We start from the raw sequence: 57,671 nt of genomic DNA, 5'->3' as shown, positions 1-57,671 counted from the left end.
TTGGTTTAGCGTTCGGATGAAAGTGCCATTCACCCAAGTAATACAGTTTGACATCCCAGTAACGCTTTAATAATTCCTTTAAACCCTTTATCCCGCGATTAAACCAGGTAAAACCGCCTTTGGAATCAATAGTAGGCCCCGTTATTTGAGATATGGCAGCGGTGCCCAAATCATCGGAATAGGCCCCAATCAGTATTCCTCCCGTTTCATAAACAGCTGCCTTTTTTATGTGCTCGACAATACTGTCAATGCACTCCTGTGAGATGGTGACGACAAATTGTTTGTCCTGTGAAATGAAATTCATACGCCGTTCTTAATCTTCAATTATTTTAACGCTCATAATATATCCTTCTTCATCTTTCTCCTGCTCAATAACCACAAATTCGCGGACCGTACTTGCTTCCAGAAATTTTTCGATCCTTTTAACGGCAGTTGCCAGCAACAACCAAATATCATCAATTCTAGCTGGAAATATAGGATGCCAGCAACCAATGCCTTCTCGTGGGAATTGAGGATCGGGGTTTTCTATTTCGTCCTTTTTAAGCCATGGTGCAAGCGCCTGTGTAAATTCTTTTTCCAGTGAACATTGCTCCGTATCTGCCATAAAGCAAAAAAGCCGTTTCGCTGCGAATCCTGTGGAAACCGAAATGAATTTCGCCTTCGTTCCCGAGAGTAATCCGCCGATAAAATTGATTAATGTATCGTCACCGGTGGCGTCTATGAATATATCGGTATCCTGCACGAGGGTCATAAGCGCATTACTGTTAAAATGATGGTCTAGGTCCTTACTAATCGGTTTTACGTTTGCGCTGGGGAAGATCGAATTCAGTCTTTCAGCAAGACTGACAACCTTACAGGAATGAACTTTATCCATAGTTAAGGTGTGTCTTGAAAGATTGCCAATATTGAGCAGGTCTCTATCCAGTATAGTAAGATTATCACACCCCAATCTTAATAGCAATTCTGAAAGGTTTGACCCTATTGCACCTGCACCAATGATTACAAATCTTAGATTATTTATAGATGTATTCATTTTCCCCCTTGATGTAATTTCAGCTTTATTCCAGTTCTCCGTATTAGCCCATTTCACAACGGCTTCATCTTTAAACATAATCTTGAACTGGGCAGATTGCAACGCCTCTGATCCGCGCCTGAACCCTGAAAGCGACGGTGCACTCGGTAACGAAATCGACAACCAGAAAATCCGGCAATTGTCTTCGCCAACATTTCGTGGTATTGGGAATCCAACTAGTAAGAATTTGTAAGAGTTTTTACCTGCTTTAAACAGGTCCTTTTTCAGGATACCTTTCAAATCTATTCCTTGTTCCTTTACCACGCTGAATAGCTGTCCCCATGTAGACGGCACCTGCCATGGCGGCAAAACCGGCAACTTATCCAACATCACCCAAAGATTAGTAACTTCAGGTGCCCTTGATTGGTTTATCCGGTTGCCCCATTTATACTGAACCTCCTTAGCGTGGGACTTAAAGTTGAGAATAGGATATACCGGCCAATTAGCGAAAACCTCTTTGGCAGTAAACGTTCCGTAGCTGGCCTTATATTCACTCCAGCGGGTAAAAGTATCCTCATCTTCGTTAAAAACGAACATTTGACCGCTCTCCTTTTTAAATGATGGCATCTCGAATGGATCACCATTAACCACCAAAGAACCGTTGGCCGCCGCTGCTATCCAGTCTTTGCACCTTAAAATATGCCAGCAGAGCCGGCTTTCAGCATCATATGGCTCATTATTAAAGTACCTTTTGCCCCACAACCCAACGCTGGTACTGACACAGATGTTACCTGTCCGCCATTTTGCATTCGGGCGAAGATCATTATAACTCTGATGGGGGAAAGTATAAGCTAACCCATTTTCAGCGGCAGGATAAATATCAATTTTACCCAAAGGGTATGCGGGAGATGCGATAAGATACCAATCAGTGATTTCGGGAACAAAAACAGTCGTAGTGCCGCACATAATCCTAAACTTTAGTACCCACTTATCAGACACCGCATCCCACGAAAAATCCTCCAATAATTCATAACCTTCCAGGGTAGCTAATTTTCTCCGCGCTAACCTTAAATCTTCACTTAGTTCCATAATATCTTATTATGCAAATCTGCCACCGGAAGGTGTCGTCACTTCAGTTCTCTTTGAAAAACCGCCGCCGCTATTATTATCTGTACGGGCACTTTCATCTTCGTCTGGAGCGTTTGGGAATTTATCGCCAAATAGCTCTCGCCATTTGTCAACCTGCTTTTTAATTGATGGAGCATCTAAGGCTTCCCGTGCTACTTTAGCATATTTACACACGCTGTCGTAGAATGAGTTGAAGTCATCCTGGCTTATACGTTTCCAGACATTATGGGTAGGCACGCCTCGGTCATAAAGACTCGGGACCATTCCATTGTTCCGCTGGTATTTATAGTTGCTAACAATATTTTCCAGAGTATTGCAAATTCCTTCAGCCATACCGCTAAGTCCATCAGGACAGCAGTCACCGATCATATGCTCCACCGGATATCCTTTAGGATGTTTGATGTCCGTTAATCTTAGTGTTCGCCACCATTTTAACGCCTTGACTACATTAACGTAATGGCCATTGGTGTTTTTATTTTTATCGCGTGTCCATTTAATTTGTTCTAATGGATGTGTTTGTTCCCATAACCCGGCTTCTCTATTCGGTATATAGAGCGGCTCCAATTTCCATTCCGCTTCTTTACGTTGTGCTTCACTTAGATTTTGGGCTCCAAAACCTTTACTTAGGTTCGGCTCGTGCCAGCCCTTGATTAATCGCCAATCATTATAACCTGACGTCAGATCCTCCAGCATCATATTAGTGGTAACACTTCTTGATTTAAGTGCTTCGACGTCGATTTCAGATGGTGCAGAAGTGACAACGATATCAAGGTCAACGTATGATAGTTCGATGCCAATGGACCTGCCTTGTATTCGATACTTACCATCGTAATGCTTCTTCACAAATGGTATGAATTTATCTATAGCCTCCTGCGGTGTTACCTTGTTCCTGTCCAGGTTGGTAACAACAATTATATCGACGTCCGCACGTTTGCCTACTAATGGTCTGATTGCAGTAGAACGCCTGTAGCTTCCTTGCAGGAAGGTTGTTACAATGATACCATTTAGATCATAGTCTGCGTTTAGCCTTTCTCTCAATGTTTTATGGCCACGAATCAAATCCTCTCTCTGTGAAGATGTTAATCTGATTTCCGACAGGAAATCGCTGAAGTAAGAGTCTATTCCTTTCATTTTATATTTGTTTATTTTATTGGTAATTGAATTGCCTGGCTATAAGAACCTGTGCGGTATTGCTCAAAATCGTATTCGTAAAGAATTATCTTACCTAGCGATTTTATGTGCTGGCCCAAGGTAAATACAAAGGCATTAGGTGCAGCAACGAACAAGTGTACTGTGCCTTTTTTTTCTCCTGCATTCCGCGTTGCTTTTATTGTTTTCATTAACTCTAAAACTGCAAGTAGTATGTGGTTACCATCTCTGATAGATATGGGCGATGGCCCGGCAGCTATAGTAGCATTGATAAACCTGCCAGTATGCGGTACATTATTCTGTACGAAGTCCATCACGTCATTCGCTATGTCATGAGTAACGCTTACAGCTACGGCAAGATCACTTCCGGTTTCATTTATTATCTGTTCACTAACCGTCCAGTTGTTATCACTTTGACGTTGCTGATACTCCGTACTAGTATGATCAGCATAAAAAAGTAGCCGCCCAGCCCTTGTTTTTTGTATCACCTTAGTTGATACTCCGCTTTTACTATCAAGACAATATCCTAGCGCAAGCGCAATGGAGTGGTGGGTATCTAAATGAATATGTAGCGGCTTCCCGAAAGCTATAACCTTTTCAGAAAAGGTAACCAGGGAAGGCAATATATCTGTCTCCCATAGCTGTTCATTTATTGGAAACCGACCCATAAAGTGGTGTAACAGGCATAAGTAGTCATCTGTCTCAAAAGCGATGGTATCTGTGCCCCTCTTAAAGCTTCTGACGCCTATTTTATAAATGTCTTCCGGCTGCTTTTCCTCCTGTGAGAGTAACTTTTCCCTTTTCAGTATCTCCAGCAGTTCTTCTTTTGTGAATATATCCCTCTTTTCTGCGTGCAGTTGCTGGATAAGGTCGGTATAAACCGAAGTGCGCTGTGTTTCACTAATAGCCTGAAGGCCAACGGCCTGAAGACGAAAATTCAGATCTTCCGTAAAAGCATCTATCCCTTTTGAACTATGTTTAATCCGCAAGGGTGATAGCAATACCTGTAGCTCATCATCTGTGGAAATGCCCAGGTGTTGTTTCCATTGCGTCCTGATTTTGCCCATTTTTGAGCGGTAGCCACCACCGTCAAATAGTTTTTCAGGACGGATAGCGCCATTATTGTCTATAAGGTTCTTAATTTCATCGCTGTGATCAACCCCCCATGTATTCACTATGTGATACAAGGACCGGTCAAACTCTTCCGGGTTAGATTTGAGGTTTTTGTGTAATCTTTGAAGTAATGATTCCGTGGTATTTCCTATGAACGACGGATCCATGAAAGCGGCACAACTAAACCCGCGGTCATGGTCTACATGAAACTTCACCTGAAAGTACTCGCTGTGTATCTCTTTCCCAGTAGTTCTATCCAACTTCGCTGGTTGATAGAAGATAGACACGTCATCAAAACCCGGACTGTCATTTTTCTCCCATGCAATTTTAACAGCGGTACTATTCTGCTGGTATAATTTACATGCCTTATACCAAAAATACTTTGCCTGGTAGTCGTCCCCCTGTTGTCTCGCTATAACTGAATTTGACATATTCTATCTGTTTTGGTGTTTTTTATTTAATTGCTGCTAAATGTTAATTTTTTGTATATTTATTCTAGCGTGCAGCTATTTTTTGCCGTAACGGCAAAAAAAAATTTCTAAACAGAATAATGTAATAAGGATATGGAACGATCTGAATTATTGGAACGGTTTTCGATGTTTGACTGGGGCGACGTCGGTAAAAAGCTGACTGCGTTCGTAATACAGTATATGAATTATTGCACAGGTAGAAAATTTAAGGACTGGAACCTGCCGGGCGGGCATAAAGCAGAAGATATTGCCTATAAAGCAATAACAGATGTGTTAACAGGAAAAAGAAACTGGAATCCTGAGACAGATCCGGATTTTCTAAGATATATGCAGTTCTCGGTATGTAGAAGTATCATTTCAAATTTATACTCGAAAGCCGATGCCGTAAAAACCGAGAAACAAGATCAGGCGGATTATTTTAGCGCTGATGGCGAAGATAAATTTGAATATTATTCAGGCACCCATATCAATTTCGGATTACACTTTGAACAGGAGATCGACAATGCGATTTTTATAGATAGGTTAGACCGGGCATTGGCAGACGACGAAACAGGTCAGCTTGTCTTGTTATCCGTGCTTGATGGTAATGCAAATAGGCATATTGCAGCTGATCTCGGTATTTCTGAGTCAGAAGTTTCCAACGCAAAAAAAAGAATTAAGCGTGCAGCAGAAAAAATACTCTCTTCTTTAAATTAAAATATGATGAAAAAATCAAACAAACATAGTGAGATATTTTTTTCATCTTTTATTGATGATTTAAATAGTTCGCCGGAGATAGTGTCAGAAACACTTAAAGAATGCAATTTGGACGAGCAGGCTGTTGCTAATAAGGCAAAAGCAATAGCTGGGCGGATGTTAGCCCAGATGCGTATGAACGTCGCCAAGGAAACAAAAACGGGGCTATTGCAGAGAGCTGCTGAACTGCTGGAGCAGCTTAAAGACAAAATTCAATTCCCGAATCCTCAGGAGAAATTGTACAGTCTACTCAAAACAAATAGCAGCAGTGCGTCATTTACATTTAACAGTTTGAAGGACTTTTCAAACGACGATGTGTTACAAATGCTGTCGGAAATTGAATTATTAGCACTAATCGATGAACTAGAAAAAAAGAAATAGTATTTAAATTAATGCAATCACGTCCTGTTCTCACCGCACAACAAATAATATCCGATCTATATATCCAAAGTCCCACTGATTTAGATTTAGAAGGGATCATAAATCTCTATGATAGTTTTTATCAGGAGAAGCCAATGTCTGGAGCCGACGGGCGAATAATTTTCAAGGATAATAAAGTTATTATCACGATAAATTCTGAAATCAAATATCCCCCAAAGAAGCGGTTTGTGGTCGCCCACGAATTAGGGCATCTGTTACTACATAAAAATACCATACCGGTATTTAACTGTGATGAATCAGCATTTATGGAGTGGTATATATCCGCATCTTTTGAGACACAAGCCAATGAATTTGCTGCTGAAATATTAATGCCACAGCCGCTGTTCATTCAGGAAGCAAGAAGAACGAGGAGCTTTGATTTTTCACTTATAAAGAACCTTGCTGCATATTTTCAAACGAGCATAACCTCAACACTAATCAAATTTATATCATATGGAACGCATCCTATAGCAGCAGTCTATTCGGTGGCGGGAAAGGTTAAATGGCAGGCGTTTAGCAATGACTTTGTCTTTAAAAGATTCAAAACACAAAAGGGATCCCCAATTCCCGCCGAAACGGTGGCTCACGACATAATTGCGGGAAAGGCAACTTCTTTTAAAAAAGAGCCAATTCTCGCAACATACTGGTTTAACACTTTTGATAGTCAACGCGATATTTACTTATATGAGGAGTGCTTTCCGATACCCAGTCAAAATGGTCTGATAAGTCTTCTATGGGTTTGTGAGGACTATTGATTTTATATAATCGCGTGCTTTGTTTTGATATCAACTCAAAATCATACAAAGACATATTTTCGGCCGCCTTTATCTTGTTAAGATAAAAAATATTAGTTATGATTATATAATTGCCTCTCTCTCATCAAAGGGCTGATTAGTTTCTAAAAAGGTGATGGCTCCTAATGCATCAGTATGGTTGAAACTGGAACAAAAGGACGTTTATGATAGTATAGAAGGTTTTTGAGTCTTCTGAATTTTCATGTGATTGATCCAATAGTGAAGCCGATTTTAGTTGATAAAAAGGTTCAAATAATTATTTTTCCATTGCAATATTTCGGAGAAAATATTTATCTTTGAGTTGATAACGGTAATAAGTGTTGAGAAATAAATAAAAACGACTTATTAAAGGGATGATTTGAAAATCCCGACAAATAATTGACAACTTTCGTTTATAAGTAATTGAGTTTCAGGACAGGTTCGATTCCTGTTCTGGGCACGATGATTATCAATCATTTGTAAAGGTTCGCATTGGCGAACCTTTATTGTTTTATAGATACATTTGCAAGCAATCACACCAACATTGATGTTTGGAATGATAAAAAATGCAAACTTAAGTTAAATGGGGTTGGACATACTTGATAACTTTCTTCCCTACATTAAGAACTATATTAGTAACCAATCTCCGTAAATTACAGATGGCATATTTGGCAAAAATGTTGGAGTCTTTTTTGGAAATTATGTTTTATAGTTAATTGATCAGGTTAAACCTGATTATTTGACTATGAAATCACATTTTCACTTCTTTTATTTGCCTACAATAATTTAAGGCCGCAAAGCAGTTGATCTTGTACAGGAAACCGAATTGTTTATAACTCGCTATGTCGCTCTGGGCGTAAACCTCCCCTTAATGGTACACGCAGCAAGTCATAAGCTCATCTATCGCTATAATATAGCTCATTTTTTATTTCAATCTGAGCTTTAATTTCACATTGTATGATCCATATTTTTTTAGGATCAATTGAATATAAAATATAGCTCATTTTTTAAAACTTTTTGAGCTATTTTTACAAAATAATTGAGCTTAATAATCATGGAAAAAGAATTATTTGATTTTATAAAGAATAATTCGGCTTTATCCTCCGGCGAAATTTTCATCAGGCTTGAGCATTCCTATAGCTATTCCACGCTTAAACGCATGTTGACGAAACTCCTGGAGAGCAACCATGTGATAACTGAGGGGAAAGGTAAAGGAACGAAATACTTGGTAAGTCCTGCCTATGAATTATTGGAAGAAATAGACGTGGAACAGTATTTCAGTAAAGAGCAAGATGAAAGAATAATAAATAACAACTTTAACTTCTCCCTGATTCCTGAAGTCTTGCGCAATGCCCATTTATTTACAAAGAGGGAAGAACAGGAATTAGAAGCATTCCAGTTAAAGTTTAAAACTAATATCGCTAGTCTTTCTGCAACAGCATACGGGAAGGAAATGGAACGATTGGCAATTGACTTGAGTTGGAAATCTTCGCAGATAGAAGGCAATACGTATTCTTTGTTGGAAACAGAGCGACTGTTAAAAGAACAGGAAACAGCGCAAGGCAAACCCAAAGATGATGCCATTATGCTTTTGAACCACAAGGAAGCCATTAATTTCATTATTGCACATCCAGAATACGTTGTACCATTGACAGTACGGCCTATCGAGGATATTCATAGTATATTGACCAAAGAGCTGAATGTAGATGGCAATATCCGCCAAAGAAGAGTTGGCATAACAGGTACTAATTACAAGCCATTGGATAACGAGCATCAGATACGGGAAGCATTCGAAAATATGTGTATGCTGGTCAATGTGAAAGAAAATATCTTTGAAAAATCACTTCTTGTATTGGCGCTGCTTTCTTATATCCAAGCCTTCAATGATGGCAATAAAAGGACCGCACGGATTATCAGCAATGCGCTTTTAATTGCCCATCAGTACTGCCCGATTTCTTTCAGAACAGTAGATTCGGTTGAGTACAAAAAAGCCATGCTGATTTTCTATGAGTTGAATAATATCAGTGCCTTTAAGCGCATCTTTATAGAGCAGTTCAAATTTTCGGTCAACACATATTTTTGATAGAAGCTTTTAAACAAATTTACTTTTTGATGCAAATATCTCTTTTTTATATCGATAGGGAATAAGCGTTCGAAAGATGAACCTATACACTTTACGGTAAATAGGAAGGGAGGAGAAACATCAATTGCAATTACAGACACTGTAGTAAAATCGTTGCTGTTATTGCAGAACGCTTATCTTTGACATCGTTTTACGGCTTACTATTCCTTCGCTCAAAACCGAGAATAAACTCAGTGTCTGCTACGAAAAATTTTGAAAACGATGACAGACGAAATGTTAGAGCAACCTATATTTTTAGAAAAGTTTAAAGAAAACTTGTATGGAAAGTTATCTGTCATAATTGTTCAACTTATGAATTAATAAAGAGATACCACCGTCTATGAATATTCACACTTTAATGGGTAAATAATGGTAAACAGAAATCGTCCAAAGGACCTGTAACTTTATTACCCATGGAAACCTCAAAATAAAAAATATACGGGTCTTTTACAAAAGACATACACAAATAAATTTGTTATGACCAATTTATAACTAAGAGGATGGGAATATACGAATAGGTAGTTGAAATTACTAAGACAGAGATAGATCGTATAGGTTGAAATCTATAAGGGCCACTCGAATTTTTGGGAGTGGCCCTTATAATTAATGGGTGGTTAGAGAACTTCGATTTTTTTTGGTGCTTTCTTTTTAGCTTCTTCCTTTTTAGGGATAGTGAGATGCAAAACACCACTTTCATATTTAGCCTTTATTTCCTCTTCATTAACTACATTTTTCGGCAGTTCAAAACTACGTTGAAAAGACTGATAGCTAAATTCTTTGCGGGTGTAGTTATCTTTTTCTTCATTATTTTCTACTTTCTTTTCCGAAGAAATGGTAAGCAGATTTCCGTCCAGCGTAATATGGAAATCCTCTTTATTCATTCCCGGCGCCGCTACCTCCACTTTGTAGTCATTTGCTGTTTCTTTTACGTTTACTGATGGCAAGGTGGTTTCGGTGGACGAGAAATTTTTATCATTCCAGTTAAAAAGATCGCGGTTCCAGAAGTCCTCGAACCAGTTGGGGGATACAGGCAAGTTTCTGTTATTGCCGTTCCATTTAGTAAGTGACATAATAACCTCCTGTTTTAAATGGTTAATAAAATTGATTAAACATTTACTGTTTTAAAACAGTATTTAACAGCTTCTAAAACAACTTTTTTGCCACAATAAAAAGTAACTGCAAAATTTTCATCAATTGTGAAAATTTTGCAGTTGCACAACTGTTTTTCGCGGAAAGAGACTGAAAAAAATTCAGAATAATGTGTTCAAAATAGCTGTTGCCAAAATGACTTATTTAGCATTTTTGCTATTGCCCTCATTATCTATTTAACCGGCAAGATCTCGCAGGTCTTTTCTTATTTTATTCATTTCCTTCGCGCCAATGCTATAATATCATTCTTTCCTGTTTTTCTTGATGGGGGCCTTATACTTAGTCTCTCCGATCTTAGCGCAGGCGGATCATTGTGTATCGCTTGCAATGCAAGGGCTTTCGTGAGCTTTTGATCGAGGTAATTGGCCAATATGCCACTTAATTCTCCATTGCTTAGCCGGCTTCTCGTTGCTAATGGCACCGTTGTCTCCAGTTTGGTGGATTTATCTTGGTGATAAAAGGCTAGATAGCATTATCCTTTGACCCCACTAATAATAACTGCGAATATCGCGCCATCTCGCTTCACAATAAGCTGATTATCAAATAAAGTAAGATTTTGGTACGAGTATTTAAAAGTCCAGCAGATATCTTTGAATCGATAGAACTCTTTTATAATACAATAACTATCAATTGAAAGATAATTGCCGTTACGAAAATATTTTTCATAAATCTATTGCCATATCCACAATTTATCCTTACCTTTGCAGTCCTAATTTCTAAAAGTTATGTTCGCAGTTGTAAAAATAGCAGGCCAACAATTCAGAGTACAAGAAGGTGATACCTTATATGTACCACGTTTGTCTGCCAATAACGGAGACAAAGTTGAGTTCAACGAAGTATTGTTGGTAAGTACCGATGGTAAATTATCTTTGGGCGCTGATGTGAAATCAATTGTAAAAGCAGAAGTGCTTAGCAATTTAATCCAGGGCGACAAAGTAATCGCTTACAAACAAAAGAGAAGAAAAGGTTTCCGTAAGAAACACGGACACAGAACACATTATACAAAAATCAAAATTGACGCGATTGCGTAATTTTGGCTTATTAATTTTTAAAACTTTATAATTATCATACCATGGCTCACAAAAAAGGTGAAGGTAGTGTAAAAAATGGTCGCGATTCAAGAAGCAAACGTCTTGGCGTAAAAATATTTGGTGGCCAACCAGCTATCTCAGGTAACATTATCGTTCGTCAAAGGGGTACTAGTTTTCATCCAGGCAAAAATGTAGGTTTAGGTAAAGATTTCACTTTATTTGCACTTACTGACGGTGTCGTAGAATTTAGAAAAGCTAAAGGAGATATTACTAAAGTATCCGTTTTAGCTGCTCCGGTAGAAGCTACAGCTTAAACATACAATACATCTTAAAATAATGCTATCTGCTTAAAACACAGATAGCTTTTTTGTTTTCTACTAAGTCAATCACCACTATGGGCTGTTCTTTAGTAGGCTATTTCTGTTTTTTAATCACATAAATAACAGAACTGTATTTTTCGGCATTTTTTCGGGCCTTTCTATTCGATTGAAAACCTCGTAGGAACGATTGTAGAAGATTTTTGTTGCCATTTTTATACTGTTCACTCAATAGACTTACATAATAACTATCAAATTTCATGGGTAGGCATTTTTTTACCTCGAATCCATATTGGGCAACTAATAGCTTCATGCTTGCTGGGGAAAAATGATATAAATGTCTTGGAACATCGTAGGCGGCCCAAAATCCTTCATAATAGGTTGCATCGAATGAAGTATAATTGGGAACAGCGATAAAAAGCGTTCCTTTGTTTTTTAATATTTTCTGGAAGAGCACAATATAACTATGCAATTCGTGTACATGCTCCAAAACATGCCACATGGTAACCACATCAAAGCTATCGTGTTCTAATGAAAATAAGTCTTTACCTTCTTGTAACTCAATATCAAAATCTCTTTTCGCATTTCTTCTTGCGTCTTCATCCGGCTCCAGTGCCGTCACCTGCCAATTCTCCAATTGCATCACAGATGCAAAAGCGCCCGTTCCGGCACCAATATCCAACAAAGCACCACGCTCTAATCCACTATATTTTTTTACCAGCTCAGCCTTCTGTCTCAAGGTCCTTTTACGCACCAAATGATACAACCAATTTACAATACCCTTCTTAGTATTACTATGTGAAATATAAGCGTCAGATTTATAATAAGGTGCCATTGCCTGCTCATCAGGAACCTGTTGGGTAAAACGCAAGCTGCAATGTGCACAATGCCATACTTCAAATATTTCACCGGAAACCGTATAGTCTTTAGCACATAAAACTTCATTTATATCTTTGCTTCCACAAGCCGGACACTGGGTATATAGAATAGTATTTTTCATACAAAGGCAAAGAAACAAAGTTAATTTGATAATGCAAACAATAGCTTAGCGAATGATAAATACAGAACATAAAATTTATCTATTTGCAAAATAGCAGCATTCAGAATTAAACACTTAACTTCACGTACGTAAAATGCAATACAAAGTATCCATACGAAAAACACTAAAGCAACTGGGGTTTTTCGCCCCCATAACTGTATATTTCTGTCTTTTTCTTATTGGCTCCGTTATATGCCTGGCATGGCTAAAAGAACAACCAAAACTGCCGGGAACACCATTCCAAGATATTTTCTCTATACTCATTAGAATTACCTTGTACATAAGCTTTACATTTTTGGTAATTGGATTTACGAGCGTGTTATTATCTTGGCTCTTTTTTCTTTTTAAAAGACACAAAAAACGAATTTCATTTCAAATTACCACCAAAGAGTTTGATACACCTTATCAACCTATTGAGCTTGCACTTAAACCCATTCTAAGACCTATTTTAGGATACATTAAATTACGATTCATATACGACAACGGTTCTTTCTCGAAAAAAATACAACTAGTAGAGGACGAACATGCGAACTGGTTCAACAGGAATCTAGATGGTTTTTATGATTGGGAAATAACAGACGTGAAAGAATTCCGCATATCAAAGGTAGTTGTATATTTTGAAGATTTTCTGCAATTTTTTTCGTTCACGATTTCCTTGCCTACTTCAGAAAGATTCTATACGCCGCCGCAATCACAACCGTTGCAATATTTAGAAGCGAAGCAGAGAAATACGGAAATACGAAACAGTAGAATAGACGAAATACGAAAAGTAGAAGGAGACTTATTTAGTTATAAAAAATTTGAAGCTAATGACGACTTACGGAGGATCGTCTGGAAAATATATGCAAAGAACAAAGAATTAGTGATTCGTACACCAGAGATTTTGGAGCCTTATGCCTCCCATCTTTATTTGTATGTTTCTTTTTTCTCCCAATACTTAAACAATCATACCGATGTCATTAATAATGCCATGCTCAATTTTTATAAAAACAAAGTATGGAGTATTTATAAAAATATCGTACAACAAAATAATGATGTTCGTTGGGCTTCTGATCAACCCGAAAAATCTATTTCATTTTCGATACATCCAAGCAAAGAGGAGGAAATAAAGCATTTAATTGCGGTTAGTGAATGGCAAGAGAATATAGATGTACTTAACTTTGTACAACCACAGAAGGCAGCCATTGTTGTAATATCTTCCCTCACAAATGTCGACCAGATAAAGCAATTGATTGAATGGCATAAGAATGAAATTAATTTTTTATTTGTTCCTATTTCCAAACAGTTTAAAAGACAAGGAATAAGAAGTTGGTTAACCTGGTTTTTCCTGGAACAAGAAAAAAACAGGAAAGCAAAAAACAGAATGGCATGGACTTTTTTCCCATTACGACGAGAAATATTGCGCAACGAAAAAGAATTAAGAAAAATATTAAAAAGCGTATAACCTAATTTTAGATGCAAATAGAAAGGACTCATAGTTGGAAAAAAGTTGGCGTGCAATGCCTTTTGCTTGCACTGCCTACAGCTTTTTTTGCTATTGTAATACTACATAAACTAAATGAGGCCTATATTATATTGCAGAATCAATGGCTCTATCAGGGCGCATTTTTCCTTTTAGGCATTTTCGTTTCTTTGATATTTTATGGCTGGAGATTTAGGTTTACGAGCACTATTATCACGCTTGGCACCTGCTATTTTATTGGTTATTTAATAATTGAAAAGTATGCCATTGGTGAGTTTGACATGTTTTTCTTTATCGTTCAATATTTAATTTTCCTTTTAATATTTTCTATAGGATGGTTAGTGGGTTTTGGCTTCAGCCGATGGCGCTTTTTTACAGTTGTATGGATTTTGTTTTTATTAGCCATTGAAATAATTCTGATAAGCAAAATTAAGACCATTTCAGCTGAAGCTATCGTAGTAAGTTTTGCACCTGTATTGCTATATGCTTTTTATATTCTCTATACCTCTGAACTAGTCAGGAATCTAAATGAGCATCAATCTTCCTTTAGTTGGTTTTTGGCAAAAAGAGTCAGCGGTTTTTTCCTGTTCGCCATTACCATTTTTGCAGTTGTATTTTTAATTTTTCGAAAAGATTTAATCAATATTGAACAGGATTGGAACAAGGTGCAACCAGACTATCAGGCAAATAAGAGCAATAGCCAAAGCATGACTAAAAGCAATCGAGACGGCACCTTAAGTCCTAATGGGCAGATGCCACTGAGTGGTTCATTAAACAAAACAAAGCAACTTGTATTTGTAGCCAGGTTAAATAATTTTTTTGCAGATGGTAAAACGCAAAACCCATTATACTTTACGGCAGATTATTATACGAAATTTGATACTGTAACGCAGACATTTGAAACAGATTCACTAATGCCCTTCAATGATTTGTTTAGGCCAGATCCGTCAAAAGTTCCCTTGTTTTTTACAAAATCTGACAGTACGGTGATTAAAAATTCGCAGGCTGTTGTCGATAGATCAGTAGTAGATGCGGAAATATATAAAGTGGCATTGTCACCCACAGATTTTTTAGCGCCCAATACTGCTTTTTCCGTTCAACCAATTCCAGTACCCAGAGAATATGGAGGGCAATACAGTTCGGCATATCGTGCAAAAATGTGGGTGAGTTCGCTCAACAGTGCATATTTCGTATACAATCCTGCCGGCAATACCACCTTAGAAGATTTTCAAAAAATGCGTTTTGATCTATTAAGAAAAGACACTGGCTACTCAAATATTGATAACTCTTTCCTCCAATACTATACCTCGATGCCTCAAGGGAAATCATATCAAAAAATTATTTCCTTGGCAAAAAAAATAACAGCAAATGATTCTACTGTTATCGACAAAATGTTGGCTATCAGGAATTACTTTTTAAGCAAAGATGAATTTGGACAACCCTTATTCAAATATTCAGATAATCCAGGAATACCGGGGCTGCCAAGTGCTAATAAACTGGATTACTTTTTGTTTGAAAACCGAAAAGGTTATTGCGCTTATTTTGCCGGAGCAACTTTATTCTTACTGCGGTCATTGGGCATCCCTTCGAGAATTGCCACCGGTTTTTTAACGGTAGATAGAAGTAGCAAAAATCCCGGCTGGTATTGGTTTTACGAAGATCAAGCCCATGCATGGGTTCAAGTATTTTTTCCAGGTTACGGATGGATTGATTTTGACACAACCGTACCTGATATGAATACACAGCAAGCACCACAACCAGATGGCACACCACCATTAGGCACACAAAAAGTTTATTTTGTAGCCGACGGAATAATTCAAAAAGTAGATACATCAAAAAAGGAGTTAACACTTTCGGTCGAAAAAATATTATACAGAGACAAAAGTTATACCACCTCTCCAAAATCCCTGCGGCTCAATATTGCCTTTGCCAGAATTGCTACAGATACAGGTGTGGTGAGTATAAGTGCTTTGAAGAAAAATGTGCATGTATCTACAGCATCATACAACGATCAGCTAAACAATATAACCATCAAACGAAATATCGATACGGCAACCTATATTTTATCTCAACTAAAAGAACCTGTCGCAATCGATGAAGTAAAAATAATTGAACAGAACGGCTCGGTACGCCAGAATATCAACAGCAGACAATCCTTCCTACAGTCCTTTAACTGGGAACGAATTGCCGTTGGCTGTTTGGTCGCTGTTATATCTCTGCTTTTACTAATTTTACTTTCGCCCTGGTTGATTTGGAAGTATTATCAAATCAGAGCCAAGAAAAATACACATTGGTCATATCGTGCAACTTTATATTATTTAAATCAACTGGGCTACTCACGTAAGATGCAGTCTCCGGAAGGATTTGCATTAATGATTGACGAGAAATTTGGCACAGACTTTTCGCAACTAAATCACATTTATCAAAAAGAAAAATATAGCAGGGATAAAACTTCCCTTCAAGAACGTCAATGGGCTAAAGATTTCTTTGCGCGATTCATACAATCCTTGAGAAAACAAATACCCTGGAAGCAAAGAACTTCACGGTTCTTTAATTTGTATTACACGCTTAACTTTTTCATCAAATATTTTTAAACAAAAAATATGGAAAACACATCCACATCCGTAAACCTTAACACAAGCATTGAACATATTCAAAAACTTATAAACAATGTAGAAAAAGTAATTAGAGGTAAACGCTCACAAATCCAATTGATAGCCACTGCGCTTATCGCGGGCGGACATGTGTTGATGGAAGATAACCCAGGAACCGGAAAAACTGTAATGGCTAAGACTTTGGCACATAGCATAACAGCAAACATAGGCGATAAATTAGCTGTTTTTAAACGTATTCAATTCACCCCCGATTTATTGCCAATGGACTTGATTGGCACCCATATTTTTGATGAGGAAAAGAAAGACTTTATATTCAAAAAAGGACCCCTATTTTGCAATGTCTTACTCGCCGACGAAATAAATCGGGCATCACCGAAAGTTCAATCTGCACTGCTAGAATGTATGGCCGAAAATCAAATCACCGTTGGAGAATCTACCTATCCATTGGAGAAATTATTCTTTACTATCGCTACCCAAAACCCAATAGAAATGGAAGGGACGTATCCCTTGCCAGCTGCGCAACTGGATAGATTTTTCATGAAAATACACTTTGGATATGTAGATGGAGTAACCGAGCTTTCTATTTATGAAAACTACGTCTCCATCCAAAGAAATCAAGAATTAATAGATCGAGTGCTGAGTGTCGATGAAATTTTATTGCTTCAACAAACAGCTCAGGGGATTTTTATACATCCTGAATTGATGAAAGCCGTACGCAATATTGTAGTAGCCACACGGGAGAGTGACGAAATAGTATTAGGAGCTTCCACAAGAAGTGGCATAACCTTTTTGAAATGTTTAAAAGCCTTCGCGCTCGTTAATGGAAGGGATTTTGTAACAGAAGATGACTTGCAAAAACTAGCACATTCGGTGCTCGATCATCGTATTACTTATCGCAATAAAGAAGCGAAACAAAAATTATTATCGCTTATCGTAGAAGCAGAGATGAACAGATTGAGTAAATTAAACTTGGGCAACAAATAATGTTAGCAAGTAAGCCTTATCAGCCGTGGATCAAAAAAATACTTTTACTTTTTTTGATACTCCCTATTTTGCAGCATGCAATTGCTCAAAAAAATGAGGCGCTTCGTTATGAAATCGATGCAAAGCGACGAGGCATAGAGCTTACTGATGATGATGCATTACCGAGAGGTAGAGAGTTCGAGCGTGTTGACAGCACCTATTATGTCGGTTATTTATTAGAAGGCTATTACAAGTATAATCACAGCGCAGATTATTTAGGATATCAGAATGCCATACCGATTTTGCTGAAAGCAAAAAATTTAATGGAAAAAGATTTTAATCCTATGTTGAAGAACATGTTTTCAAATCTTGATTATTTAACAGAGAACTACAATCGCTTTCAGGATTATTATAGTATTTGCAATGCGCTAAAAGAATGTTACGATAATATTGAAATGCCTGATTCTGTAATGTCATTACTCAATCATATTGCTACTTATCATTTTAAAAAAGATTTCTTTGGACTTTACTATCATCGCGCCTGGACTTATCACCGTAACCGCATTTTCACTTCTGCCAAATATCCTTTCTTAAAAAATTCTGTAAGCGCAAACGAAAGAATGGCGTTCAAATATTGTTATGAGGGTTTAGCATTTATCAATCAGAATAAAAAAATAAATGACGAATGGTTTGGCGAAAATCAAGCATTGGCGGACGATTTGCAGATTTATCATTATCTCGCGCTACTACATTGCTACAACAAAAACTACGATAGCAGCTTCTATTACTATAATATTTTAGCCCAATATGGAATGATCTCCTGGAATAATTATGCAGGTTTTCAAACTGAAATTGGCAATTTTGCCAATGCGCAAACTTTTTTTAAACGCGACCTTGGCATTAGTTACGGAGGAGAGAATATTTTAAAAGAACCTTATTATTATTTGCCACAACTCTATATTTATGCGGGTCGCACGGAGGACGCCATAAACCTCAGCAATCGTATTATCCAACAAAATGGTTCGCGCCCGGGATTTGGCTGGTACAACATTGCGCTTAGTCGATCTTACATGTACAACGATCAATTGGATAGTGCAGAAAATGCTTTAAATAAAGCAGCCGATTTTAAAGAACTGCATATTGGTACAACCCTAACGCAGGAACAATATGAATTCACCATCAATCTTTTGCGTGTGAATTTATTGGACAGAAAAATTGATGAATTGAAATTTTTGCATAGCAACTGGTGGTATTCCCCTACCACATTATTTAAAATGGCAAAATTAAAATGGCAAAAATTAATGGCCGAATACAATACCTGTATAGAGTTAGCATATAACCCAGATCGAAGCAGAATGGTGTATGATTTATTTTGTTCGGAATCTACTACTACATTTGATGAAGCATGGTTTTTAATGAAAGATTTTAATCCCAAATTTTTCGCTCAAAAATACCACAATTATCAAACAACAGATAAACGAGCCAACATACAGCGCTATTTCAAATTATTTGAAGCAAAATTTAATTATGAAGATGGTCGCTATAAAACTGCACGGGAGGAATTAGAAAATATTTTATCTAATACAAAACTGGATACTCAGAATGAAAAATTATTCCTGGGCCGCTTGTATGAAGCTGCATCCAGAACATATAAAAAGTTTAAGAACCAATACAGCCGATCATTCTACAACAATTTGCTTTTAGAAACTTATCCGCAGTTAATCCCTTTTTCCAATATAGAAATTTCCATGCGGTTGCAAACAGGTGGCATTGAGGATGCAACAACGGAATACATTACTTCCCAATTAACAAAAACAAATATAAATTGGACGAATAATGGAGTTGTACCGGTAGTATCTATTTATTTCGAAAGAAGAGGCGATAAATATCAGGCAACGATTAATGTAAAAAGCAGTAATAATTTGCAAGTTGTCAATAACAGCAAACTGGTTTTCTCTACGCCGGAAAATGTCGGTAAAGAAATCGCTTTACGCATATTTGGAAAAGGAGGAAATGTTGTCTTTGATGATAGCGATGAGTATTGATTTTCTCAAATTGCCATAGGAGTGACTTTATTATTCCTTTTTTAAAACTTCATATCAACGTGAGCTGATGGATGGTTTCGCGGAATGAATTTCGATTTAAGACAATACAACAATCAAAACAGTTACCCTACTTAGATACCATACCACTTATTTCTGATAAAAATAATAGTAATACATATAGCTGCAACCGGCCAGAAATAACAATATTACCAACACATACACCCACCAATGACTTTTCGATTTTTCTTTGGATAATAATGCACGCATTTCTGTACTGCTTTTTTCTTCTTCTCCAACTCTAACTGCGTGTACGGCGTCGGCATGTACGACACGATCAACTTCTATGGGAAAATAATATTGAAAATAGTCATGAGATTGAAAGTTATAATATCCATTCTCTTTGGCTATAACGCCAATTCCATCAATATTTAAGCGATTAGTGGTTTTAAATTCATCATCAAGATCACGAAGAAAACTCTTCACTATGGCTTCTGACACCTCTAACTCGTGTATAGCATACTGAACAAAAGCAATCTCGGCCATAGCATCATTTTCTTCTTTAAAAAGCAGATTGTATGCTGGGGGGGCAATTTTTTTAGCAACAAAATCATCTGCCGCATTTTTAGTCACAATTGATATACTGCCCACATTAGGGATAGATACTATTTTATTTTGTACTAGGAAATAATGAAGCAGTGCTTTCATTGCAAAATGATTATTTTTTTAGATCTCCAAAATTAAAGATAATACCGCCCAAGACATTAGTTCCCAATACTGGATAGTTAACCCATCGTTGGTATTTATTGTTCAGCAAGTTATTTACTTGCAACCACAAATCCCAATTCTTAACTAAATGCCACTCCGCACCTAGATTCCAGTCAGCTGCCCCTTTCAATCGTTGCTTCTCACTACTTGCATCTATGTATTGAGCGCCATTACCTATTGAAATATCGCTTTTGAGTAATAAGTTTTTCAATATATTCCAATGCAAGGATCCTGTCAACTCAATAGGAACCAGCCCCCAAGGTTGCGCATTATCTTTTAGTCCAGTATAATTATTCATTGTAAGACCAACTAATAAAGAGAAATCTTCCTTCGCATTGTAGCCGAGTTCACCATGAAGGCGAAAATCATTCAATTTCGATTCATTCAAAACCTCAAATTCATGAGATCCAGCTATATTATTTAAAAACAAAGGCATGTTCTTTAGATTAAGGTAGGAAGCTCTCGCATTATAGGTAAAATGATCTCCTGCAGCTCCCTTAAATCCGCCATACGCCTCCACAACACGTGTGTTATAAAAATTACCTGGCACTTCAATCCAAGGATTATAGGAAGCCAAAGAACGATAGGTATTGGCATTATAATAACCTATCCAACCTGCTTGCACTATAAAACGTTCATCACGTAGTTTCGCATCTAATGAAATATTGGGTAGCAAATGAAAACTACTGTTATCGAAAGAAGGTATAACACCCACATTGAACTTAAAGTCTGGACGATTTATTTCTATCGATGGACTCAGATATACTAAGTGATTATTGACTGTCGATGTATCTGCTTTATAACTCGAAATATTTGCTGTAACACCCAATTTCGCATTAAATGTTTTACTAATTTTTTTCTCGAACGGCGCATCAATAACTAAAGTGGACTCATGCTCCCCTCTATTACCCGAAAAAGCATCAATTGAAAGTGTTGGATGATAGTCAAGAGCCGCAGTATTTTTTGTTTTATTGCTTAACCCAATTTTTACACCCACATCCTTATAGCGGCGACGCAAGCTGTCTTTATCATAATGAATACCCGGGATCAGATCCGCATATTCATATTGATTGTTTCGATCAAAATAGGCACGCGCCTCAAATTCATTTTTTTCACCTAAAGCAAATATCCCACTCGCATCGATACCCGTCTTAGAAAATTGCTGCAATGGTAAATTACCCTTCGAAGAAACATGTTTAGCATGCAAAGTAATGGCCGAGTTATATCCATCACCGAAAGAAAATCCACCTTCAAGATATGGCGTAGCGTAATTTCCATAACCAAGTTTCACAAAATCTGCATTTCTCCAAACAGAAGAAGTATCTATGTTTGCAGCCAATGGACGCAAGTAAGCCGGCTGATAAGTAAAAGATAAATTCTGCGCAGGCACATTATAATTTAAAGGAATCTTTTCGGGTGAGGGTAATGCCGTAGTCGAACTAAAATTAATTTTAGAAGCGTCCCGCAAACTCGGTGTAAATGCCGACGTCACCGTAAAGTTTCTATTGGTAATAGCAGCTGGAATTGCTGTCGTATCACTCTTTTGCGCGGAAGTTTTAGCCGCAACAGATGTATGCCTTTTAACAACACTATGCTTCTTAGCCGGATGTTTAATTTTATGCCTTGTACGGCGGTTGCTTTGTGCTTGCAAACTACTAATACCTAGCAATATGGTCAATATCAACGCCACTAATCTCAAGCCTCGCAGCTTACATAGATTCTTCAAAGACACTTGATTGAATTTATTTTTCATGCAAATTTTGCTTAAAATATTATACACTTTTGTTATTGTTTCCGTGGGCTCAATTATTTATTTTACTCTTCTTTTCTTTTAGAGATAATACCGTATCCAGCTTTTGCTGTGCTTCAACTTTTAAACTATCATTTGTCGCATTATCTACTACACTTTTCAACGTCGCTTCAGCATTAAATAAGTCTTTCTCCTTTAAATAAATATCACCCAGCAAGATGTAAGACTTAGTAATCCATAAGTCATAGGAACCTGCTTTATTTATCACGTCAAAAGCGGCACTTTCTGCCGATTTATATTGCGCATCATTATACAATATTTCAGCTACACGATATCTGGCTTCAGCGGCAAATTCAGATTTGCCAATAGCATAGACCTTTTTAAAATCTGCCATTGCTTCTTCATTGTTACCGCTCGCTTGCAGATTTTTTGCGATAATAATATTGGACATTTGCTGGTCATCAGCAGCAATACCTTTTTGTTGCAACAATTCCTTCGCATTCGCATCGGCATCCGCCCATTGCTGCAATTTATACTGGCAACGTAACAATCCACGCATACTTTCCAATTTATTGTCTGAAGAAGTCGCAATATTTTTTAATTGTTTATAATATTGTTCAGCGTTCGTAAAATCGTCTAACTGGAAATAATTGATTCGAGCAGCTTGCAACGTAGATTTCTCGGCAAATATATTAGGCGCTTTTGCTGCAACTGCTTCATAATACTTTAAAGCGTTTGGATAATCTTTTTGTTGATTATATAATTCCGCGAGATAAAAATTCGCATCAATACTATTTTTCCCTTGAGGAAATTCAGTCAAATAACTTTCAAAGCTTTTTTGAGCGCCTGCAAAATCTTCGCTGCCGTATTGACGAAACGCAGTTATATAGCTTAGAGAGTCTTGCTCCGAATAACTAACCGTTTTACCATTTTTTTGCATAAATGTCACATATTCGTCAGGTTTATTTTGATTTACAAAAATATTTCTGACATATGCCAACGCTTGATCGCTTTGCTCTGAATTGGGGTAGGTCGAAATGAGCTTTTGAAAACTGTTCAGCGATGCTTCGTCGTTATTCATATTAAAATATGCAACCCCCAAATTCAAATACGCGTCAGGTTTCAAGGCATTATCATTGGAGTTAATTACCTTTTGTAAAGGATCAATTGCATTTGAAAAGTTTTCACTAGCCATATATGCACCGGCCATCTGCAAGTTGGCTTCAACGGCCAGGGAAGAGTTTTTGTACTTTTGGTCAAAAGCTTGTAAATAAGCCACCTTATCAGCAACTCTTCCATATGCACCCGCGATAATAGCCTTTTGGTAGTAAGCATAATCGGCAGAAGGTAATTCTTTCTGAATAATATCATCATAAATTTGAGATGCCTGCTGATAATTCTTTTGCATAAAATAGCAATCCGCTTCACGCAAGTAAGCATCTTTTTGCACATCATTTGACGACGCATCAGCGCTTATTGCGATATGTCTAAACGCATCAAGTGCTTTTCCGTAGTTGTTTGTACGCATATATGCATACCCCAAAGTATAATATGCATCCATGGCATTCACGTCTCCATAAGTTTGAGGATCCTGTAAATAAAAATCCAGCGCACTTATAGCTTCTTGATAACTTTGTTGACGATAAGCAATTTCTCCTTTCCAAAAATAAGCCGGCTGTATCTCTTGTTGATTATAGGGCAAATTGAAAATATTATTTATCATTTCTGCGGCCTGTGACATACTTTGATCATTCACCAACTCTACAGCACGTCCGTATAGAATGCGCGGATAAGCACGTTGAACCAACTCACTGCGGGCACCAATTTCACTTATAATCTTTAAAGCATCTTTGTAATTATTAGTGTTTGATAAAACTGCAACCAATAACTCTTTCGCTTCAGAATTGTAAGCAGAAGAAGGATACTCAGCAATAAATTTTTTTAATCCGTTAAGCGCCACATCTTGATATCCTAATTCGTAGGAAAGTTTCGCGTAATTAAAAGAAGAAATTTCTTTCTGCGAAGAATTGCTACTATTAAGAGAACAAAACAAAAACGCATTTCTTGCATTCCCTTTTTGGTCAGTACGCAAATAAGCATCCGCTAAAAGATACATACTGTTCTGCGCCAGAGAATCTTCTCTTCCACCTAGTTCTTTAAAACCGTTAATGGCCTTATTCCATTGTTTCGCAGCGTAATAACAATAAGACAATTCGTATAAATCTTCACGCTTTACTTTGGCGCTTTTACTAATGTAATCTTCAAGATAAGGTAACGCTTTGTCATACTCTTTCTCCTCAAACAAAATATGACCTACTAATTGTTTCAAATTGGTTTCATAATATTGACCACCTGCATCCAACGCATGTTGTGCATAAGAAAGAGCTCCGTCTTTATTGCCTTTGAAGTACTCAATTTCCGCAATATAATAAGGAACGATTTTATTGTAATAACTATTAGGCTCGGCAATTTTCAACGCACTTAATGCTTCATCATAGTTTTTTTTATAAAATTCTATGAAGCCGTAATAATAATTGGCGTCTATATAATTAGGATTGGAAGGGATTTGACGAATCGAATTGAACAATGGCTCAGCCTTGTCAAAGCGTTGTAAAGTAAAATAGCTGTATCCCTGATGAAAATTGAGTTGTGCGGCTTCACTATTTTTAAGATTTGCTGTTCCTGCTTTCTCATAATAAGCCAACGCCTCCGTAAATTTTTCTTTTCTAAAATAATATTCACCCAATTGATAAGCCAGCATTTGGATTAACGGCGTACTGTGTTCATAACGAATAAACTCTATAGCTTCATTTTCAACAGAAGCCTGATTAAGCATTAGTCCACAAGATAAAGTATAAAATTCCGCCTCCACATTTTGTGTAGTCGGCACATTACTTTTAGCATAAGGATGGCTATAATTTAAAGTTTTAAAAATTGGATAAGCCAGGCTATATTGACCTTTCAAATACATTTCTTTAGCAAGCTTATATTCGTTATCGGGATCATTATTGGCTTTGGTAGCTTGTGCAAACAGTTGCGTTGCCAACATGGTAAAACATACTGAAACACCCCATACTTTTATTAATCGGTTCATGCACGAAAATTTACTTCGAAAGTTAAACAAATACTTTGCCTTTAGTGGAAATAAAAAACTAAAATTCGTATAAAGTTAGGGTATACTTTTCTTAAGCAGGCTGTGGTAGTGGAATTGTGCAGAAGATGGGAGAATGGCAGTAGTTTATCCACATCTGTTTTGATGAGAATTATAAAACAAACCTCGCTGTTTATAAAAATGGCATTATTAGTTGCGCTGCATCATATATTGATATATTCGATGCCTCTCTATAGGCTGCAACTATGACAAGGGTAACAGGCAACAACCCATTTTCTATTTTGGAAACAGTAGCACGGTTCACGTTCAGTTTGGCGGCAACAATTTCCTGTTTGATATTCTTTTCTATGCGCAAGGCCTGCAAAGCAGCGCCCGCTTTTTCTCTTAAGGTATAGCTCATAAGTGTTGCATTTTACAATAAAATTTATTGACCTATCGTTTGCACAAATTACATAACTATTATTGCATATTCAAATTTCTTTAAGAAAATTTCGCAACAAAACAATGTGCCTGTGAGGCACATAAAAGTTGCGTGAAAATTTGGAACACATAATATTTACATAAATATTTGCAGAGCACTATTGAAATATGCCAGCGGCCTGCAACCGCGAGCGTTTTATCTTAAGTACGTCTGCCTCATAGCTAAGGACAGAAAACAAAAGAAGTACAGTGTTGATGTAGCTACCAACAAGTACAGGAATAAACATTTTTTAAACAACAAAATTTTACAAAATGAAAACTTTAAATTTGGAACAAATGGAAATGGTGGAAGGCGGAAGCTGGCTTAGTGGATTAGTTTGCGCTCTAGGTGTGGTTGCCGTAGTAAGTGGTCAAGAAGAAATTGCCATACAATATGCCAGTCAATTTGCCGGGGCATGTATCTCAACGGTAAATGATGCCCTTGATTAACAAAAAATCTAATTGTAAAGAGTACATCTCTTTACAATTAGATTTCTAAATAGATTTTATCCACCTGTTCTTAAATAACAAGGAAGATTACTATATGATGAGGGTATACATAAAAGAATTAAGCAAAGCATACAGAGAAAATATCGTATTAAACAACCTTAATCTTACAATTGAAAATAATACAACTTATTGCCTACTCGGCAAGAATGGTGCGGGCAAAAGTACGCTGCTCAATATTATTGTTAATATTATAGAACCGTCTAAAGGTGCTGTAAATATTGATGGTTTGAATTATCAAGAGAATGAATTAGCCATTAAAAAACAAATGGGCATCCAAAGTGAGTTTGACCAAATTGTTGGCGAACTGGATGCGGTTGACTATCTATATTGGATAGGTTTGCTCTACGATATGGATAAGGTGGAACTGCTGCAAAGAATAGAAAAAATCTTGGAATATTTTTTTGAGGATGAAGACGATCTGCTGAAATTGACCAAAAACTTTTCGAGCGGTATGCGCAAAAAATTATCCATCTGCGCGGCAGTTTTGCACAGACCCAATCTGCTGATTCTGGATGAACCCTTCGCCAATCTCGACCCGGTGGCTTCCAAGAAATTATGCAGTTTTATCAATGCGTATAAAGCTCCGGAACGGGTGATTATCGTATCATCGCACGATTTGTTGTACGTAGATAAAATTGCTACACATATTGGCGTTCTGCACAATCAAGAATTGATTTTTAATGGCTCGCTCACCGATTTTAAAGAGAACGGGACAGCCTCCATTGATGGCGAATTGCTGAAATATTTACAGCCCGAAAACCAAGATCATTCTTTGTTAAACGCAATTGTATAGACTTATGAAAATTATTTTATTTCTGCTCAAAAGAAAGCTCCAATCTTACTTTCACGTAAACAACTGGAAGAGTATTTTGGGTAATGCTTTTTATACTTTATTGTTATTGGTCTATGCATTTTTCGCAGGTTTTATGTACAATGCTACTAAATCAGATAAGGCCGCATTGCTGCTAAACAGCGTTTTTTTTTCGTTGCTTTTAATACCCATTATTTATAAGTTCTTTCCTTCCTTTTCTTTAAAAAAAGTGATGGTTGCTCCGCAATATCCATTGAGTAAAATCCAAAAAACAACCATTGATTTAATTGCTTTTTCATTGAATAGGACTATCTATTTTATCCTGTTATTTTTTGTATTTATTTTTTATTTTTCAGCACAAAGTCTTCCCGCTATCGAACTTTTTAAATTACTGCTGTACTGGTTGGCAGGAATGTTATTTGCCGAAAATTTTATCAATGCGCTTTCCTGGCAAAAATATATACAGTTGTTCTTGCTGTTCATTTTGTTTGGATTGTGCTACGCCAACAATAATCTTTATTGGTTGCGCATCAACCCTATTGTTTTTTTTGCTGCGGTAAATATAAGTTTATTTTTCACCTATTATTTCTTTTATCAAGACAAAGAAATTGCTATACCCAAACGGAGAAAAGTACAGAAGAATATTAAAAGAAGTTATTGGAGAATAATATGGAAATTACTGATTAGAAATAGAGTTTTTATACTTTACCTTTTAATAGGGAGTATCATTCAGTTTTTATTTCCTGCTTTAGTTTTAGCATCTCCCAAAATTAGATTAAAAATTCATTCTCTCGAATATCTATTTAAGGCTCTGCCATTTTTTTCTGCATTTTTTCTTCCAACTATTCTGTTTACATATATATATAATAATCTTTGGGGTTATTATTCAGACTTACAAATTAATCAATTAATTATTAAATCTAAATTAATAGATTCAATTAAAGTATATATATCATTGCTTATTATTCCCTTGTTATTAAATTTTATAATAATTAATGTTTTTCTACTTTTCTTTCATCTATTGACTATAAAAATTGAGATCTTATTTCTTATATCCTGTTTTTTGTTTGCCCCGATAGGTGTTATAAGTGCATACACACAATATTTTATAGTTGAAAAAAATTATAGTTTTGGGAAACTTGGAAGAAGAACTTCTCTTGCTTACATATTGTTGTTATTTCTACTCTGTACAATACTCGGAGCTTTTTACTCAACCCAATATTACATCGCAACAATAATAGGTGCTTTACTTTGTAGTGGCGTGTTACTTATTGTTGTTCTGAAAAACGAAAAATACTTCGTCAATAAATTAAAAGAGAAAATGTTGAATAAACGGTCATTTTAATATCCCAATCTTTATGAATAAAGAATTATACAATTTCAAATTTTGGCATTTACTCCTATTGATCATATTGTTATACGCAGGCACTACTTATGTAACCAATACTTTTATGTTTACCAATAGTTTTTACTATACTACTTTATCCGATAAGCTAGCTATAGACCGTATAACAGAATTAATTTTCTTACAACACAAGTACCAACTTTGGGGCTATTTGTTTTCTCCCATACTGTTATTGCTCAAACTTTGGATTATTGCAGGAGTAGTTTTTATAGGCCTCTATCTTTTTAACCAAGAAGTTAGCTACAAAAACTGTTTAAAAATAGTGGTCATTGCCGAGCTGGTTTCAGTGGTGGCAATGTTGGTAAGAGTGGCATGGCTGCTTATATATAAGCCTGCTAACGTTGCAGACATGCAGTATTTCAGTCCATTGTCCATCACGCAATTATTCAATGCAAATACATTACCCAAATATCTTTTTTATCCTATACAATTGTTCAATGTGTTTGAGGTCGCTTATTGGTTGGTGTTGGCTTATGGTATTATGGCTTTTACCAATTTTAAATTTGGCAAAAGCCTGAAAACGGTGGCTTCCAGCTACGGAGTGGCTTTGCTAATATGGTCCGTAATTATCGTATTTATTCAATTGCAATTGAGTTAATTGTCTGAACGGGGTTTTATATTAGTAATGAGAGTTGAGAAGCATGCTTTATGCCGGGTTGCTTAAGGGGCGCGAGCGAAGTAATTTTTTTATTTTTCTTTTCTCTTGATAGAAAAGAAACAAAAGATCGAGGCTGCAGAAAAAAAAATAAAAATGATTGGCTCAACGGAAAATTTATAAACTCGGTGCTATGCACATCAAACAGTATAAATTTTCTTCGTATTGCCGCATCACTTTCTTAACGCCTTTTTTCTGATGTCGGATACCGACATTTGCGTTTTTTTCATCATGGGGAGAATAAGATCGAAGCGCATCTGAATGGAACAGCCGGGCGGACAATCCAAAAAAATTAATCAACCTCTTTGTATGAAAAAATTTTCGAAAATATGTATTGCAGTCATTGTATTGTTGCTTCTGAGTTATTTTGTTTACAAAATTGTACACAAAATTCAGTTCAAAGAACAAGTTGCAGAGAATACCGCAACCATTCCTCAGTTTAATTTTCAAACGGTGTCGCATAAAGGATTTAGTAAACAAAATATAGCCGATACACTGGGCAGGGTTATCCTTCAACTGTTCAGCCCCGACTGCGAACATTGCCAGTATATGGCACAAAGTATTGTAAAAAATAAAACGCGGTTGCAAGGCGCGGAAATACTCATGGTTACGCCTTTCGGCGACAGTAGTTCGGTAGCACAGTTTGCAAAAACTTACGGTTTGGATTCACTCAGCAATGTACATTTGTTGTTAGATACCAAAGACGAATTTTACAATATATTCGGTTCTTCTTTAGTGCCTTCGTTTTATGTGTATAAAAATAATCGGTTGGTCAAAAGCATCAAAGGTGAAACGAGGATAGATAATTTATTAGCGGATTGATGTGTCTTGGTGGAGATCGCCGGTTCACCGTAATGACGAAAAAATACTACGTCATTACAAGGAGAAACGACGGAAGTAATCTCAAAATATATAAGAATAAGATTGCCACGTCGTCGTACCTCCTCCTCCTCGCAATGACGACCGAAAGTCTCCGTATTCCCGTCTATTTGTTATCAAATTTGTAAAGATTGCCGCCTTCGCGGCAATGACAACAAAAAATTCTAGATCATTACAATGAACGAAAAACAATTGAGAAAAATAATGGTGCAGCAGCAAGGCGAAAGTGATTGCGGTGTTGCTTGTCTGCAAAGCATTATTCAATACTACGGTGGTTATGTGTCCTTAGAAAAGTTGCGCGAATGGAGTGGCACCAAAACCACAGGTACAACTTTATTGGGTATATACCAAGCGGCTATGGCTACCGGCTTTGATGCGCAAGGCTGCGAGGCAGATATGGCGGCACTATTGGCGCATCCGTCTCCGTTGATATTGCACGTATTAATAGAAGAAAAATTGGAGCATTACATTGTTTGTTTTGGTACAACGCTTCAAAATAATGAATTGAAATTTATCATCGGCGATCCTGCCAAAGGCATTGTATATTTGTCGCAACAGCAAGTGGAGAAAATATGGCAATCAAAAACCTGCCTTACTTTGGAAACCAATGCGCATTTTCTTCCCAACAGAACCATTAGTAAAAAGAAAAGAGAATGGTTTAAAAAGCTTATAAAAGAAGATAAACCCATACTCGCTATTGCGGTAGGCTTAGGCATAGCCATTGCCCTATTGGGTGTAACCATGGCTATTTTTTCACAAAGGCTGATAGATGATGTATTGCCTAAAAAAGCATTTACCAAACTGTATTTGGGTTGTGCTTTGGTTTTTATCATCTTATTAATCAAAGAAGGATTAAGTTATTTAAGACGCTATTTTCTACTGCGGCAAAACAAAGATTTCAACAACCGCATTATCGATAAATTTTACAGCCGCTTGTTGCAATTGCCCAAAGCGTTTTTTGATACCAGAAAAATAGGCGAGTTTACGGCAAGGCTCAATGATACGGCGCGTATTCAAAAAGTAATCAGCCAGTTAATTGGAGGTACGGTAATTAATGCACTTGTTACCATTATTACCATAATATTTTTATTTGCCTATTCCCGGCAGGTTGGTCTGTTTTGCGTAATTGTATTGCCTTTTTATTTTTTATTGATTTACAAATTCAACAAACCTATTGTAGTGGGACAACGTGCTATTATGAGTAGTTACGCTATGAGCGAATCCAATTACATCTCTACCTTACAAGGAATAAGCGCCATAAAAAATCACAACAAGCAGCCATTATTTGAACATACCAATAAAACCATCTATGGAAATTATCAGGGAAATATTTATCAATTGGGCGGCATACAAATACAGCTTTCTTTTATAGCCAATGCTTTTGGCGTACTTTTTTTGATTTGCATTGTTTTGTATTGCGGCTATCGTGTGATGATGGGCGGAATGAAAGCCGGAGAATTAATGGCGGTATTGGGCATGGCATCTACTCTTTTGCCAAGTGTAGCCAATCTTGCATTGGTAAGCATTCCACTCAATGAAGCAAAGATTGCATTCGACCGTATGTTTGAATTTACCGGTGTAGAACCGGAGAAAGATAAAGGAATGGAGATTGTAAATTTTAATCAACTCCGTCTCGAAAATATTTCTTTTCGTTTCCCAGGTCGTTCGCCGCTTTTAAAGAATATTTCTTTTGAAATACGCAAAGGCGAAATGATTGCGCTAATGGGCGAAAACGGGAGTGGCAAAAGCACAATCGGCGAAATTATTGCCAGAAATTATCTGCCAGAAAGTGGAAAAATATTGATAAACGAAAAAGAAGATTTAAATAATATTTCTATCGAATCTTGGCGAAAAATAATAAGTGTAGTGCCACAAAATATTCATATTTTCAATGCTTCTGTTTTGGAAAACATTGCCTTTGACGATGTACAAAATCACCCAGAAAAAGTGGTGGCTTTCTTACAAAATTATGGGTTTGCAGAATGGATAGAAACTTTACCACAATCCTACTCAACCATTGTGGGTGAAGAAGGCATTAATCTTTCGGGCGGGCAAAAACAATTGATAGGCATCGCGCGAGCATTGTACCACCAACCGCAATTACTCATCTTAGACGAGGCCAATGCTGCATTGGACAGAAATGCGGAAAAATTTTTATTGAAATTATTGGTACGGTTAAAAGCAGAAATGGCTATCATTTTTATCACTCACCGTTTACATGTTTTAAAAACAATTTGCGACAAAATTTTTGTAATTGACAAAGGGCTTATTACTGTTTCGGGTAATCACAAGGAATTGTTGCAATCAGAAAATCTGTATAGCCTTTACTGGAAAGATTTAGTAGGAAATGGTTAATCGGCTTTGATTACAATATTTTTGGCCGCGACCCATCCACTCGCCCATGCGTGTTGAAAATTAAAACCACCCGTAATACCATCCACATCTAGAATTTCTCCGGCGAAGAAGAGATTTTCGTGCAATTTACTTTGCATCGTTTGGGCATCTATTTCATTAAGTGCAATGCCACCGCAGGTTACAAACTCTTCTTTAAAAGTAGTTTTACCATGCACTTCATATTCATCGGCAATTAAAATTTGTATCAATTTATTTTGTTGTTTGGAAGGCAATTTCGACCAAAACATTTCAAGTGGGATTTCGGCTTTCTCTAAAAAATATTGCCATAACCTTTTGGGTAATTCAAAAGGGTTTTTATCATTCATTTTCTGTGCAGCATGTTTATTTCTTATGAAATTCCATTCTTCCCGCAAAGTATGTTCTTTAAAATCGGGTAACCAATTGACGTGTATTTTATAATGATAATTTTGTTCTGCTAAAGTTCTTGCACCCCAAGCCGATAAACGCAAAACCACCGGCCCACTCATTCCCCAATGCGTTATCATCAATGGACCTTCTTCGTTTAATTTTGTACCCAATACTTTTACCTGCGCGCGCTGTACACTGACGCCCATTAAAGATGTAACAGAATTACCCGGAATATTAAAAGTAAAAAGCGACGGAACCGGCGGGTCTATTTTGTGTTGCAAATTTTGGAGCCAGTCAAACTGTTGTAGCTTAGGAAAGCCACCACAAGCCACACAAATAAAGTCGGCTTGCAATTTCTCCATTCCTAAATCGACGATCCATTTATTTTCGTCTTTGAAAATCTTTTGAACAGAACTGTAGAGGCGAAGATGCACTTTATATTTTGTTGCTTCCTGTAACAAGCAATCAATAATACTTTGAGAAGAATTAGTAACAGGGAACATTCTTCCATCAGCTTCGGTCTTTAACGCGATACCCCGCCTTTCAAACCATTCGACAGTATCTTTCGGTGTAAATTGAAATAATTCTTTTTTGAGAAAATTCTTTCCGCGCGGATATTTTTTAATCAATTCGTTTACATCAAAACAATGATGGGTTACATTACAGCGCCCACCACCACTCACCTTCACCTTGGCCAAAACCTTAGATGATTTCTCAAGAATAATAACTTTCAATTTGGGTGCAAGTCGTGCAGCATTCACCGCACAGAAAAATCCAGCTGCCCCCCCACCGATTACAATTAAAGTTTTCTCCTCATTAAAATGTTGCAATGTTTATAAGTTGAAAATGTTACAACGTTTCGTACGAAGTATTCAAATTGGCATTTGTTTTTTCGGCAGCTTCAATAATGGAGAAATCCGAAAGAACCAGCGCCTTGTTTCTCTTCACACATACATTATGCTCAAAGTGTACAGACGGCTTTCCATCCCTGGTTTTTATTGTCCAACCATCTTTTTCCGTATAAACATTTCTTTTGCCTAAATTAATCATTGGTTCGATTGCAATAGTTAGATTCTCTTTCAATTGCATACCTGTACCGCGCCTGCCATAATTAGGCACATTTGGCTCTTCGTGCATCGTCTTTCCCAGACCATGACCGACTAATTCACGCACTACACCATAACCATGTTTTCCTTCTGTATGCTCTTGAATAGCAAATGCGATGTCGCCAACTCTGCAACCGACAATTGCTTTTTCAATTCCCTTATATAAAGATTCCTTAGTCACTTTTACCAATTGCAAATTTTCTTTAGTTGATTCTCCGAGTACAAAGGTATAAGCATGCTCTCCTACGTACCCATTTTTGGTAATCCCTAAATCAAGCGAAACAATGTCCCCATCTTTTAGTTCCGTTTTATTAGGAAAACCATGTACGACAACTTCGTTTACTGACGCACAAATATTATGCGGATAGCCATGATAATCATAAAAAGTAGGAATCCCCCCCTCATCTAAAATCATCTCTTTACACATTTGATCTATTTGTAACGTAGTCATACCGGGCTTTAATATCTTTGCCATCTCCGCCAAAATGCGACTGATAGTCGTCGCATTTTGACGCATAATTTCTATTTCGTCGTTGGTCTTTAAAAAAATCATATTTTGAAAAGTATAGTTTAAATTATGTAGAAGATTATTATTTTCGGCATCAAAGGTAATTCAAAGAATTAAAGCAAAGGTATAACACCCATAAAAAACCCCGTTGAATTTGATAATTTCAACAGGGTTTTAATTCGTTTTAGAAAGAATACTATATCCCAGACTTCACTTTACTACGTCCGTGAACACGAGCACCACCACTCATTAGCCCATCATATTGACGCATTAAAAGGTGGGTTTCAATTTGTTGCAAAGTGTCTAGAATTACCGCCACCATAATCAACAAAGAAGTTCCTCCAAAGAAATAACTAAAGCTTTGTTGTACACCAAGCATTTGCGCAAATCCGGGTAAAATACCCGCAATCGCCAAGGCAACGGCCCCAGGAAAAGTAATTCGATCCATTATTGAGCCAATATAATCTGCTGTAGGTTTACCGGGCTGAACACCTGGGATGAAGCCATTGTTTCTTTTTAAATCTTCACTCATTTCCTTAGGATTAAAGATCAGCGCAGTATATAAAAAGGTAAATGCAACAGTCATGCCGCCATATATAATCATATACCAAGCATTCGTCTGGTCACCAAAGATTCTCGTTATTGTGCCACCCTTATCGAGGCTGGTGAATGAAACCAAAGTAGGTAAGAACATAATTGCCTGAGCAAAGATGATAGGCATTACGCCGGCAGCATTTACTTTCAAAGGCAAAAATTGTCGAGCTCCACCAACCTGTTTATTCCCTACCAGCTGTTTAGCATAAATCACAGGAACCTTCCGCACACCTTCTACCAACATTACCAAGGCCATATTAATGAAGATATAGAAAGCTATTTCAATTAAGAAGATCAACAATCCACCACCCCCTTTAACCTGTTTAGATTGAAATTCTTGGATAAGGGATTCAGGTAGACGAGATAAGATTCCAATCATAATGATGATAGAAATACCGTTACCTAAACCTTTGTCCTGAATTTTTTCACCTAGCCACATCACAAACAAGGATCCAGATGTCAATACAAATAAGGTGGATACAAAGAAATAAGGTTGATAAGAAGGAATCAATGCAACAGCATAGGCGGGACTATTGAGCAAAGAAATATAAGCTACTGCCTGAAAAGCAGTAACCAACACAGTTAGATAGCGAGTCCACTGATTAATTTTAGTTTGACCACTTTTACCTTCTTTCTGGATTTTCTGTAATTGAGGGACCAAAACCGTCATCAATTGCATAAAGATAGATGCAGAGATATACGGCATTACCCCTAATGCCAAAATACCAGCCTGCGAGAAAGCACCACCGGCAAAGGCATCAAACATACCTAATAACCCGTTATTTTGTGTTTGTTGTGCCGCAGCTTGAATTTTATTGGGATCAATACCAGGCAAAACTACGTGTGCGCCAAATCGGAATATAAAGATTAATAAAAGAGTGAAAACTATTTTTTCACGTAACTCATCAATATTCCAAATATTTTTAATGGTCTGAATAAATTTTTTCATTCCCTTCGCGTAATTATATGTTTAGTTCTAAATACTTTTCCTTAATACATTATTGACAATAATTTTCAACAGGGCAAAAGGCAGTGCAATTTAAGGCAAAAGGACGCATCTTGTGGATGCGTCCGGAATATATTTTTAAAATTAATTTAAAACTTCCACCGTACCGCCAGCCGATTCAATGACTGCTTTGGCTTTGGCGCTAACTGCGTGTACTTTAAAATTTAATTTTGTTGCTAGCTCTCCGTTACCCAAGATCTTTACTTTATCAGTTCTGGAAACCAGGCCGTTGACGTATAGACTCTCTAAAGAAAATTCCTTCAATTCATATTTTTCAACTAACAACTCAATTTGAGCTAAGTTAAACACTTTAAAAGTAATGTGGTTTGGATTTTTGAAACCACGCTTAGGGACTCTACGTTGAATAGGCATTTGACCACCTTCGTGCGCCAATTTCAATTGGTAACCGGCACGGCTTTGTTGACCTTTATTACCTTTTGTAGAAGTGCCACCTTTACCTGATGCTTCACCACGTCCAATACGTTTCTGTTTGTGTACCGCGCCTTCTGCAGGCTTCAAATTATGTAATTTCATCTTTTTGATTTTTAGACTCAACGGGGAATCGCCCCTCGCTATATTTTAAATTAAGGTCAGCAAAAATAACCGTTTATTTTTACTATCAAAGAAATAGTTAAACAGTTTCCACTTTTACAAGATGGCTTACTTTTTTAACCATGCCTTCTATTTGTAGGGTAGCTTCTACTTCTTTTGACGCATTTAGCTTATTCAATCCCAAAGCCTTCAAAGTTAGTTTCTGACGTTCAGGCCTATCAATTGAACTCTTAATTTGTGTTACTTTAATTTTTGCCATTTTATTATGAGTTGAAAGTTGAAAGTTAAAAGTTGAAAATCTCTCCAAAAAGTTCCATCTTTTAGCTTTTAACTAGATTTTATCCATTAAATACCTTGCTAAGCTTTATGTTTCTTTGTTTAGCAACTCCAATTGGTTCGCGTAACATAGTCAATGCTTTCACGGTAGCTTTTACCACGTTTTGTGGATTTGCAGAACCTAAGTTTTTAGATAAAACATCAGTTATACCCGCACTCTCCAAAACAGCACGCATGCTGCCTCCGGCGATTACACCAGTACCTTGTGCAGCTGGTTTAATTAATACTTTTGCAGCGCCTTCTTTGGCAAACTGTTCGTGAGGTATTGTACCGTGACGAATTGGAACTTTTACTAAGTTCTTCTTCGCGTCTTCAATACCTTTAACGATAGCTTCCTGAACTTCTTTAGCTTTCCCTAGACCTTGACCCACCAATCCGCTACCATTGCCTACTACAACTAAAGCAGAGAAACTGAATGTACGTCCGCCTTTAGTAGTCTTCACTACACGATTGATAGAAACCACTTTTTCTTTCAGTTCAGCATCAGCTGTAGGTTTTACCCTTTGTATGTTTGAATTAGACATTTAAATCTATTTACTTTTTCTATAAAAATTAAATTAAAATTGCAAGCCAGCTTCTCTTGCACCTTCAGCCGCAGCTTTCACACGACCATGATACAAACTTCCACCGCGATCGAATACAACTTCTTTTACGCCTAAATCAAGCGCCTTACGGCCAATTGCCGATCCGGCTAATTTCGACTTTTCAGTTTTAGTACCTGCTTGCGCAACTATATCTTTATCTCTGGTAGAGGCAGATGTAATAGTCACACTATCATCATCATTAATCAATTGAAGATATAATTCGTTATTGCTGCGAAATACCGACAAACGTGGTTTTGCTGCAGTACCAGCCACCTTCTTACGAATGCGGTAACGTATTTTCTGTTTTTTTTGTAACGTATTGCTCATTGCTTTTTTATTTTATTTTCCGATGCTGCCGGAAAATGTTATAGCGAATTTATTTTGTAAGTAACCAATTAGTAATAAAAGTTTACTAGTAATGATATTATTTACCGGCTGCTTTACCTGCTTTACGGCGAACAACTTCACCAACATATCTAACCCCTTTCCCTTTGTACGGTTCTGGTTTACGTAGACTACGCAGTTTTGCTGCTACCTGCCCCAACAATTGTTTGTCGTGGCTTTCTAAAAGAATCAGCGGATTCTTACCTTTTACAGTTTCAGTAGAAACTTTCAATTCTTTGGGAACATCAAATATAATGTTGTGTGAATAACCTAAAGCCAAATCTAACACATTACCTTGGTTCGATGCTTTATAACCAACCCCAACTAGTTCCAAATCTTTTTTAAACCCTTCAGAAACACCTTTTACCAAATTAGAAATAATTGAACGGTATAAACCATGCAACGCCTTGTGACGAATTTGCTCAGTAGGACGACTTATGTTTATGACAGAGCCATTCACTTCCACTTTTATATCGCGATCTACTGCTTGCTTTAGTTCACCTTTAGCTCCTTTTACAGTTACGATATTATCTTTCCCAACACTAACAGTTACTCCTGCAGGTATATTTATGGGTTGATTGCCAATACGAGACATACAATAAAATTTAAATATGAAGTAAATGTTTTAAACCGGTCAGCCGTGTATGTGCGGCTTAATGTATTTAAAACCAATTTTTATTAATAAATGTGGCAAAGAACTTCTCCACCTACATTTTCCGCTCTTGCCTGTTTGTCCGTCATCACACCTTTTGACGTGCTGATGATCGCTACACCCAAACCATTGATTACTCTTTTGAAGTCAGCAGGTTTTGAGTATTGACGTAATCCTGGACGACTAATACGTTCCAGAGATTGAATAGCCGGAAGCTTAGTTGTCGGATCGTATTTCAACGCGATCTTAATAATGCCTTGTTTATTGTCGTCCTCAAATTTATATTTTAAGATATAACCTTGAGCGTACAATATTTCAGTCATACGTTTTTTCAAATTTGAAGCAGGAATTTCTACAATTCTATGACCTGCCATCTGAGCATTACGAACCCTGGTCAAAAAGTCTGCTATAGGATCTGTTACCATTTGTATCTAAATTAATACGGTTGTAAAATTGATTAATGTTGCTGTCGTCAATAATTATTAATAACGGCTAAACTATTATTACCAGCTTGCTTTTTTAACACCTGGTATCTTGCCATCAAGAGCCATATCTCTAAAGATTACTCTAGATAAACCAAAGTATCTGATATAGCCTCTCGGACGACCTGTAAGCTGACAACGGTTTTTCAGACGCACAGGTGAAGCATTTCTAGGAAGCTTATCCAATGCCGCATAATCCCCGGCTTCCTTCAAAGCTGCACGTTTTACCGCATATTTTTCCACCATTGCCTCGCGCTTTCTCTGTCTGGCTTTAATTGATTCTTTTGCCATAATTTTTAATTTGACTATTTGATAATCTGACAATTTGATATTGAAATTGAAGAATATATCTTCAAATTTCCAAATTGCTTAATTAATTGTTTTCTTTTTTAATATTTTTGAAAGGCAATCCAAGCTCTTTCAATAATTCATAAGCTTCATCATTCGAATTAGCTGAAGTCACGAAAGTGATGTCGAGACCAGTAATTTTATTTACTTTATCAATATCGATTTCAGGGAAAATGATTTGTTCGGTAACACCCAAAGTGTAATTTCCACGGCCATCGAAAGCTTTATCGCTAATGCCTTTGAAATCACGTACACGTGGTAAAGACACGGAAATCAGCCTATCTAAAAACTCATACATTTTTTCTCCACGCAAAGTTACACGCGCACCTATCGGCATGCCTTTACGCAATTTAAAATTGGAGATATCTTTCTTAGAAAAAGTCGTGACCGCTTTTTGCCCAGAAATCATAGTAAGTTCATCAACCGCAATTTCAACCAATTTCTTATCAGAAACTGCACCATTTACACCGCGGTTTAAACAAATCTTTTCCAATTTAGGCGCCTGCATAGGCGTTGTATATGCAAACTTCTTAATTAAAGTAGGGACTACTTCTTTCGTATATTTTTCTGCCAATCTTGGCGAATATTTTTGTGTGCTCATTATTTAATTGCCTCCCCGGATTTTTTTGAAATACGAATTAGTTTACCATTTTCACGAGTGCGCTTAATTTTCGCAGGCCCGCCGACTTTAGCATCCCATAATTGCACATTACTAATGTGTATAGGTGCTTCTACTTTTATAATACCACCTTTGGTATTCGTAGCCGATGGTTTCGTGTGTTTAGTTACAATGTTTGCACCTTCAACTACTACGCGACCTTTATCGGTAATTACTTGCAATATCGTACGAGGTTTCTTAAGATCTTTATCATCACCAGCAATGATGACAACTTTATCGCCTTTTTTGATATTGTATTTGGGTTTAAATCTATTAATCATATTTGTATGCTTAATGCTCAAAGCTTGTCGCTTAAAGCTTAAATAATATTTTTTCCTTTATAGCTTAAAGAACTTCGGGCGCCAAAGAAATAATTTTCATATGTCCTTTGTCTCTTAACTCACGAGCGACTGGCCCGAAAATACGTGTGCCCCTTGGCTCATCGGCATTGTTTAATAACACAACAGCATTATCATCAAAACGAATATAAGAACCATCTTTACGACGCAATTTATTAGTTGTCCGTACAATTACTGCTTTAGAAACGGTACCTTTTTTGATATTACCGGCAGGTATCGCATCCTTAACGGTAACAACTATTTTATCACCGATTTTTGCATAATCTTGTCCAGAGTTGCCAAGTACACGAATACAAAGTACTTCTTTTGCTCCACTGTTATCAGCTACACGTAGCCTACTTTCTTGCTGAATCATTTTATTTAGCTTTTAGCTTCGATTAATAATTAAATATTAATCTAATTCAATTTTATTTTTCAAATAGGAATTTCCTAAGTAAATAAGCTATCGCTTATTTAGCTTTTTCTACTATTTCCACTAAACGCCAGCGTTTAGTTTTACTCAATGGGCGAGTTTCCATAATCTTCACGATATCGCCAATAGCCGCCTCATTCTTTTCATCGTGTGCGTGAAACTTGGTAGTTTTCTTCACAAACTTACCGTACATAGGGTGTTTTACCTTTCTTTCAACAGCCACAGTGATAGTCTTAGTCATCTTGTTACTGCTTACAATCCCTACTCTTGATTTACGCAAATTTCTTTCGGTCATTTTACTTAATTTTTAATTGCTTTTGAAGCAATATTTATTTACGCTAATTCTCTTTTTTTTAATTCAGTTTTAATGCGCGCGATATCTTTTCTAAAAAGACGAATGCTCATAGGATTTTCCAAAGGAGAAATAGCATGGGCAAACTTCATTTTTTTCAAACGAAGCTCATCTTCTTGAACGCGTGCCTTCAAGTCTTCAACAGACATTGAATTGAGGCTTTTATTAAATGCTACTATTTTATTAGGCATTATGAATGAATTTTATTAATTGATAAATTCTACTGTTTGGAACAAAGTGTGCAAAGGTACAAATATTTCAAACATTTATTACTGAAGCTCACATATTATAAATCTCTGCGAGATACAAACTTTGTTGCAATAGGTAATTTAGCTGCGGCCAATTTCATCGCATTCTGAGCTACTTCTGCTGTTACACCATCACATTCAAAAATAATGCGCCCTGGCTCTACAACAGCAGCCCAATATTCAGGGTTACCTTTACCTTTACCCATACGTACTTCCGCAGGCTTTTTAGTAATTGGTTTATCTGGAAATATTCTAATCCAAACATTACCTTCACGTTTCATTGCACGAGTCATTGCTTGACGTGCAGCTTCAATTTGACGGTTATTCAACCAAATGGGTTCTACCGCTTTTAAGGCAAAAGATCCAAATGATATAGTTGTACCTCTTTTCGCTACATTTCTGATGCGTCCTTTCTGTGCCTTCCTGTGTTTTGCTCTTTTTGGCTGTAACATAATAAGCCTATTTTAACCTTTAATCGGTTCGTTATAAATTTTATTACTTTTTAAGATGCAAAGAAACTTAGTTTCTTCTATCTCTTCTATCGCCAGCGCCATGTGCTGGTCTGCCACCCCTTCTGTCACCACGATCTCTATCACCACCAGCGCGATGATCTCCACTTGGTCTTCTATCTTTTGAGTCACCACCAGTCAAAGCATTTGGATTCAAATCTCTCTTACCTAAAACTTCTCCTTTACAAACCCAAATTTTCAAGCCAATTTTACCATAAACAGTCTGTGCGAACACGCTCGCATAGTCGATATCCATACGGAAAGTATGCAAAGGAACGCGACCTTGTTTAAATTCTTCAGAACGAGCAATTTCAGCACCATTTAAACGGCCACTCGCTTTAATTTTAATACCTTCCGCACCCATACGAAGCGCTGAAGCTACTGCCATCTTAATAGCACGTTTGAAATTGATACGATTTTCGATTTGGCGCGCAATAGTGTCACCAATAATTGCTGCATCTATTTCCGGACGGCGAATTTCCAGGATGTTTATTTGAACATCTTCCTTCTTCGTCAATTTCTTCAATTCTTCTTTGATACGATCAACTTCTCCACCGCCTTTACCAATGATAATACCCGGTTTTGAAGTATGAATGGTAACAATCAACTTACCTAAAGTACGTTCGATTACAATTCTAGCGATACCGCCTTTATTGATACGTGCTGTAAGATAAGTACGAATCTTATTGTCTTCAATCAAACGATTGGCGTAATCTTTTTTACTGCCATACCAATTGCTGTCCCATCCACGGATGATTCCTAATCTGTTACCAATAGGATTTGCTTTTTGACCCATATTGTTGATTTGAAATTTGAAAGTTTGATACTATCTATCTTTCAGTTTTTATTTATTTAAATTGGTAATGATTGTTCATTACTCTATTCCTAATTAAGCCTTTTGATCTACAATGATTGTAACGTGATTACTACGCTTACGAATCTTATGTCCACGTCCTTGCGGAGCTGGACGCATCCTTTTGATTGAACGGCCTCCGTCAACAAAAATGGTCTTTACAACTAAGTTGGCATCTGCCGCACTTTGCCCATCATTCTTTTGTTCCCAGTTGGCAATGGCGCTTCTCAACAATTTAGCCAAAGGCTTTGCATTGTGCTGAGGATGAAATTCTAAGATAGAGATGGATTTCTCAACATCTAATCCACGAATCACATCAGCCAACAAACGCATCTTGCGCGGTCCTGTAGGATAATTTTTTAATTTAGCTACTGCTTCCATTTTCTTATATTTATGTGTTGATTTATTTTACTATCAACACAAATTTTACAATTATTTTTTGCTACCTGAGTGACCTCTAAAGTTTCTTGTCGGGGCAAATTCACCTAATTTGTGACCAACCATAAACTCAGTTACATATACAGGAATAAATTTGTTCCCGTTGTGAACTGCAAATGTTTGTCCTACAAAATCCGGTGTAATAGTAGAACGACGACTCCAAGTTTTTACAACTGCTTTTTTTGCTTTTCCTTCGGTGATGGCTAAAACCTTTTCTTCAAGTTTTGCATCTACATAAGGACCTTTTTTAATTGAACGACCCATAGTTTATATTAAGTTTGTTTATTTGTTTCGTTATCTACGAAACCATTTTAACAATAGATTACTTGTTAGACAATTTCTTACCGTTGCTTCTTTGGATGATTAATTTATCAGAGCCCTTTTTCTTACGGGTAATTTCGCCTTTCGCGTATTTACCAGTACGAGAACGTGGATGTCCACCAGAAGCACGACCTTCACCACCACCCATCGGGTGATCTACTGGATTCATTGCCACACCTCTCGTGCGTGGGCGAATACCTCTCCAACGATTAGCACCAGCTTTACCAACACTTTCCAAGTTGTGATCGCTATTGGAAACAACACCAACAGTCGCATAACCATCAATCAATACTTTTCTCAACTCGCCAGAAGGCATTTTTAAGATGGCGTATTTTTCTTCCTTATTGCTCAATTGAGCCGAAGTGCCAGCGCTGCGGGCCATCTTAGCACCTTGTTTAGGCTGCAATTCAATATTATGAATTGTAGTACCCAAAGGCATGTTACGCATTTTCAATGCATTACCCAACTCAGGTGCAACAGCGTCTCCAGACATTACAGCAGCGCCTACTTGCAAACCCTGGGGAGCAATGATATATCTCTTTTCGCCATCAGTATATTGCAACAAGGCAATAAATGCTGTACGATTTGGATCATATTCAATAGAAACAACTTTAGCCTCTATGTTTACTTTATCTCTTTTGAAATCGATAATACGGTAATGTTTCCTGTGTCCACCACCTTTGTAACGCATTACCTGACGGCCCTGAAAGTTACGTCCTGCTTTGCTATGTTTCTTTTCTAACAAACTCTTCTCGGGTTCGTTAGTCGTAATTTCCGCGTATGCATTTCCAATTTTCCAGCGAGTACCCGCGGTCATTGGTTTATATTTTTTTAATGCCATTTTATTTTTGTTTGTGCGAAATTCTCAGCTTCGCTTACTATAAATTAATAATTTACTAAATGCTGGCGTACAAATCGATTGAATCGCCTTCAGCAACAGTTACATAAGCTTTTTTATAAGCAGGTTTTTGACCTTTAATATAGCCGGCTTTTGTAAAGCGCGTTTTATTTTTTGCAGGAACAACAACGGTGTGTACTTCTTTTACGGTTACACCATAAAAAGCTTCTACTGCATCTTTTATTTCCAACTTGTTAGCCCTACGGCTTACGCGAAAAGTGAATTTATTCAATTTCTCACTTTGTGCATTTGCCTTTTCGGTAAGTATGGGTTTCACTAAAACTTCACTAAGTTTCATCTGTAATAATTTTTAAAAAATTCGCTAATTAAGCAGCTACTTCTTCTTTCTCGTTTAAAATTTTTGCCGCGTTTTCTGTAAAAACAACTAAGTCTGCATTAATTACATCATAAGTATTGATATCTGCTAGCAAAGTGCTTCCTATTCTTGGCAAGTTCCTCAAACTCAAATAAACATTATCATTATAATCAGGTAAAACAAATAAAACTTTTTTACCAGCTGCATTAATATTTTTCAGCACTTCAACAAATTGCTTTGTTTTTGGGGCTTCATAAGATAAATCTTCTAAAACAATGATAGCATTGTCTTTAGCTTTATGAGAAAGCGCACTTACTTTAGCCAAATCTTTCACCTTTCTATTCAGCTTAATATTATAAGCATGCGGCTTTGGTCCGAAAATAGTACCACCACCTTTATATAATGGGTTACGAATGTTCCCTTTACGAGAACCACCAGTCCCTTTTTGTTTGTGTAATTTACGGCTGGCACCTTGTACTTCAGCACGTGTTTTTACCTTATGTGTACCTTGACGTTGTGAAGCAAGATGCTGTTTCACTGCCAAATAAATTACGTGATCGTTTGGCTCAACACCAAATATTTCGTCAGGTAGTTCTATAGAACGTCCTGTTGTTTTTCCTGTTGTATTTAAAACTTCTAATTGCATTTTTGTTTCATTTTTGGTAAAGATTAATTGTTGCTAAATTATCTTTACTTTTATTTTTGGATGAAAACGGTTGAACCAATGTGACCGGGAACTGAACCGCTGATAAGGATATAATTTTTCTCTGCGAAAATTTTAACCACTTTCAGCCCTTTTAGTTTTACACGATCAGAACCCATGCGGCCTGCCATTCTCATTCCTTTAAATACTCTTGAAGGATAAGAAGAGCCCCCGATAGATCCTGGTGCGCGAGAACGGTCATGCTGCCCGTGAGATGCTTCACCAACACCGGAAAATCCATGACGTTTTACAACGCCTTGAAAACCTTTACCTTTTGTAATACCTACTACATCAACAGTTTCACCTTCGGTAAAAATGTCCACAGATATGGTGTCTCCAATATTTTTTTCGATTGAATAATCGCGAAATTCTTTTACAATTTTCTTAGCCGAAGTGTTGGCTTTTGCGAAGTGATTGATGGCTGCTTTTGTGGCGTTTTTCTCTTTCTTGTCGCCAATAGCAAGCTGAAGCGCGTTGTACCCGTCAGTTTCCTGACTCTTGATTTGTGTTACAACATTCGGTGTTGCTTCAATGATGGTCACAGCTACCTGTTTGCCTTCCGGGCCATAGACGCTGGTCATCCCAATTTTTTTTCCAATGATTCCTTTCATTTTTGCGGTTTTTCGCCCCGCTAGGTTGTTGAGACAATACCGAATGAAGCGGTATTTCAATCCCTGTTTTCCACCGACCTTTTCCTTTGTCGTTTAAACATTTAAACTTCAGAAGTACCGGTAGTCAACAAACCTCGAAGGGCCTGTTTTTTTATATTTACAGTTCAAACAAATTGTGTTTGAATATTTTCCAATCAGAGCTCTTTTCTTTTGCATTTGCAAAATTGAGAGATGATATTATTAGTTTAAAACTATTTGTCAGATTTGAAATCTGGACAACTTATGCCTTTATTTCCACTTCAACGCCAGAAGGTAAATCCAACTTGCTCAGTGCATCTACAGTTCTCGAAGAAGAAGTATAGATATCCAATAAGCGTTTGTGCGTTGCCAACTGAAATTGTTCACGGCTTTTCTTATTCACGTGCGGTGAACGTAAAACAGTGAAAATTCTTTTGTGTGTCGGCAAAGGAATCGGGCCGGTAACCACTGCTCCAGTTCCTCGTACTGTTTTAACTATCTTTTCAGCAGATTTATCTACCAAGTTGTGATCGTAAGATTGTAATTTTATTCTGATGCGTTGCGACATAATAATAACCCCAATTTTTTCATTGGGATTGCAAAGGTATGTGTAGTTTTCGAATGTGCAAAACTTTTTCTTAAAAAATTTTTGAACTCCTCTATTTCAAATTGAAAAAGGCAGTATTTTTGCGTTAACGCTCTTGTTTATTTGTCTTATTGCCCGATAGTATAACGGTAGTACTACAGATTCTGGTTCTGTGTGTTCAGGTTCGAATCCTGATCGGGTAACACCAATAGCCTTGTAAGTCAACGATTTACGAGGCTATTTATTCACCAGGAGCGCGCTTAAGTCCCCATAAATGATATTGACTGAAATCCGGTATTGATTCGTTATATAATAATTAAACTGTTTTAAACTTTATTATTACCTCATGGTCTTCCTTATCATTTACTAAAGTAATAAAATCTTCCTCTTGAATTATGCCATCTAAAGTATATTCCGGTTTATCCACCGCTTCCGATTGCATGATTATCATGTGGTAATAAGTGCCTAAATATTTATAATTTATTTTAAAAGAAGACCAGGTTTTAGGGACGCAAAGATTAAAATACAATTTATCGCCTTCACGCTTTAAGCCCAAAAGTGATTGCAACAAAAACTGATACATCCACCCTGCGGAGCCTGTATACCAAGTCCAGCCACCACGTCCTTTATGCGGCCTCGCACCATATACATCGGCCGCCATCACATAAGGTTCCACTTTATATTTTTCCACTAACTCTTTTGACTGCGTATGGCTTATTGGATTCATCATCGAAAATAGTTCCCATACTTTTCCCGCATCACCCATCTCGGCAAAAGCCATCATCGTCCACACTGCCGCGTGGGTATATTGACCTCCATTTTCCCGAACGCCTGGCAGATACCCTTTTATATAGCCCGGATTTAAATCAGATTTATCAAAGGGCGGATCTAATAATAGAATAATACCATCGTCTGTTTTCACTAAATATTTGTTGACAGCTTCCATCGCTTGTTTTGATCTTTCCTCTTCGCCGGCTTTAGATATAATAGACCAACTTTGGGATATAGAATCGATGCGACATTCAGCATTGGATGAAGAGCCCAAAGGAGTTCCGTCGTCAAAATAAGCTCGACGATACCATTGTCCGTCCCAGGCGTTTTTGTTGATGTTTTCTTTCAACTGGCCGGCATACCTGTCGCACTCAGATGCAAATTGTGTATCGCCTTGCATAGTGGCAATTGAAACAAATTGTTTTAATACTTTGTGCATAAAAAATCCCAACCATACACTTTCACCTTTCCCCCCTTCACCCACTTTATCCATTCCATCATTCCAATCTCCAGAACCCATTAAAGGCAAACCATGCGAGCCAAACTGTAATCCATGCTTGATCGCCTTAACACAGTGTTGATAAAGCGTGTCGGTCTCATGAAAAATTATAGGCAAATCATAATAAGATGCTTCATGCGGACTTAATGGTCTTCCATCCAAAAAAGGGACCTGATTTTGTAAAATGCTCTTGTCTCCGGTAATTTGTAAATACTGCTCCGTTACAAAGGGCAACCACAAGTAATCGTCGGAACAAGTAGTACGCACGCCTCGGCCTAGGGGTGGGTGCCACCAATGTTGTACATCGCCCTCTTTAAACTGTCTTGATGCTGCGAGCAAAATTTGATCTCTGGCAATTTCCGGTTTGGCATGTAGTAATGCTAAAACGTCTTGTAACTGGTCCCTAAAACCAAAAGCACCTCCTGATTGATAATAACCACTTCTTGCCCAAACCCGACAGGCAAGTGTCTGATAAACCAACCAGCCATTGGCCAAAATATTCAGGGCAGCATCCGGCGTCTCAACATACACGGCTCCGAGTGCTTCATTCCAGTAATCATGAATATTGTCCAAAGACTTGTTCGCAGTAGAACTCTCTTTAAACTGATTTATTATTTGCCGTGCATGTTGTTCATTATCCCCTACGCCCAATTTAAAAATTATTTCTTTTTCTTCCATTGGGAACACATCTATCGTTACCTGTACCGCTATGCACGGATCTAATGCAGCCCCTACTTTTCCGGACAAGCGTATACGTTGCATCGCTTCAGGATTCTGGAAGTTACCATTGCGACCAAGAAAATCAGACCGGTCTGCCGTAACACTTTTGTTGATATTATTAACGTCTAAAAAAACTACTTTCTTCGCAAAAGGTGTATTGTATTTATTATAAGCAAAAACTGCATTCGTCTCTTCATCGAGTTCCGAAATAATATGCATAGAAGTTTTTTGCGACAAATCACCTAGAATCAATTCAACATAGCTGGTAGCAGATAATTTACGATTTCGATTAGATAAATTTTTAATTTTTAAAACATTAAATTTAATATTTGCGACTAAATCAACATATACCCATAATTGGGTAAATATCTCTTCTTCAATATGCTCAAATACACTGTAACCAAAACCGTGTCTCGTAATATAGGGTTCTTGACTTAATTTGGGCAAAGGAGTGGGGGACCAAAACTTTCCACTTTCCTCATCGCGAATATAAATGGCTTCGCCACAAGCATCTGTAATAGGATCATTTTCCCATGGAGAAACCCTAAACTCATGTGCATTTTCTTGCCAAGTATAAGCGCTTCCGGACTCAGAAACAACAGTCCCAAAATTTTCATTGGCAATCACATTTACCCAGGGTGCCGGCGTAGGTTTGTCCTTACTGGAAAGGAGTATATATTCTCGTCCGTCTTTTGTAAAACCACCAAAACCATTGTAAAATAATAAATCCTTAGGCAGTTCGATCGGGCTGGCTCTTTTATTCCTCTCTTTATTAATCAAAATTGGCTCAAATACAGAAGGGAGCGGCTTTGCGATAATTTTTTTACTTATTTGTTCAGACAATGTTCCAGCATTATCTTCTATTATAATTCTCGCTACTGATTGAAATAATATTCGGTCTTCATTTGATATCTGATCTGTTGAACGTATAAAAATATTACCCGAATGACTACTGGTAGAAACACTATTGGCAGAGGTAACAAAACTCTGTATTTGATCTTGAAATTCTTGTCGGTAGGACCCAAAATCTTCATTCCAAATAACCAAATCCACCATAATCCCTTTCAACCTCCAGTAAACATGTGCCTTAACTAGTTGCTTGACCAGATCTAAATTCTCAATGCTTTGCACACGTAATAGCACAATAGGCAAATCACCTGAAATAGAATATGCCCACAGGTCTGACTGACCTCTGGAATTATTACGTATAATAACAGGCGCTGCACGCAATGCAACATTGGGGTAGATTATAGATCCGGCAATGCGATTAAATAATTGTGCTTCAGCTTCTGTAGCGTTTATTTGCCTTAATAATACTTGACTATGCGTCCAAGACAGCTCAAAAGCCCTATTCTTCAAATGTCTATCCTGATATTTTTGCAGTAGGGCTTTGCATTTTTCTTTCGTCTCAGCGACACCCAAAATCAGGTCAAAGGTTGCTGTTTGATTTGCTTTTAAAAAAATACGGTAACGAATAGCGACTATAGGATCTAATACAGAGCCGTCACTGCCCGACAATGCGGTATCTGTAAGCAACGCTTTGGGTGCTTTTACAGAATTGGTTCGTCCAATAAATTCCATCCTATCCGTTTCATAAGAAATGGTTTCAGCATCAGCGCCATTTAGTGACATCAAATGAAACATCCAAGGTGGTTGTTCTTCTTTAGAACGGGGTCGCCTTGAACACAAAATAGTCTTTTCGTCCTTCAAAATTTCTGTTTGCACAAAAAGGTTACTGAAGGCCGGATGTGCTTCATCTGCCGCCTGAGGTGCCAATACGACTTCGGCATAACTGGTAACTTCCAGTACCCTTTTTGAACTATTTCTATTGGTGATGCGTACCCGTCTAACTTCTACATCATCTTCTGGAGATACCACCACCTCTGTTCGACATTCGAATCCATTATCTATGCGACGATATTCGGCATGGCCTTGAGAAAAAATAGCTTCATAATTTTTTGCAGTTTGTAACACCGGCTGATAAGTATTTGACCAGAAAGCGCCTGTCTCAATATCCTTGATATAACAAAATACACCCCAATTATCTCTAGTGCCGTCCTCTCTCCATCGAGTTATAGCGATGTTTCTCCAACGACTGTAACCTCCTCCAGCATTGCTGGTAACCACATGATAGTTACTGTTTGACAATAATTGTATTTCAGGAATCGGGGTATTTGGTGTACCAATAATACGCATTTGCGGCTCCATTGCCGGAATATTTGTTTGAGAAATATTACCAGTGTGCGAGTAATAGGTAGACGTGCGAGGAATTTTTTCTTGCAACAATAATAAGGTTGCCTGAAATTGAGGATCACTCTCAAATCGTCTTTGCATTCTATGATTTAAGAGTAAAGAAGCCAAAGACAAAAACCCCATCCCCTGATGATGTACCATGAAAGAACGAATAAGGACCCCTTCTTGGCCACGAGGCAAGCGTGAGGAAGTATAATCAATAGCTTCGTAAAAACCATATTGCCCTTCGAAACCTTCTTGAGTTAGGCGTTGCAGATTCTCACATGCTTGCTTCGGCGCAATCATCAAAGCCAGTAATGCTGCATAAGGAGCAATCACCAGATCATCCCCCAAACCTCTTTTTAATCCAAGTCCAGGGACACCAAAAGCACGGTATTGATAATTCAAACTTGTATCTACAGCATTATAACCCGATTCGGAAATGCCCCAGGGAACCCCACGTTGCTTACCATATTCGATTTGGCGTCGAACCATTGCGCTATTGGTTTGGGTTATCAATGTATTCTCATAAGAAGGCATTACCAATTGTGGCATCAAATATTCAAACATTGAACCACTCCACGATAACAACACCGGCGCTTTCCCTGCATTCACTAATAGTCGTCCCAAAGTAAACCAACACTCTTGAGGCAATTTGCTTTGCGCGATAGCGACAAAAATCCCCAATCTCACTTCGGACGCCAGAAGATCGTAATAGCTATTATCGGGCAAATGTTCATCTACGTTAAAACCAATGCGCAACAAATGCTTCGAGCCGTCATATAAAAATCTGTATTCCAATTGAGAGAAAATAGAACATTCTTGTGAAAGATTTTCCAGCAATGTAATTTTTTCCAAAGCTTTTCTACTACCTATAGCTAATTGCTGCTTTAAATTATTTAACCATTCAAATTCCTCTTCGGAATTGGGCAAAGAAATTAGTTGTTCAATATCTACAGAATATTTTTCTTTCCAGTCTTTTAATTCCAAAAAACTAGGCCCCTTGATAAATAATGGGAGGCCTCTGAATTTTTCAGGGATAGAACCTTTTAACCACGGAAGAAAGTCCTCTGTCTCTCTTAAAATCGAAACGATTTGTTGTTGCAACTTAGTCATCCAATGATGGCTTTGCTCATTTGTATCTGAAAAATATTTTTCTACACCTTCATTCACCTGTCTAAGTATGCTTTTCATGGTAGCATACACATCCATTAAAGAAGATGGGGGTGCTGCACACAAATTATTCAAGAATGTCAAAAGCCCATCTAAGTTTTTAGCCTCTTTTCTCTCTAATTCCCTATAAGCTACTAGTAGCGTATCCCTCCATCCAGAAAAAATATTTTCATTTACTACCATTTGAGAAGGAAGAGATAAAAGTCCTTGTCGAAGGGTAATTAAATGCCCGGCCAGATTCCCGCTATCTACCGTAGAAATGTATTTAGGATTAAGCGGCTGAAGCGTAAGCGTATCGTACCAGTTGAAGAAATGGTTTTGATATCGCTCTAATACATTCATCGTTTTAAAAGTACCACTTGTCCTAAGAATCAAGTCGTTAATAGAAATATAACCAAAGTCGTATGCCGACAAATTAGCCAATAAAGTCAACCCGATATTAGTAGGAGACGTGCGATGAGCTATTATACTCTTAGGGTGCTCTTGGAAATTATCAGGTGGCAGCCAATTCTCATCTTCTGTTACAAAACTCTCAAAGAAGTACCAGGTTTTACGGGAGATATGATGTAAAAAATATTTTTCTTCCTCTTCCAGAAAAGCCGATTTTAGTTTACGGGGTGCACTTATTTTCCAAACAATCATAGGCGCAATAACCCACAAAACTAGAATAGGCATGGATGTTAAAAACCCACTATTACCCAAATAAAGCAATAATAACGCGGTCGCCACAGCTACAAACGGTGCAGACCACATAATTAGATAGGTTTTTAAAAGTGTTTTGTTTCCCGCCGCATTACTGCTACTCGAAGGAGTCCATTCCAATAATTTCTTATTAGAGATAATCATTCGCCAATTGGTACGAACGATTGCATCCAAATTGTAATATGCTTCGAAAGGAAGGCTCGCCAGGTATAAAAATGATTGCAAAAAATTTAACGAAGCCGCTTGCACAAACTCATTAAAATGGGAGGAAAAATCTAAGTCTTTTGGTTTATGCGCCAAATGCCACAGTGCAATAATAATAACAGGTAAGAAAAGAGTCAACACTACAATTGTTGTCCAAAACCATGGCATGGGCAAAAGTGTCCAGCCTATAATTAATAAAGCAATAAACGCAATTGGCATAAGGCTACGACGAATATTATCCCAAATTTTCCACCTTGACAAGGCTGACAAATGATTTTTACACAAGTGCCCATCTTTGTTTAAGGACAATGGCAGGGCCCAGCCGGCAATCTGCCAATCGCCGCGAATCCAGCGATGTCTGCGTGCCATATCGGCTAAATATGAACCAGGAAAACCTTCGTACAATTGAACGTCACTGATCAGGCCAGATCTTGTATAACATCCCTCAAGTAAATCGTGACTTAATATTCTATTTAACGGAAATCTATCCTTTAATACTTTTTCAAAAATATCCACGTCATAAATACCTTTTCCTATAAATGACCCTTCTGCAAACAAGTCCTGATAAACATCTGAGGTTACCTTTGTATAAGGGTCTAGGCCGGAATCATTGCTATGCATCAGGGTAAACAAAGAGCTACTGGATTTCGGTAACGTCACGGCCAGCCTGGGCTGCAATATGGTATAACCATCTACTACTCTTTTTAATGTGGCGTCGTAGACAGGCTTATTTAAGGGATGCGCCATGGTCGCAATCATTTTTGTAGCGGCTTCTCTGGGCAATTGGGTATCGGAATCTAAGGTTATTACATATTTTACATTTGTCAATACGCTGTATTCGCCAACGATGGTCATAAAATCAGATTCATCTCCCTGGCCCCTAAGTAAAGCATTTAAATCACTAAGCTTCCCCCGCTTTCTCTCAAAGCCCATCCAACTTTTTTCGCGTTTATTCCATTTCCTTGGTCGATGAAATAAGAAAAAGATATCTCCAGACGGACTCTTATATTTTTTATTTAAAGTTTCAATCCGCTCTATAGCCATTTGAAGTAATTTCCGATCAGAGGGCATCGTTTCTACCGGTGCATCTTTATAATCGCTTAATAAAGCAAAATGCAAATGCGCCTGTGGATTAGCCAAATATCTAACTTCCAAAGCTTCCACCAGTTCCTCCACTTCGCTTTCATTAGAAAGCATACAAGGAATAGCTATCAGTGTTCTATATTCCGAAGGTAAAAATTTTACAAAATCCATTTTAGGTAAAATTTTCGGCTTAATAATTAGGGTTGCCACCCAATTGATGATGGCACTAATTAAATAACTTGCGACTACAAAAGAAAGCACCCCCACTAATACGACAACCCAAACGTGCATCTGCTTATGGTACGTAAAAATGCAGAGCCAAAAACAAATAAATAAAGTGCCCATGACATTGGCGAGCGCATAAATAGAGAAACCACATTTCTTACAAAATGCGTTTACATGATCCCAAAATGAACATTTCATTTGGGCGAGTTTCTGCGTTTCAGCAAGACCTTTATCAATTAAAAAATAACCTACATGATTTTTACGTTGCTGATCATTTTCAGCTTTATTTTTTTTGCAAGCTCTATTGCAATGCGGGCAACAGCCACTTCGGAAGTCTTACTTTTTTGTGCAATATTTTCAATAACATGACGATAAACATCTCGCGTGGCAAAATCCATACTCCCATAGACACCATCTATATCTTCACGTAAAAGATGCTCAACACAACTTACACTTTCCACAAACTCTTGCCAATTGGTTGTCCGCAACAGTCGCATACTTTCTATGTTGTTACGCATAGAAACTTGATTAGCCGCTTGCTTTTGATTTTCTATATGCACCAATTCAGCACTGGTATAACCCGTTTCTGAAAGTTGTTGTTCGATCCAGGTAAGTGCCATTGACAAGCCAGCACCTTTGCCTTGCAGGCTTCTCGTAAATTCTGCCACAAATGAATCTGACAATACTGGCTCAGAATGAGCCATATCCGCAATATAAATAATTAAATCCTTCGGGTTTTTTTCGGCTCCATTCATCAATACCTCTGCCCAATAATTGGCAATATTTCTATCGATTCTATTGATGGCAATATTTGCAGCGATACGCCTAATATTTTCAATCAATGCCAACCTCAACATGATGGGTATAGCCCAAAGTTCACCCAAGGTAAGTTCATTTACCATTTGATAAGACTCAATAAAACTCGATAAATTCGCCAAATCTACGCGGCCGTCACTATGCGCAATTATTTCTAATGCGATATCATAGACCCGTGGAAGGTCTTCCGAGACGCCACTGCCAAGATGCGGTAAGTTTTGGCTATAGCCTTTAGGCAAGTGTTTTTTGCCAATAGCAATTTGTTCCTCAATTAAATAAAAGTTATCCAACAGCCATTCACTCGCCGGCGAAATCGACTTTTTTTCCTTGACAGCATCAGTCAGCAGGCTTCTTACTCTAAGCAAGACTTTTCCATTATTGTCAAGGCGCCTCAATAATTTATCCGGCGTCTTCCCTTCAGATAAAACATGCCCTTTTGCCACCTCTTGGCCATACACACGCATTTGTGCAACACTAAATAATTCAGCTATCAAAGGAGCTTCTCCTTTATACCGTCTTTGCTGCATACCCTCTCCCATAAAATAAGTGCGCATACGCAAAATAATATCATCTACCGTATTAACTATTCTATTCATTTATTTGTATTGTATCTTATCGAAATAGAATCTTGAAGTAATAATTGACGTTTTCTCAATTATTTTTTTTTACAAAAAGCAGGCCCATCTGTATTTTGCATCCCAAATGTTTATATTATCAGCACAAGTCTATTTAATAGCTCGTTGTATTCCGTTAAATATAATTTACAGTAAGATAAGGATAAATTTCCTGAAAAATTTTGTTTGAGTAACTCTTAAAAGAATTTGTGTTTTATTTTGGTAATCATTCAACAAGATTTCTGAGCAAAAAATTATTGGAAACAAGAAGAGGTACCAGTCGTTCTTTACGTTTTTTATAAACACAACACAAAAACACACGTCGAAAAATTCTGCTTCACAAAAAGTTTAACGTTAGAACCTCTTCTGATTAAAGGATAATCTTTACTTTTAAAATCGGAAAAATCAAATACTCAGAAAAATCAAATACAGTGTTTAACGCAGAAATATACCAACAACGTCGTTCGCAACTAAAATCAAAAGTAAAGTCAGGGATAATACTATTAATGGGTAATGAACAAGTGGGCATGAACTTCCTGCACAATGGCTATACATTCCGGCAAGATAGTTCTTTCCTTTATTATGTAGGTATTGACTTACCTCATCTTGGCGTAATTATAGATATAGATAACGACACAGAAACCTTGTTTGGGGATGATCTAACGATCGACGATATCATATGGACCGGCCCTCAAGCGTCTATGAAAGACTGGGCGGGAAAAACGGCTATCAGCGAAGTGAAAAAATATAAGGCAATAATAAGCATTCTGCAATCCGCCTATCATGGCGGGCGAACCATTCATTTTTTACCTCCTTATAGAGACGAACATACATTGAAACTACATGAATGGTTAGGCATGCCGCCTCAAGTTTGTGCTGACAAGGCTTCTGTAGAATTAATTAAAACCATTGTGTCTATGCGCTCTTATAAACAGCCCGAAGAAATTGAAGAAATGGAAAAAGCGGTGGATATTTCTGCAGAAATGCACGAACTATTCATGAAATCAGTTCGTCCGGGAAAAACGGAACTTGAAGTTGCGGGGCTCGTCGAAGGGCTCGCGTTAAGCTCCGGTGGTCAATTGGCTTATCCTGCCATCCTGACTGCGAGCGGCGAAACATTGCACATTCATGCAAGAAATGTGGTATTGGAATCCGGACAAATGGCCTTATGCGACATAGGTGCCGAAACAGCTATGCATTATGCTGGTGATTTAACACGCACAGCACCGGTGAATGGTAAGTTTACTGATTTACAAAAAGATATGTACAACATGATTTTAGCCATTCAGTTGGCGGCGATTGATGCATGCAAACCGGGCACTTTGTACAAAGACATTCATGCTTTGTCTGGAGAAATGTTGCTGGAGGGCCTGAAAAGTTTTGGTATCATCAAAGGAGACGTGAAAGAGGCTTTGGCAGCAGATGCACATACGCTGTTTTTTCAATGTGGCTTAGGGCACATGATTGGCTTAGATGTACACGACATGGAAAATTTGGGTGAACAATATGTGGGCTATACACAGCAGATGAAAAAGCAAACGAATTTTGGGTGGAAGTCTTTACGATTGGGTCGTGCATTGGAACCGGGTTTTACTATTACTGTAGAGCCAGGTATCTATTTTATTCCCACCCTAATTGATATATGGAAGTCAAAAAATAAGCTCGCTAATTTTATTAATTATTCCGAATTAGAAAAATTCAAAACTTTCGGTGGTATCCGTATTGAAGACGAAGTTCTCATCACGGAAAAAGGAAATCGAATACTAGGAAACAAAATGCCGCCAAAAACAGTCGCCGAAATGGAAGCCATTCAACAGCAATAATAAGATAAACTATACACTTAAAGAATGCAAGCAAAAATATTTATGTAGCCTTAGAATTAAGGATCATTTTTTAAAAAAAGTGAATAATAGCAGTAGCAAATTTTCATTGCCCTTTAATAATTACTTTTGTAAAAATAGAAAACTTTGAGCATCACCATTTCCACTAACGAATTAGTAAAGACCTATCGGAACAGAACAGTAGTAAATAAAGTGTCTGTGAATGTTACGCAAGGCGAAATAGTGGGGTTACTAGGCCCCAACGGCGCAGGCAAAACAACCTCTTTTTATATGGTAGTGGGGTTAATAAGGCCCGATAGCGGTTC

At 37.4% G+C, this 57,671-nt stretch carries 54 protein-coding genes and 1 tRNA gene (1 of these 55 running past the window's edge); 19 read left to right on the top strand and 36 right to left on the bottom strand.

Annotation, left to right across the window (positions count from 1 at the left end; all coding sequences use genetic code 11):
• The 4 genes in view from ACQR30_RS02990 to ACQR30_RS02975 are tightly spaced (at most 11 nt apart) and all read right to left on the bottom strand, a layout consistent with a single transcriptional unit that may run on beyond the window.
• On the bottom strand, window positions 1–304 hold the 5' portion of the coding sequence (locus tag ACQR30_RS02990; RefSeq protein WP_429731046.1) for a Mov34/MPN/PAD-1 family protein. Its footprint begins 188 nt before the window's first position; 304 of the gene's 492 nt are visible here — the first part of the coding sequence; it begins with the start codon at window positions 302–304; the stop codon falls past the left edge of the window.
• A 9-nt stretch (window positions 305–313) separates the two neighbouring features.
• Window positions 314–2,101: a HesA/MoeB/ThiF family protein gene (locus tag ACQR30_RS02985; RefSeq protein ID WP_429731043.1), complete on the bottom strand. Its 1,788-nt coding sequence runs from the start codon at window positions 2,099–2,101 to the stop codon at window positions 314–316.
• Window positions 2,102–2,110: 9 nt separating this feature from the next.
• Entirely contained in the window at window positions 2,111–3,271 is a 1,161-nt protein-coding gene (locus ACQR30_RS02980; protein ID WP_429731040.1) for an SMODS domain-containing nucleotidyltransferase, read from the bottom strand.
• An 11-nt stretch (window positions 3,272–3,282) separates the two neighbouring features.
• Entirely contained in the window at window positions 3,283–4,833 is a 1,551-nt protein-coding gene (locus ACQR30_RS02975; RefSeq protein WP_429731037.1) for an SAVED domain-containing protein, read from the bottom strand.
• Window positions 4,834–4,965: 132 nt separating this feature from the next.
• Here ACQR30_RS02975 and ACQR30_RS02970 point away from each other — a divergent pair, with 132 nt between their 5' ends.
• The 4 genes from ACQR30_RS02970 (at window position 4,966) to ACQR30_RS02955 (ending at window position 8,883) form a co-directional block, all read left to right on the top strand.
• Window positions 4,966–5,568 (top strand): hypothetical protein, encoded by a 603-nt coding sequence (locus tag ACQR30_RS02970; RefSeq protein WP_429731034.1) that lies wholly within the window; start codon window positions 4,966–4,968, stop codon window positions 5,566–5,568.
• Window positions 5,569–5,571: 3 nt separating this feature from the next.
• The gene (locus ACQR30_RS02965) at window positions 5,572–5,988 is read left to right on the top strand and encodes a hypothetical protein (protein ID WP_429731032.1); all 417 of its coding nucleotides are present in this window, start codon (window positions 5,572–5,574) and stop codon (window positions 5,986–5,988) included.
• An 11-nt stretch (window positions 5,989–5,999) separates the two neighbouring features.
• On the top strand, window positions 6,000–6,782 hold the full coding sequence (locus tag ACQR30_RS02960) for an ImmA/IrrE family metallo-endopeptidase (RefSeq protein ID WP_429731029.1): 783 nt from the start codon (window positions 6,000–6,002) through the stop codon (window positions 6,780–6,782).
• 1,072 nt (window positions 6,783–7,854) lie between these two features.
• Window positions 7,855–8,883, top strand: a complete 1,029-nt coding sequence (locus ACQR30_RS02955; protein ID WP_429731026.1) for a Fic family protein — start codon at window positions 7,855–7,857, stop codon at window positions 8,881–8,883.
• Between the two features lie 653 nt (window positions 8,884–9,536).
• Here ACQR30_RS02955 and ACQR30_RS02950 read toward each other — a convergent pair.
• Window positions 9,537–9,992: an Hsp20/alpha crystallin family protein gene (locus tag ACQR30_RS02950; RefSeq protein ID WP_429731023.1), complete on the bottom strand. Its 456-nt coding sequence runs from the start codon at window positions 9,990–9,992 to the stop codon at window positions 9,537–9,539.
• Window positions 9,993–10,796: 804 nt separating this feature from the next.
• Between ACQR30_RS02950 and rplU the strand changes: the two genes are divergently transcribed.
• Together rplU and rpmA are read left to right on the top strand one after the other, a co-directional pair.
• Window positions 10,797–11,102 carry a 50S ribosomal protein L21 gene (gene rplU / locus ACQR30_RS02945; protein ID WP_429731021.1) on the top strand — a complete coding sequence of 102 codons (306 nt, stop codon included), beginning with the start codon at window positions 10,797–10,799 and terminating at the stop codon, window positions 11,100–11,102.
• Between the two features lie 41 nt (window positions 11,103–11,143).
• Complete coding sequence (rpmA, locus tag ACQR30_RS02940; protein ID WP_429731018.1) at window positions 11,144–11,416, top strand: 50S ribosomal protein L27; 273 nt, start codon at window positions 11,144–11,146, stop codon at window positions 11,414–11,416.
• A 100-nt stretch (window positions 11,417–11,516) separates the two neighbouring features.
• Here rpmA and ACQR30_RS02935 read toward each other — a convergent pair whose 3' ends face one another.
• Window positions 11,517–12,419, bottom strand: a complete 903-nt coding sequence (locus tag ACQR30_RS02935) for a class I SAM-dependent methyltransferase (RefSeq protein WP_429731015.1) — start codon at window positions 12,417–12,419, stop codon at window positions 11,517–11,519.
• A 133-nt stretch (window positions 12,420–12,552) separates the two neighbouring features.
• On the opposite strand from ACQR30_RS02935, the gene ACQR30_RS02930 reads away from it, so the two are divergent.
• Genes ACQR30_RS02930 through ACQR30_RS02915 form a run of 4 tightly spaced genes read left to right on the top strand, consistent with a single transcriptional unit; the run spans window position 12,553 to window position 19,543 of the window.
• Window positions 12,553–13,902 carry a DUF58 domain-containing protein gene (locus tag ACQR30_RS02930; protein WP_429731012.1) on the top strand — a complete coding sequence of 450 codons (1,350 nt, stop codon included), beginning with the start codon at window positions 12,553–12,555 and terminating at the stop codon, window positions 13,900–13,902.
• A gap of 11 nt (window positions 13,903–13,913) precedes the next feature.
• Entirely contained in the window at window positions 13,914–16,514 is a 2,601-nt protein-coding gene (locus tag ACQR30_RS02925) for a transglutaminase domain-containing protein (RefSeq protein WP_429731009.1), read from the top strand.
• Window positions 16,515–16,523: 9 nt separating this feature from the next.
• Complete coding sequence (locus ACQR30_RS02920) at window positions 16,524–17,519, top strand: AAA family ATPase (RefSeq protein ID WP_429731006.1); 996 nt, start codon at window positions 16,524–16,526, stop codon at window positions 17,517–17,519.
• A gap of 53 nt (window positions 17,520–17,572) precedes the next feature.
• On the top strand, window positions 17,573–19,543 hold the full coding sequence (locus ACQR30_RS02915) for a hypothetical protein (protein WP_429731002.1): 1,971 nt from the start codon (window positions 17,573–17,575) through the stop codon (window positions 19,541–19,543).
• A gap of 147 nt (window positions 19,544–19,690) precedes the next feature.
• Here the strand turns inward: ACQR30_RS02915 and ACQR30_RS02910 are convergent, their stop codons facing one another.
• The 4 genes from ACQR30_RS02910 to ACQR30_RS02895 all read right to left on the bottom strand — a co-directional run bounded on the left by ACQR30_RS02910 (window position 19,691) and on the right by ACQR30_RS02895 (window position 25,570).
• A complete protein-coding gene (locus ACQR30_RS02910) occupies window positions 19,691–20,248 on the bottom strand; it encodes a hypothetical protein (protein ID WP_429730999.1) in 558 nt (185 codons plus the stop codon).
• A 10-nt stretch (window positions 20,249–20,258) separates the two neighbouring features.
• The gene (locus ACQR30_RS02905) at window positions 20,259–22,061 is read right to left on the bottom strand and encodes a hypothetical protein (protein WP_429730996.1); all 1,803 of its coding nucleotides are present in this window, start codon (window positions 22,059–22,061) and stop codon (window positions 20,259–20,261) included.
• Window positions 22,062–22,110: 49 nt separating this feature from the next.
• The gene (locus ACQR30_RS02900) at window positions 22,111–25,152 is read right to left on the bottom strand and encodes a tetratricopeptide repeat protein (protein ID WP_429730993.1); all 3,042 of its coding nucleotides are present in this window, start codon (window positions 25,150–25,152) and stop codon (window positions 22,111–22,113) included.
• 190 nt (window positions 25,153–25,342) lie between these two features.
• Window positions 25,343–25,570, bottom strand: coding sequence for a helix-turn-helix domain-containing protein (locus ACQR30_RS02895; protein WP_429730990.1), 228 nt, complete (start codon window positions 25,568–25,570; stop codon window positions 25,343–25,345).
• Between the two features lie 332 nt (window positions 25,571–25,902).
• Here ACQR30_RS02895 and ACQR30_RS02890 point away from each other — a divergent pair, with 332 nt between their 5' ends.
• The 6 genes from ACQR30_RS02890 to ACQR30_RS02865 all read left to right on the top strand — a co-directional run bounded on the left by ACQR30_RS02890 (window position 25,903) and on the right by ACQR30_RS02865 (window position 32,244).
• Window positions 25,903–26,079: a hypothetical protein gene (locus ACQR30_RS02890; RefSeq protein WP_429730988.1), complete on the top strand. Its 177-nt coding sequence runs from the start codon at window positions 25,903–25,905 to the stop codon at window positions 26,077–26,079.
• Between the two features lie 94 nt (window positions 26,080–26,173).
• Window positions 26,174–26,932 carry an ABC transporter ATP-binding protein gene (locus ACQR30_RS02885; RefSeq protein ID WP_429730985.1) on the top strand — a complete coding sequence of 253 codons (759 nt, stop codon included), beginning with the start codon at window positions 26,174–26,176 and terminating at the stop codon, window positions 26,930–26,932.
• A gap of 4 nt (window positions 26,933–26,936) precedes the next feature.
• Window positions 26,937–28,295 (top strand): hypothetical protein, encoded by a 1,359-nt coding sequence (locus ACQR30_RS02880; RefSeq protein ID WP_429730982.1) that lies wholly within the window; start codon window positions 26,937–26,939, stop codon window positions 28,293–28,295.
• A gap of 13 nt (window positions 28,296–28,308) precedes the next feature.
• Window positions 28,309–28,953: a hypothetical protein gene (locus ACQR30_RS02875; protein ID WP_429730980.1), complete on the top strand. Its 645-nt coding sequence runs from the start codon at window positions 28,309–28,311 to the stop codon at window positions 28,951–28,953.
• Between the two features lie 366 nt (window positions 28,954–29,319).
• On the top strand, window positions 29,320–29,832 hold the full coding sequence (locus ACQR30_RS02870) for a peroxiredoxin family protein (RefSeq protein WP_429730977.1): 513 nt from the start codon (window positions 29,320–29,322) through the stop codon (window positions 29,830–29,832).
• Between the two features lie 234 nt (window positions 29,833–30,066).
• Window positions 30,067–32,244 (top strand): peptidase domain-containing ABC transporter, encoded by a 2,178-nt coding sequence (locus tag ACQR30_RS02865; RefSeq protein ID WP_429730974.1) that lies wholly within the window; start codon window positions 30,067–30,069, stop codon window positions 32,242–32,244.
• On the opposite strand, the gene ACQR30_RS02860 is transcribed toward ACQR30_RS02865, so the two are convergent.
• The 24 genes from ACQR30_RS02860 to rpsJ all read right to left on the bottom strand — a co-directional run bounded on the left by ACQR30_RS02860 (window position 32,241) and on the right by rpsJ (window position 46,468).
• The gene (locus ACQR30_RS02860; RefSeq protein ID WP_429730971.1) at window positions 32,241–33,482 is read right to left on the bottom strand and encodes an NAD(P)/FAD-dependent oxidoreductase; all 1,242 of its coding nucleotides are present in this window, start codon (window positions 33,480–33,482) and stop codon (window positions 32,241–32,243) included. The genes ACQR30_RS02865 and ACQR30_RS02860 overlap by 4 nt on opposite strands.
• Window positions 33,483–33,501: 19 nt before the next feature.
• Window positions 33,502–34,311, bottom strand: a complete 810-nt coding sequence (map, locus tag ACQR30_RS02855) for a type I methionyl aminopeptidase (protein WP_429730968.1) — start codon at window positions 34,309–34,311, stop codon at window positions 33,502–33,504.
• A 151-nt stretch (window positions 34,312–34,462) separates the two neighbouring features.
• Window positions 34,463–35,809 (bottom strand): preprotein translocase subunit SecY, encoded by a 1,347-nt coding sequence (secY, locus tag ACQR30_RS02850; protein ID WP_429730965.1) that lies wholly within the window; start codon window positions 35,807–35,809, stop codon window positions 34,463–34,465.
• A 141-nt stretch (window positions 35,810–35,950) separates the two neighbouring features.
• The gene (rplO, locus tag ACQR30_RS02845; protein ID WP_429730962.1) at window positions 35,951–36,400 is read right to left on the bottom strand and encodes a 50S ribosomal protein L15; all 450 of its coding nucleotides are present in this window, start codon (window positions 36,398–36,400) and stop codon (window positions 35,951–35,953) included.
• A gap of 97 nt (window positions 36,401–36,497) precedes the next feature.
• Window positions 36,498–36,677: a 50S ribosomal protein L30 gene (rpmD, locus tag ACQR30_RS02840; RefSeq protein ID WP_429730959.1), complete on the bottom strand. Its 180-nt coding sequence runs from the start codon at window positions 36,675–36,677 to the stop codon at window positions 36,498–36,500.
• Between the two features lie 79 nt (window positions 36,678–36,756).
• Window positions 36,757–37,278: a 30S ribosomal protein S5 gene (gene rpsE, locus ACQR30_RS02835; protein WP_429730956.1), complete on the bottom strand. Its 522-nt coding sequence runs from the start codon at window positions 37,276–37,278 to the stop codon at window positions 36,757–36,759.
• 33 nt (window positions 37,279–37,311) lie between these two features.
• The gene (rplR, locus tag ACQR30_RS02830) at window positions 37,312–37,665 is read right to left on the bottom strand and encodes a 50S ribosomal protein L18 (protein WP_429730953.1); all 354 of its coding nucleotides are present in this window, start codon (window positions 37,663–37,665) and stop codon (window positions 37,312–37,314) included.
• A 97-nt stretch (window positions 37,666–37,762) separates the two neighbouring features.
• The gene (gene rplF / locus ACQR30_RS02825; protein ID WP_429730950.1) at window positions 37,763–38,317 is read right to left on the bottom strand and encodes a 50S ribosomal protein L6; all 555 of its coding nucleotides are present in this window, start codon (window positions 38,315–38,317) and stop codon (window positions 37,763–37,765) included.
• 83 nt (window positions 38,318–38,400) lie between these two features.
• A complete protein-coding gene (gene rpsH, locus ACQR30_RS02820) occupies window positions 38,401–38,799 on the bottom strand; it encodes a 30S ribosomal protein S8 (RefSeq protein WP_429730946.1) in 399 nt (132 codons plus the stop codon).
• Window positions 38,800–38,877: 78 nt separating this feature from the next.
• Window positions 38,878–39,147 carry a 30S ribosomal protein S14 gene (gene rpsN, locus ACQR30_RS02815; protein ID WP_429730943.1) on the bottom strand — a complete coding sequence of 90 codons (270 nt, stop codon included), beginning with the start codon at window positions 39,145–39,147 and terminating at the stop codon, window positions 38,878–38,880.
• Window positions 39,148–39,229: 82 nt separating this feature from the next.
• On the bottom strand, window positions 39,230–39,805 hold the full coding sequence (rplE, locus tag ACQR30_RS02810) for a 50S ribosomal protein L5 (RefSeq protein ID WP_429730940.1): 576 nt from the start codon (window positions 39,803–39,805) through the stop codon (window positions 39,230–39,232).
• Complete coding sequence (gene rplX, locus ACQR30_RS02805; protein ID WP_429730937.1) at window positions 39,805–40,143, bottom strand: 50S ribosomal protein L24; 339 nt, start codon at window positions 40,141–40,143, stop codon at window positions 39,805–39,807. Before rplX ends, rplE begins: the two co-directional genes overlap by 1 nt.
• Window positions 40,144–40,207: 64 nt before the next feature.
• Complete coding sequence (gene rplN / locus ACQR30_RS02800; RefSeq protein WP_119990145.1) at window positions 40,208–40,576, bottom strand: 50S ribosomal protein L14; 369 nt, start codon at window positions 40,574–40,576, stop codon at window positions 40,208–40,210.
• A gap of 94 nt (window positions 40,577–40,670) precedes the next feature.
• Window positions 40,671–40,928 carry a 30S ribosomal protein S17 gene (gene rpsQ / locus ACQR30_RS02795; protein WP_119990147.1) on the bottom strand — a complete coding sequence of 86 codons (258 nt, stop codon included), beginning with the start codon at window positions 40,926–40,928 and terminating at the stop codon, window positions 40,671–40,673.
• A 38-nt stretch (window positions 40,929–40,966) separates the two neighbouring features.
• Complete coding sequence (gene rpmC, locus ACQR30_RS02790) at window positions 40,967–41,176, bottom strand: 50S ribosomal protein L29 (protein WP_429730933.1); 210 nt, start codon at window positions 41,174–41,176, stop codon at window positions 40,967–40,969.
• Window positions 41,177–41,271: 95 nt separating this feature from the next.
• Window positions 41,272–41,685 (bottom strand): 50S ribosomal protein L16, encoded by a 414-nt coding sequence (gene rplP / locus ACQR30_RS02785; RefSeq protein WP_429730930.1) that lies wholly within the window; start codon window positions 41,683–41,685, stop codon window positions 41,272–41,274.
• Window positions 41,686–41,752: 67 nt separating this feature from the next.
• Entirely contained in the window at window positions 41,753–42,538 is a 786-nt protein-coding gene (rpsC, locus tag ACQR30_RS02780; protein WP_429730927.1) for a 30S ribosomal protein S3, read from the bottom strand.
• Between the two features lie 93 nt (window positions 42,539–42,631).
• Window positions 42,632–42,976, bottom strand: a complete 345-nt coding sequence (gene rplV, locus ACQR30_RS02775) for a 50S ribosomal protein L22 (RefSeq protein ID WP_429730924.1) — start codon at window positions 42,974–42,976, stop codon at window positions 42,632–42,634.
• Window positions 42,977–43,027: 51 nt separating this feature from the next.
• Window positions 43,028–43,297: a 30S ribosomal protein S19 gene (gene rpsS, locus ACQR30_RS02770; RefSeq protein WP_119990156.1), complete on the bottom strand. Its 270-nt coding sequence runs from the start codon at window positions 43,295–43,297 to the stop codon at window positions 43,028–43,030.
• Window positions 43,298–43,355: 58 nt separating this feature from the next.
• Window positions 43,356–44,195, bottom strand: coding sequence for a 50S ribosomal protein L2 (rplB, locus tag ACQR30_RS02765; RefSeq protein WP_429730920.1), 840 nt, complete (start codon window positions 44,193–44,195; stop codon window positions 43,356–43,358).
• 55 nt (window positions 44,196–44,250) lie between these two features.
• A complete protein-coding gene (gene rplW / locus ACQR30_RS02760) occupies window positions 44,251–44,550 on the bottom strand; it encodes a 50S ribosomal protein L23 (RefSeq protein ID WP_429730917.1) in 300 nt (99 codons plus the stop codon).
• 28 nt (window positions 44,551–44,578) lie between these two features.
• Entirely contained in the window at window positions 44,579–45,214 is a 636-nt protein-coding gene (gene rplD / locus ACQR30_RS02755) for a 50S ribosomal protein L4 (protein WP_429730914.1), read from the bottom strand.
• 50 nt (window positions 45,215–45,264) lie between these two features.
• Entirely contained in the window at window positions 45,265–45,882 is a 618-nt protein-coding gene (rplC, locus tag ACQR30_RS02750; RefSeq protein ID WP_429730911.1) for a 50S ribosomal protein L3, read from the bottom strand.
• A 280-nt stretch (window positions 45,883–46,162) separates the two neighbouring features.
• Window positions 46,163–46,468 (bottom strand): 30S ribosomal protein S10, encoded by a 306-nt coding sequence (gene rpsJ, locus ACQR30_RS02745; RefSeq protein ID WP_066209982.1) that lies wholly within the window; start codon window positions 46,466–46,468, stop codon window positions 46,163–46,165.
• 150 nt (window positions 46,469–46,618) lie between these two features.
• On the opposite strand from rpsJ, the gene ACQR30_RS02740 reads away from it, so the two are divergent.
• Window positions 46,619–46,689 (top strand) — tRNA-Gln (locus ACQR30_RS02740).
• Between the two features lie 113 nt (window positions 46,690–46,802).
• Here ACQR30_RS02740 and ACQR30_RS02735 read toward each other — a convergent pair.
• Together ACQR30_RS02735 and ACQR30_RS02730 are read right to left on the bottom strand one after the other, a co-directional pair.
• The gene (locus tag ACQR30_RS02735; RefSeq protein WP_429730907.1) at window positions 46,803–54,293 is read right to left on the bottom strand and encodes a GH36-type glycosyl hydrolase domain-containing protein; all 7,491 of its coding nucleotides are present in this window, start codon (window positions 54,291–54,293) and stop codon (window positions 46,803–46,805) included.
• Between the two features lie 50 nt (window positions 54,294–54,343).
• Entirely contained in the window at window positions 54,344–55,507 is a 1,164-nt protein-coding gene (locus ACQR30_RS02730) for a hypothetical protein (protein ID WP_429730904.1), read from the bottom strand.
• Between the two features lie 449 nt (window positions 55,508–55,956).
• On the opposite strand from ACQR30_RS02730, the gene ACQR30_RS02725 reads away from it, so the two are divergent.
• Window positions 55,957–57,348 carry an aminopeptidase P family protein gene (locus ACQR30_RS02725; protein WP_429730901.1) on the top strand — a complete coding sequence of 464 codons (1,392 nt, stop codon included), beginning with the start codon at window positions 55,957–55,959 and terminating at the stop codon, window positions 57,346–57,348.
• 210 nt (window positions 57,349–57,558) lie between these two features.
• Window positions 57,559–57,671: ATP-binding cassette domain-containing protein (locus tag ACQR30_RS02720; protein ID WP_429731049.1), on the top strand; the 113-nt coding region annotated here is incomplete at its 3' end.

The sequence above is a fragment of the Arachidicoccus sp. genome (genome assembly GCF_050436765.1).
GTDB lineage: Bacteria > Bacteroidota > Bacteroidia > Chitinophagales > Chitinophagaceae > Arachidicoccus.
This window is presented reverse-complemented; position numbering and strand designations above follow the sequence as displayed.

What these genes read in the sequence shown, in the direction of transcription:
- ACQR30_RS02985 (WP_429731043.1), bottom strand. Translation starts at nt 2,101, where the DNA reads ATGGAACTAAGTGAAGATTTAAGGTTAGCGCGGAGAAAATTAGCTACC.
- ACQR30_RS02980 (WP_429731040.1), bottom strand. Translation starts at nt 3,271, where the DNA reads ATGAAAGGAATAGACTCTTACTTCAGCGATTTCCTGTCGGAAATCAGA.
- ACQR30_RS02975 (WP_429731037.1), bottom strand. Translation starts at nt 4,833, where the DNA reads ATGTCAAATTCAGTTATAGCGAGACAACAGGGGGACGACTACCAGGCA.
- ACQR30_RS02970 (WP_429731034.1), top strand. Translation starts at nt 4,966, where the DNA reads ATGGAACGATCTGAATTATTGGAACGGTTTTCGATGTTTGACTGGGGC.
- ACQR30_RS02965 (WP_429731032.1), top strand. Translation starts at nt 5,572, where the DNA reads ATGATGAAAAAATCAAACAAACATAGTGAGATATTTTTTTCATCTTTT.
- ACQR30_RS02960 (WP_429731029.1), top strand. Translation starts at nt 6,000, where the DNA reads ATGCAATCACGTCCTGTTCTCACCGCACAACAAATAATATCCGATCTA.
- ACQR30_RS02955 (WP_429731026.1), top strand. Translation starts at nt 7,855, where the DNA reads ATGGAAAAAGAATTATTTGATTTTATAAAGAATAATTCGGCTTTATCC.
- ACQR30_RS02950 (WP_429731023.1), bottom strand. Translation starts at nt 9,992, where the DNA reads ATGTCACTTACTAAATGGAACGGCAATAACAGAAACTTGCCTGTATCC.
- rplU (WP_429731021.1), top strand. Translation starts at nt 10,797, where the DNA reads ATGTTCGCAGTTGTAAAAATAGCAGGCCAACAATTCAGAGTACAAGAA.
- rpmA (WP_429731018.1), top strand. Translation starts at nt 11,144, where the DNA reads ATGGCTCACAAAAAAGGTGAAGGTAGTGTAAAAAATGGTCGCGATTCA.
- ACQR30_RS02935 (WP_429731015.1), bottom strand. Translation starts at nt 12,419, where the DNA reads ATGAAAAATACTATTCTATATACCCAGTGTCCGGCTTGTGGAAGCAAA.
- ACQR30_RS02930 (WP_429731012.1), top strand. Translation starts at nt 12,553, where the DNA reads ATGCAATACAAAGTATCCATACGAAAAACACTAAAGCAACTGGGGTTT.
- ACQR30_RS02925 (WP_429731009.1), top strand. Translation starts at nt 13,914, where the DNA reads ATGCAAATAGAAAGGACTCATAGTTGGAAAAAAGTTGGCGTGCAATGC.
- ACQR30_RS02920 (WP_429731006.1), top strand. Translation starts at nt 16,524, where the DNA reads ATGGAAAACACATCCACATCCGTAAACCTTAACACAAGCATTGAACAT.
- ACQR30_RS02910 (WP_429730999.1), bottom strand. Translation starts at nt 20,248, where the DNA reads ATGAAAGCACTGCTTCATTATTTCCTAGTACAAAATAAAATAGTATCT.
- ACQR30_RS02905 (WP_429730996.1), bottom strand. Translation starts at nt 22,061, where the DNA reads ATGAAAAATAAATTCAATCAAGTGTCTTTGAAGAATCTATGTAAGCTG.
- ACQR30_RS02900 (WP_429730993.1), bottom strand. Translation starts at nt 25,152, where the DNA reads ATGAACCGATTAATAAAAGTATGGGGTGTTTCAGTATGTTTTACCATG.
- ACQR30_RS02895 (WP_429730990.1), bottom strand. Translation starts at nt 25,570, where the DNA reads ATGAGCTATACCTTAAGAGAAAAAGCGGGCGCTGCTTTGCAGGCCTTG.
- ACQR30_RS02890 (WP_429730988.1), top strand. Translation starts at nt 25,903, where the DNA reads ATGAAAACTTTAAATTTGGAACAAATGGAAATGGTGGAAGGCGGAAGC.
- ACQR30_RS02885 (WP_429730985.1), top strand. Translation starts at nt 26,174, where the DNA reads ATGATGAGGGTATACATAAAAGAATTAAGCAAAGCATACAGAGAAAAT.
- ACQR30_RS02880 (WP_429730982.1), top strand. Translation starts at nt 26,937, where the DNA reads ATGAAAATTATTTTATTTCTGCTCAAAAGAAAGCTCCAATCTTACTTT.
- ACQR30_RS02875 (WP_429730980.1), top strand. Translation starts at nt 28,309, where the DNA reads ATGAATAAAGAATTATACAATTTCAAATTTTGGCATTTACTCCTATTG.
- ACQR30_RS02870 (WP_429730977.1), top strand. Translation starts at nt 29,320, where the DNA reads ATGAAAAAATTTTCGAAAATATGTATTGCAGTCATTGTATTGTTGCTT.
- ACQR30_RS02865 (WP_429730974.1), top strand. Translation starts at nt 30,067, where the DNA reads ATGAACGAAAAACAATTGAGAAAAATAATGGTGCAGCAGCAAGGCGAA.
- map (WP_429730968.1), bottom strand. Translation starts at nt 34,311, where the DNA reads ATGATTTTTTTAAAGACCAACGACGAAATAGAAATTATGCGTCAAAAT.
- secY (WP_429730965.1), bottom strand. Translation starts at nt 35,809, where the DNA reads ATGAAAAAATTTATTCAGACCATTAAAAATATTTGGAATATTGATGAG.
- rplO (WP_429730962.1), bottom strand. Translation starts at nt 36,400, where the DNA reads ATGAAATTACATAATTTGAAGCCTGCAGAAGGCGCGGTACACAAACAG.
- rpmD (WP_429730959.1), bottom strand. Translation starts at nt 36,677, where the DNA reads ATGGCAAAAATTAAAGTAACACAAATTAAGAGTTCAATTGATAGGCCT.
- rpsE (WP_429730956.1), bottom strand. Translation starts at nt 37,278, where the DNA reads ATGTCTAATTCAAACATACAAAGGGTAAAACCTACAGCTGATGCTGAA.
- rplR (WP_429730953.1), bottom strand. Translation starts at nt 37,665, where the DNA reads ATGAGCAATACGTTACAAAAAAAACAGAAAATACGTTACCGCATTCGT.
- rplF (WP_429730950.1), bottom strand. Translation starts at nt 38,317, where the DNA reads ATGTCTCGTATTGGCAATCAACCCATAAATATACCTGCAGGAGTAACT.
- rpsH (WP_429730946.1), bottom strand. Translation starts at nt 38,799, where the DNA reads ATGGTAACAGATCCTATAGCAGACTTTTTGACCAGGGTTCGTAATGCT.
- rpsN (WP_429730943.1), bottom strand. Translation starts at nt 39,147, where the DNA reads ATGGCAAAAGAATCAATTAAAGCCAGACAGAGAAAGCGCGAGGCAATG.
- rplE (WP_429730940.1), bottom strand. Translation starts at nt 39,805, where the DNA reads ATGAGCACACAAAAATATTCGCCAAGATTGGCAGAAAAATATACGAAA.
- rplX (WP_429730937.1), bottom strand. Translation starts at nt 40,143, where the DNA reads ATGATTAATAGATTTAAACCCAAATACAATATCAAAAAAGGCGATAAA.
- rplN (WP_119990145.1), bottom strand. Translation starts at nt 40,576, where the DNA reads ATGATTCAGCAAGAAAGTAGGCTACGTGTAGCTGATAACAGTGGAGCA.
- rpsQ (WP_119990147.1), bottom strand. Translation starts at nt 40,928, where the DNA reads ATGACCGAAAGAAATTTGCGTAAATCAAGAGTAGGGATTGTAAGCAGT.
- rpmC (WP_429730933.1), bottom strand. Translation starts at nt 41,176, where the DNA reads ATGCCTAATAAAATAGTAGCATTTAATAAAAGCCTCAATTCAATGTCT.
- rplP (WP_429730930.1), bottom strand. Translation starts at nt 41,685, where the DNA reads ATGTTACAGCCAAAAAGAGCAAAACACAGGAAGGCACAGAAAGGACGC.
- rpsC (WP_429730927.1), bottom strand. Translation starts at nt 42,538, where the DNA reads ATGGGTCAAAAAGCAAATCCTATTGGTAACAGATTAGGAATCATCCGT.
- rplV (WP_429730924.1), bottom strand. Translation starts at nt 42,976, where the DNA reads ATGGAAGCAGTAGCTAAATTAAAAAATTATCCTACAGGACCGCGCAAG.
- rpsS (WP_119990156.1), bottom strand. Translation starts at nt 43,297, where the DNA reads ATGGGTCGTTCAATTAAAAAAGGTCCTTATGTAGATGCAAAACTTGAA.
- rplB (WP_429730920.1), bottom strand. Translation starts at nt 44,195, where the DNA reads ATGGCATTAAAAAAATATAAACCAATGACCGCGGGTACTCGCTGGAAA.
- rplW (WP_429730917.1), bottom strand. Translation starts at nt 44,550, where the DNA reads ATGAAACTTAGTGAAGTTTTAGTGAAACCCATACTTACCGAAAAGGCA.
- rplD (WP_429730914.1), bottom strand. Translation starts at nt 45,214, where the DNA reads ATGCAATTAGAAGTTTTAAATACAACAGGAAAAACAACAGGACGTTCT.
- rplC (WP_429730911.1), bottom strand. Translation starts at nt 45,882, where the DNA reads ATGAAAGGAATCATTGGAAAAAAAATTGGGATGACCAGCGTCTATGGC.
- rpsJ (WP_066209982.1), bottom strand. Translation starts at nt 46,468, where the DNA reads ATGTCGCAACGCATCAGAATAAAATTACAATCTTACGATCACAACTTG.
- ACQR30_RS02735 (WP_429730907.1), bottom strand. Translation starts at nt 54,293, where the DNA reads ATGAAATGTTCATTTTGGGATCATGTAAACGCATTTTGTAAGAAATGT.
- ACQR30_RS02730 (WP_429730904.1), bottom strand. Translation starts at nt 55,507, where the DNA reads ATGAATAGAATAGTTAATACGGTAGATGATATTATTTTGCGTATGCGC.